Origin of the sequence: Actinomadura sp. 6K520 (assembly GCF_004349245.1) — a bacterium.
In the GTDB taxonomy this organism is placed as follows: domain Bacteria; phylum Actinomycetota; class Actinomycetes; order Streptosporangiales; family Streptosporangiaceae; genus Spirillospora.
In genome coordinates this window covers 1-48,277 of the sequence record NZ_SMLC01000045.1, presented here as the reverse complement: position 1 = coordinate 48,277, position 48,277 = coordinate 1, and the positions used below count along the sequence as shown (strand labels likewise).

At 71.6% G+C, this 48,277-nt stretch carries 45 protein-coding genes and 1 riboswitch; of the genes, 21 read left to right on the top strand and 24 right to left on the bottom strand.

The annotated features are described in order from the left end of the window. Positions 1 to 133 precede the first annotated feature (133 nt). From E1289_RS14885 to E1289_RS14875, 3 genes are all read right to left on the bottom strand, one after another. Positions 134 to 322: a DUF5999 family protein gene (locus E1289_RS14885; RefSeq protein ID WP_131980400.1), complete on the bottom strand. Its 189-nt coding sequence runs from the start codon at positions 320 to 322 to the stop codon at positions 134 to 136. A gap of 159 nt (positions 323 to 481) precedes the next feature. Then, on the bottom strand, positions 482 to 976 hold the full coding sequence (locus E1289_RS14880; RefSeq protein ID WP_243712833.1) for a hypothetical protein: 495 nt from the start codon (positions 974 to 976) through the stop codon (positions 482 to 484). A gap of 263 nt (positions 977 to 1,239) precedes the next feature. Further along, positions 1,240 to 2,052: an SAM-dependent methyltransferase gene (locus E1289_RS14875; protein WP_131980384.1), complete on the bottom strand. Its 813-nt coding sequence runs from the start codon at positions 2,050 to 2,052 to the stop codon at positions 1,240 to 1,242. Between the two features lie 224 nt (positions 2,053 to 2,276). On the opposite strand from E1289_RS14875, the gene E1289_RS14870 reads away from it, so the two are divergent. The 4 genes from E1289_RS14870 (at position 2,277) to fdhA (ending at position 6,262) form a co-directional block, all read left to right on the top strand. Beyond that, on the top strand, positions 2,277 to 3,065 hold the full coding sequence (locus tag E1289_RS14870) for a DedA family protein (protein WP_131980382.1): 789 nt from the start codon (positions 2,277 to 2,279) through the stop codon (positions 3,063 to 3,065). Further along, complete coding sequence (locus E1289_RS14865) at positions 3,049 to 4,257, top strand: histidine kinase (protein ID WP_243712832.1); 1,209 nt, start codon at positions 3,049 to 3,051, stop codon at positions 4,255 to 4,257. The genes E1289_RS14870 and E1289_RS14865 overlap by 17 nt, the downstream gene beginning before the upstream one ends. Beyond that, positions 4,248 to 4,919 carry a response regulator transcription factor gene (locus E1289_RS14860; protein WP_131980380.1) on the top strand — a complete coding sequence of 224 codons (672 nt, stop codon included), beginning with the start codon at positions 4,248 to 4,250 and terminating at the stop codon, positions 4,917 to 4,919. The genes E1289_RS14865 and E1289_RS14860 overlap by 10 nt, the downstream gene beginning before the upstream one ends. 128 nt (positions 4,920 to 5,047) lie before the next feature. After that, entirely contained in the window at positions 5,048 to 6,262 is a 1,215-nt protein-coding gene (gene fdhA / locus E1289_RS14855; RefSeq protein WP_131980378.1) for a formaldehyde dehydrogenase, glutathione-independent, read from the top strand. 13 nt (positions 6,263 to 6,275) lie between these two features. Here the strand turns inward: fdhA and E1289_RS14850 are convergent, their stop codons facing one another. The 3 genes from E1289_RS14850 to E1289_RS14840 are packed head-to-tail and all read right to left on the bottom strand — an operon-like array spanning position 6,276 to position 10,188. Then, positions 6,276 to 8,084 carry a GMC family oxidoreductase gene (locus E1289_RS14850; protein ID WP_207928971.1) on the bottom strand — a complete coding sequence of 603 codons (1,809 nt, stop codon included), beginning with the start codon at positions 8,082 to 8,084 and terminating at the stop codon, positions 6,276 to 6,278. Next, the gene (locus E1289_RS14845) at positions 8,081 to 9,484 is read right to left on the bottom strand and encodes a hypothetical protein (protein ID WP_207928970.1); all 1,404 of its coding nucleotides are present in this window, start codon (positions 9,482 to 9,484) and stop codon (positions 8,081 to 8,083) included. Before E1289_RS14845 ends, E1289_RS14850 begins: the two co-directional genes overlap by 4 nt. Then, on the bottom strand, positions 9,484 to 10,188 hold the full coding sequence (locus E1289_RS14840; RefSeq protein ID WP_131980376.1) for a GntR family transcriptional regulator: 705 nt from the start codon (positions 10,186 to 10,188) through the stop codon (positions 9,484 to 9,486). Before E1289_RS14840 ends, E1289_RS14845 begins: the two co-directional genes overlap by 1 nt. Positions 10,189 to 10,299: 111 nt before the next feature. Between E1289_RS14840 and E1289_RS14835 the strand changes: the two genes are divergently transcribed. After that, on the top strand, positions 10,300 to 10,818 hold the full coding sequence (locus tag E1289_RS14835; RefSeq protein WP_131980374.1) for a YbaK/EbsC family protein: 519 nt from the start codon (positions 10,300 to 10,302) through the stop codon (positions 10,816 to 10,818). Positions 10,819 to 10,851: 33 nt separating this feature from the next. Here E1289_RS14835 and E1289_RS14830 read toward each other — a convergent pair whose 3' ends face one another. Beyond that, complete coding sequence (locus E1289_RS14830; RefSeq protein ID WP_131980372.1) at positions 10,852 to 11,991, bottom strand: FAD-binding protein; 1,140 nt, start codon at positions 11,989 to 11,991, stop codon at positions 10,852 to 10,854. A gap of 25 nt (positions 11,992 to 12,016) precedes the next feature. Next, positions 12,017 to 12,478 (bottom strand): MarR family transcriptional regulator, encoded by a 462-nt coding sequence (locus E1289_RS14825; RefSeq protein ID WP_131980370.1) that lies wholly within the window; start codon positions 12,476 to 12,478, stop codon positions 12,017 to 12,019. Positions 12,479 to 12,613: 135 nt separating this feature from the next. Between E1289_RS14825 and E1289_RS14820 the strand changes: the two genes are divergently transcribed. Both E1289_RS14820 and E1289_RS14815 read left to right on the top strand, forming a co-directional pair. Beyond that, complete coding sequence (locus E1289_RS14820; RefSeq protein WP_131980368.1) at positions 12,614 to 13,069, top strand: DoxX family protein; 456 nt, start codon at positions 12,614 to 12,616, stop codon at positions 13,067 to 13,069. 363 nt (positions 13,070 to 13,432) lie between these two features. Beyond that, complete coding sequence (locus tag E1289_RS14815) at positions 13,433 to 14,866, top strand: trehalose-6-phosphate synthase (RefSeq protein WP_131980366.1); 1,434 nt, start codon at positions 13,433 to 13,435, stop codon at positions 14,864 to 14,866. On the opposite strand, the gene E1289_RS14810 is transcribed toward E1289_RS14815, so the two are convergent. Beyond that, complete coding sequence (locus tag E1289_RS14810) at positions 14,799 to 15,473, bottom strand: ATP-binding protein (protein ID WP_131980364.1); 675 nt, start codon at positions 15,471 to 15,473, stop codon at positions 14,799 to 14,801. The genes E1289_RS14815 and E1289_RS14810 overlap by 68 nt on opposite strands. A gap of 196 nt (positions 15,474 to 15,669) precedes the next feature. Here E1289_RS14810 and E1289_RS14805 point away from each other — a divergent pair, with 196 nt between their 5' ends. Both E1289_RS14805 and E1289_RS14800 read left to right on the top strand, forming a co-directional pair. Next, positions 15,670 to 15,900 carry a DUF397 domain-containing protein gene (locus E1289_RS14805; RefSeq protein WP_132052613.1) on the top strand — a complete coding sequence of 77 codons (231 nt, stop codon included), beginning with the start codon at positions 15,670 to 15,672 and terminating at the stop codon, positions 15,898 to 15,900. 74 nt (positions 15,901 to 15,974) lie between these two features. Next, positions 15,975 to 17,507 carry an acyl-CoA synthetase gene (locus E1289_RS14800; protein WP_131980360.1) on the top strand — a complete coding sequence of 511 codons (1,533 nt, stop codon included), beginning with the start codon at positions 15,975 to 15,977 and terminating at the stop codon, positions 17,505 to 17,507. Positions 17,508 to 17,584: 77 nt separating this feature from the next. On the opposite strand, the gene E1289_RS14795 is transcribed toward E1289_RS14800, so the two are convergent. Then, on the bottom strand, positions 17,585 to 19,120 hold the full coding sequence (locus E1289_RS14795) for a DHA2 family efflux MFS transporter permease subunit (RefSeq protein ID WP_243712831.1): 1,536 nt from the start codon (positions 19,118 to 19,120) through the stop codon (positions 17,585 to 17,587). 347 nt (positions 19,121 to 19,467) lie between these two features. On the opposite strand from E1289_RS14795, the gene E1289_RS14790 reads away from it, so the two are divergent. Then, positions 19,468 to 20,493, top strand: a complete 1,026-nt coding sequence (locus E1289_RS14790) for a methyltransferase (protein ID WP_165970475.1) — start codon at positions 19,468 to 19,470, stop codon at positions 20,491 to 20,493. Here E1289_RS14790 and E1289_RS14785 read toward each other — a convergent pair. After that, the gene (locus tag E1289_RS14785; protein ID WP_207928969.1) at positions 20,490 to 21,128 is read right to left on the bottom strand and encodes a hypothetical protein; all 639 of its coding nucleotides are present in this window, start codon (positions 21,126 to 21,128) and stop codon (positions 20,490 to 20,492) included. The two genes, E1289_RS14790 and E1289_RS14785, sit on opposite strands and share 4 nt — an antisense overlap. 458 nt (positions 21,129 to 21,586) lie before the next feature. On the opposite strand from E1289_RS14785, the gene E1289_RS14780 reads away from it, so the two are divergent. From E1289_RS14780 to E1289_RS14770, 3 genes are all read left to right on the top strand, one after another. After that, the gene (locus tag E1289_RS14780; protein ID WP_243712830.1) at positions 21,587 to 22,501 is read left to right on the top strand and encodes a helix-turn-helix transcriptional regulator; all 915 of its coding nucleotides are present in this window, start codon (positions 21,587 to 21,589) and stop codon (positions 22,499 to 22,501) included. Between the two features lie 173 nt (positions 22,502 to 22,674). After that, on the top strand, positions 22,675 to 23,547 hold the full coding sequence (locus E1289_RS14775; protein ID WP_131980352.1) for a helix-turn-helix transcriptional regulator: 873 nt from the start codon (positions 22,675 to 22,677) through the stop codon (positions 23,545 to 23,547). Positions 23,548 to 23,936: 389 nt separating this feature from the next. Continuing rightward, positions 23,937 to 24,434, top strand: a complete 498-nt coding sequence (locus E1289_RS14770) for a methyltransferase domain-containing protein (RefSeq protein ID WP_165970474.1) — start codon at positions 23,937 to 23,939, stop codon at positions 24,432 to 24,434. On the opposite strand, the gene E1289_RS14765 is transcribed toward E1289_RS14770, so the two are convergent. Continuing rightward, the gene (locus E1289_RS14765; protein WP_131980348.1) at positions 24,429 to 25,190 is read right to left on the bottom strand and encodes an FkbM family methyltransferase; all 762 of its coding nucleotides are present in this window, start codon (positions 25,188 to 25,190) and stop codon (positions 24,429 to 24,431) included. The two genes, E1289_RS14770 and E1289_RS14765, sit on opposite strands and share 6 nt — an antisense overlap. A gap of 89 nt (positions 25,191 to 25,279) precedes the next feature. On the opposite strand from E1289_RS14765, the gene E1289_RS14760 reads away from it, so the two are divergent. Both E1289_RS14760 and E1289_RS14755 read left to right on the top strand, forming a co-directional pair. Then, positions 25,280 to 25,798 (top strand): SigE family RNA polymerase sigma factor, encoded by a 519-nt coding sequence (locus E1289_RS14760; RefSeq protein WP_243712829.1) that lies wholly within the window; start codon positions 25,280 to 25,282, stop codon positions 25,796 to 25,798. Further along, positions 25,788 to 27,023, top strand: coding sequence for a hypothetical protein (locus E1289_RS14755; protein WP_131980344.1), 1,236 nt, complete (start codon positions 25,788 to 25,790; stop codon positions 27,021 to 27,023). Before E1289_RS14760 ends, E1289_RS14755 begins: the two co-directional genes overlap by 11 nt. 19 nt (positions 27,024 to 27,042) lie before the next feature. Here E1289_RS14755 and E1289_RS14750 read toward each other — a convergent pair whose 3' ends face one another. From E1289_RS14750 to E1289_RS14735, 4 genes are read right to left on the bottom strand one after another with little or no spacing between them, the layout of a single operon-like run. Then, positions 27,043 to 28,191, bottom strand: coding sequence for an acyl-CoA dehydrogenase family protein (locus tag E1289_RS14750; RefSeq protein ID WP_131980342.1), 1,149 nt, complete (start codon positions 28,189 to 28,191; stop codon positions 27,043 to 27,045). Positions 28,192 to 28,199: 8 nt separating this feature from the next. Further along, positions 28,200 to 29,123: a hydroxymethylglutaryl-CoA lyase gene (locus E1289_RS14745; RefSeq protein ID WP_207928968.1), complete on the bottom strand. Its 924-nt coding sequence runs from the start codon at positions 29,121 to 29,123 to the stop codon at positions 28,200 to 28,202. A 2-nt stretch (positions 29,124 to 29,125) separates the two neighbouring features. Then, positions 29,126 to 31,063 (bottom strand): biotin carboxylase N-terminal domain-containing protein, encoded by a 1,938-nt coding sequence (locus E1289_RS14740; protein ID WP_131980338.1) that lies wholly within the window; start codon positions 31,061 to 31,063, stop codon positions 29,126 to 29,128. A gap of 7 nt (positions 31,064 to 31,070) precedes the next feature. Beyond that, positions 31,071 to 32,684 (bottom strand): carboxyl transferase domain-containing protein, encoded by a 1,614-nt coding sequence (locus tag E1289_RS14735; protein ID WP_131980336.1) that lies wholly within the window; start codon positions 32,682 to 32,684, stop codon positions 31,071 to 31,073. A 78-nt stretch (positions 32,685 to 32,762) separates the two neighbouring features. Between E1289_RS14735 and E1289_RS14730 the strand changes: the two genes are divergently transcribed. The 3 genes from E1289_RS14730 to E1289_RS14720 all read left to right on the top strand — a co-directional run bounded on the left by E1289_RS14730 (position 32,763) and on the right by E1289_RS14720 (position 36,579). Further along, positions 32,763 to 33,383: a TetR/AcrR family transcriptional regulator gene (locus E1289_RS14730; protein WP_131980334.1), complete on the top strand. Its 621-nt coding sequence runs from the start codon at positions 32,763 to 32,765 to the stop codon at positions 33,381 to 33,383. Positions 33,384 to 33,508: 125 nt separating this feature from the next. Next, complete coding sequence (locus tag E1289_RS14725) at positions 33,509 to 35,056, top strand: AMP-binding protein (RefSeq protein WP_131980332.1); 1,548 nt, start codon at positions 33,509 to 33,511, stop codon at positions 35,054 to 35,056. A gap of 89 nt (positions 35,057 to 35,145) precedes the next feature. After that, on the top strand, positions 35,146 to 36,579 hold the full coding sequence (locus E1289_RS14720) for a chromosome segregation ATPase (protein WP_131980330.1): 1,434 nt from the start codon (positions 35,146 to 35,148) through the stop codon (positions 36,577 to 36,579). A 128-nt stretch (positions 36,580 to 36,707) separates the two neighbouring features. On the opposite strand, the gene E1289_RS14715 is transcribed toward E1289_RS14720, so the two are convergent. The 6 genes from E1289_RS14715 to E1289_RS14690 all read right to left on the bottom strand — a co-directional run bounded on the left by E1289_RS14715 (position 36,708) and on the right by E1289_RS14690 (position 43,594). After that, positions 36,708 to 37,436, bottom strand: a complete 729-nt coding sequence (locus tag E1289_RS14715; protein WP_243712828.1) for an adenosylcobinamide amidohydrolase — start codon at positions 37,434 to 37,436, stop codon at positions 36,708 to 36,710. Further along, the gene (locus tag E1289_RS14710; protein ID WP_131980328.1) at positions 37,433 to 38,203 is read right to left on the bottom strand and encodes an ABC transporter ATP-binding protein; all 771 of its coding nucleotides are present in this window, start codon (positions 38,201 to 38,203) and stop codon (positions 37,433 to 37,435) included. The genes E1289_RS14715 and E1289_RS14710 overlap by 4 nt, the downstream gene beginning before the upstream one ends. Then, a complete protein-coding gene (locus tag E1289_RS14705) occupies positions 38,200 to 39,189 on the bottom strand; it encodes an iron ABC transporter permease (RefSeq protein ID WP_131980386.1) in 990 nt (329 codons plus the stop codon). Before E1289_RS14705 ends, E1289_RS14710 begins: the two co-directional genes overlap by 4 nt. Before the next feature lie 145 nt (positions 39,190 to 39,334). Beyond that, positions 39,335 to 40,252 carry an ABC transporter substrate-binding protein gene (locus E1289_RS14700; RefSeq protein WP_131980326.1) on the bottom strand — a complete coding sequence of 306 codons (918 nt, stop codon included), beginning with the start codon at positions 40,250 to 40,252 and terminating at the stop codon, positions 39,335 to 39,337. A gap of 40 nt (positions 40,253 to 40,292) precedes the next feature. Then, a riboswitch (adenosylcobalamin (AdoCbl) riboswitch) is annotated at positions 40,293 to 40,434 on the bottom strand. 107 nt (positions 40,435 to 40,541) lie between these two features. Continuing rightward, positions 40,542 to 41,453, bottom strand: coding sequence for an LLM class F420-dependent oxidoreductase (locus tag E1289_RS14695; protein ID WP_131980324.1), 912 nt, complete (start codon positions 41,451 to 41,453; stop codon positions 40,542 to 40,544). Positions 41,454 to 42,160: 707 nt separating this feature from the next. Next, on the bottom strand, positions 42,161 to 43,594 hold the full coding sequence (locus E1289_RS14690) for a VOC family protein (protein ID WP_131980322.1): 1,434 nt from the start codon (positions 43,592 to 43,594) through the stop codon (positions 42,161 to 42,163). Positions 43,595 to 43,761: 167 nt separating this feature from the next. On the opposite strand from E1289_RS14690, the gene E1289_RS14685 reads away from it, so the two are divergent. The 3 genes from E1289_RS14685 (at position 43,762) to E1289_RS14675 (ending at position 45,703) form a co-directional block, all read left to right on the top strand. Further along, a complete protein-coding gene (locus E1289_RS14685; protein ID WP_131980320.1) occupies positions 43,762 to 44,517 on the top strand; it encodes an alpha/beta fold hydrolase in 756 nt (251 codons plus the stop codon). A gap of 193 nt (positions 44,518 to 44,710) precedes the next feature. Beyond that, the gene (locus E1289_RS14680; RefSeq protein ID WP_131980318.1) at positions 44,711 to 45,169 is read left to right on the top strand and encodes a hypothetical protein; all 459 of its coding nucleotides are present in this window, start codon (positions 44,711 to 44,713) and stop codon (positions 45,167 to 45,169) included. Between the two features lie 51 nt (positions 45,170 to 45,220). Then, on the top strand, positions 45,221 to 45,703 hold the full coding sequence (locus E1289_RS14675; protein WP_131980316.1) for a hypothetical protein: 483 nt from the start codon (positions 45,221 to 45,223) through the stop codon (positions 45,701 to 45,703). A 6-nt stretch (positions 45,704 to 45,709) separates the two neighbouring features. Here the strand turns inward: E1289_RS14675 and E1289_RS14670 are convergent, their stop codons facing one another. Continuing rightward, a complete protein-coding gene (locus E1289_RS14670) occupies positions 45,710 to 46,066 on the bottom strand; it encodes an MmcQ/YjbR family DNA-binding protein (protein ID WP_131980314.1) in 357 nt (118 codons plus the stop codon). Positions 46,067 to 46,455: 389 nt separating this feature from the next. Then, on the bottom strand, positions 46,456 to 47,922 hold the full coding sequence (locus tag E1289_RS14665) for a carboxylesterase family protein (protein ID WP_131980312.1): 1,467 nt from the start codon (positions 47,920 to 47,922) through the stop codon (positions 46,456 to 46,458). Positions 47,923 to 48,277 lie beyond the last annotated feature (355 nt).

Sequence of the window (48,277 nt, the reverse complement as noted above, 5' to 3'; positions counted from 1 at the left end):
CTTCTCCTGGCCGCGGCGGGCGGAGGAAGGCCCGCCGCGGCCAGGAGAAGGGAGCCACCGCGTCCCGGGTGCGGCAGGGGCGGGAGGCGCCTCGCGGTGGGGCGCGGGCGTGCGGGTGCGGAGGACCCGGTGGCTACGCGGTGGTGATGTGGCGGTGCGGGGCGACGGCCCGGCCGTCGGGCAGCAGCTCCCCGGTGTCGTCGAAGACGACGATGCCGTTGCAGAGCAGGCTCCAGCCCTGCTCCGGGTGGTGCGCGACGGTGCGCGCGGCCTCGCGGTCGAGCGCGTCCGGCTTCGGACAGGCCGGCTCGTGGGTGCAGATCGAGTGGTGCTGAGCGGTCACGGAGTTCCTCCAGGGCGTCCCTGTGATTTAGGGCATAGCTGCAGCCTGCCGCCGCTCGTCCGAAATATGCAAGTCAATGAGAAATTCTTTACCGTTCGGTACGTGTGAAGCCGGACAACACCGGGCAACTCGCCACATTCAGTGCAGGCGTCCGTCCGTTTCGTCACCGTGGTCCACGTCCAGGCCGACCACGGAGGTGCAGCCCGTGCACACCCACTCGCCGGTGACCGCCTCGGAGTCGGCGCCGTGGGTGCGGTACGGCCGGTCGACCCGCCTGCGCCGCATCCCGTGCCCGCAGGACGAGTGCAGGAGCCGCCCGCACGAGGGGCAGGGCCACACGTCCTCCCGGCGCAGGTTGCAGTGGGGGCACAGCGGCGACACGTAGTGCGCGCCCGGATCGGGGAGATCCAGTTCCTCGAGCCACTCGTACTCCAGGTCGAGGTACTCGTCGCCCGGCCAGTGGTGGTCGGCCAGCCAGGCGAGGTACTCCTCGTCCCCCGGCCCCAGGACGGCCGTCAGGGACTCGGGGTGCTCCTTCTCCGGGCGGTGTCGGCGCCTGCCGTGCCGCGCGGTGGCCAGGAGCGTCAGCAGGCCGAGGAGCGCGGCCGCGGCCAGGCCAGTCGCCATGGGCATCGCGGCGTCCTTACATGATCTTGCTGGCGGGAAATCCGATCATGAATGCACTTCACAAAACCCTGCGAACGCTACAAGAAAGGCTGTTAACCGAAAAGTCGCTCTAAAAGATTCTTTACCGGGATGAGGTGCCCCCCGGTGTCCGAAACCGAGGCCCGACAGTGTCCGGAACCGCCCGCCTGCCTGCGGTTCCAGGGTTCCGGGGCTGGTCCGGGTGCCCGGCCGTGCGGGCGCGGGTTTCACTCTCCGCTGAATCGGCGCGGTCAGTCCTTGCGGCCCATGACGGCCACCATCTGGGTGTGGAGGGGGTGCTCGAGCGGCCCCGCCGGTCCGTCCGGCCGCCACTCGGTGACGTGGGCCACGCCCGGTTCGAGGATGGTGAGGCCCGCCATGAACCGCTCGATCTCCGAGGAGTGCCGGAAGTAGGACCCGCCCAGCCCCGCCTGCAGGATGCGTTTGGCCTCCTCGACGCGCGGGTCGTCGCCCGAGTCGTGCAGGTGCGTGAGCATGACGTGGCTGCCTGGCGCCAGGAACGGCAGCAGCCCTTGGACCACCCCTGCAGGGTCCCGGTCGTCCGGGACGTGGTGGATGATCGCCGCCAGGACCACGCCCACGGGGCGCGACAGGTCGAGCAGGCCGGTCAGCGCCGGATCGGTGAAGATCTTCTCCGGCTCGTACAGGTCGCCCTGGATGAACGTCGCGACGCCCGTCTCGGTGAGCAGCGCCCGCCCGTGCGCCAGGACGATCGGGTCGTTGTCGACGTAGACGACCCGCGCCTGCGGGTTCGCGGCACGCGCGAACTGGTGCACGTTGGACGCGGTGGGCAGCCCCGACCCGATGTCGACGAACTGGTCGATGCCGAGTTCCGCGGCCATGTACGTCACCGCGCGCTCGATCGCGACACGGTTGCCCTTGGCCACCACTGGGGCCTCCGGCACGAGCTGCAGGACCATGTCGGCCACCTCGCGGTCGGCGGCGAAGTTGTCCTTGCCGCCGAGGAAGTAGTCGTAGACGCGCGCGAAGGTCGGGGTGGAGGGGTCGATGCCGGGGGGCGCCTTGTCGGGGTCGTCGGCCACGCGGGCGTCTCCTTCCTGGCTCGGGCCCGCGGCGGCACTGCGCACGGGGGGAAGCGGGGACCTCCAAGCGTAGGCCCGTCCGACCTGGCGAGGGAGGATCTTTCCCCATCCCGGCCGCCCCGGGGGGTGCGGTTCTCCACAGGACCGGGGTGTGGAACGCGGCCGCCGGGGTAGACGGTCTTCTCCATGGTGACGAGGACGGGCCGATTCGTAACGTTGCAGACATGATCGAAATGACGCACTCGGCGGCGGCGTCCGCGGGCGGTCCCGATGGGGGCGTCGCGGGCTGGCTCACCGACCTGATGGAGAAGCTCGGCTCGCCCGGCGCGGGACTGGCGGTCGCGCTGGAGAACCTCTTCCCGCCGCTGCCGAGCGAGCTGATCCTCCCGCTGGCCGGGTTCACGGCCGCGCAGGGCGGGATGAGCCTGACCGGCGCCCTGCTGTGGACGACGTTCGGGAGCGCCGCCGGGGCACTGGTCCTCTACTGGATCGGGGCGGTGATCGGGCGGGACCGGGTCCGCCAGCTCGTGGACCGGATGCCGCTGCTCAAGCTCGACGACCTGGACCGGACGGAGGCGTGGTTCGCCCGGCACGGCACCAAGGCGGTGTTCTTCGGCCGGATGATCCCGGTCTTCCGCAGCCTGATCTCCGTCCCGGCCGGGGTGGAGCGCATGCGGATGACGCAGTTCCTGCTCTACACGACGCTCGGCAGCGCCCTGTGGAACACCGCGTTCGTTCTGGCCGGATACCTGGTCGGCGACAACTGGCAGACGGTCGAGACGTACATGGGGATGTACTCCAAGGCCGTGCTCGCGGCGTTCGTCCTGGCCGTGGCGGTGTTCGTCGCCGTGCGCGTCCGCAAGGCGCGGCGCGGCCGGCGGGAGAGCAGGGGCCGGCGGGAGCTCGGCGGCACACCGCCGGCCGACGAGGAGCGCCCGGCGGGCACCAGGGAGATGGCGGGTACCAGGGAAATGGCGGGCACCAGAGAATACGAGCGTGGCCGTTTTTCCTGACGTGCGCGGCCCGCGCGCCGCCGCGCGGGCCCTGGCGGGCCTGGTGCTGGGCGCCCTCACCGCCGGCGCGGAACTGTTCCTGCTGGTCCTGGCGGCGCTCCTGATGGCGTACTCGCTCGCCTTCTCCCGGGGGCAGCGGACGGCCCCGGCGGTCGTCGCGGTCGTCGCGCGGGCCGCGACCGAGCTGGAGCGGTGGCGGATGCGCAGGTACCTGGGCGAGGACAGGGCCGCCGAGTACGGGCCGCTGAAGGCGCTGGCCTACCTCGTCCTCCGCGTGCCGGTCGGCCTCCTCGGCGGGATCATCCTGCTGCTGATCGGCTACGGGGCGGCGGCCGGGGCCAGGCTGGCCGCGGGCTGGTGGATCACGGGCGATTACCTGGACGGCATCGCGCCGAGCTGGTGGATCGTCCTCTACACCGCCGTCGCCGGGCTCGTGCTGCTGTTCCTGGCCGTCCAGGGGCTCGCCGGGGTCGTGGTGCTGGAGAAGGCCGTGGCGAGGCGGACGCTCGGCCCCAGCCCGCTGGAGGAGTACGAGCGCCGCATCGCGCAGCTGTCGGTGACCCGGGCGCAGGTGGTGGACGCGGTGGACGACGAGCGCCGCCGCATCGAGCGGGACCTGCACGACGGGGTCCAGCAGCGGCTGGTGGCGCTCGGCATGCTGATCGGCCGGGCGCGCCGCGCCGGCGACGGCGACCGGGCCGCCGAGCTGCTGAGGCAGGCGCACGAGGAGTCCCGGCGTGCCCTTGACGACCTGCGCGAGGTCGCCTGGCGCGTCTACCCGGCGGCGCTGGACGGCGAGGGGCTGCGGGCGGCGCTGGAGACGGTCGCCGAGCGGTCCCCGCTGCCCGTGACGATCGGCTACGACGTGCGGGACCGGCCGCCGCACGCGGTGGAGACCGCCGCGTACTTCGTCGTCTGCGAGGCCGTCACCAACGCGGCCAAGCACTCCGGCGCCGCCCGGGTGCTGGTGGACGTCGCGGCGCCGCCGCCCGCGCCGGGGACCGGGCCGGGTAGCGGATCGGGGAGAATGATCCGCGTGCGCGTGGAAGACGACGGGACCGGGGGAGCCGACCCGGCCGGCGGCGGGCTGGCCGGGCTGGCCCGCAGGGTGGCGGCGCTGGACGGGACGTTCGCCGTGCGCAGCCCGCGGGGCGGCCCGACCGTGATCAGTGCGGAGCTGCCGTGCGGGTGATGCTGGCCGAGGACTCGACGCTGCTCCGCGAGGGCCTGGTGCGGCTGCTCGCCGAGGAGGGGCACGAGGTGGCCGCGGCGGTCGGCGACGGCGGCGCGCTGCTGGCGGCGGTGGCCGCCGGGCCGCCCGACGTCGTGGTCGTCGACGTCCGGATGCCCCCCACCCATACCGACGAGGGGCTGCGCGCCGCCCTGGAGATCAGGCGGCGCTGGCCGGACGTGGGCGTCCTCGTCCTGTCGCAGTACGTGGAGCGGCGCTACGCGACCGAGCTGATCACCGCGGACACGGCCGGGGTCGGCTACCTGCTGAAGGACCGGGTCGCGCAGGTGGACGAGTTCCTGGACGCCCTCGACCGGGTCGGCGCGGGCGGCGCCGCGTTCGACCCGGAGGTGGTGCGCCGCCTGCTCGCCGCGCACGGGGCGCGGGCCGACCCCCTCGCGCGGCTCACGCCCCGCGAACGGGACGTCCTCGACAACATGGCGCAGGGTCATACCAACGCGTCGATCGGCAAGAACCTGCACATCTCGCAGAGCGCCGTGGAGAAGCACGTCAACGCGATCTTCGACAAGCTCGACCTGTCGCGGACGTCCGGGTACAGCCGCCGCGTCCTCGCCGTCCTGCGCTATCTGGGCTCCCGAACCGGCACGGCGAAAACGGACTAACAGCCACAGACGGGGTATACGTCCGGACGTACGATCGCGGCACCCGTGCCGCCCGGGGGGCGGGGCGATGAACGCGTTTCGTCGTCCGGGGCGCCGGCGAGCCGAACCTCAACGCGGAGGGAGAGGTCGTGGCGGACACCAACCGAGGCGTCGTCTACCAGGGACCCGGCAAGGTCACGGTCGAGGATCTGGACTACCCCGAACTCGTACTGGCCGAGCAGGACGGCCGCAAGCTGGAGCACGGCGCCATCCTGAAGGTCCTGGCCACCAACATCTGCGGCTCCGACCAGCACATGGTGCGCGGCCGGACGACCGCACCCGCCGGGCTCACGCTCGGCCACGAGATCACCGGCGAGGTGGTGGAGCTCGGCAGGGACGTCGAGTTCATCCGGAAGGGCGACCTCGTCAGCGTCCCCTTCAACATCGCGTGCGGGCGCTGCCGCAACTGCAAGGAGCGGCACACCGGCGTGTGCGAGAACGTCAACCGGGACCGTCCCGGCGCCGCGTACGGGTACGTCGACATGGGCGGCTGGCACGGCGGCCAGGCCCGGTACGCGGTCGTCCCGTACGCCGACTTCAACCTGCTCAAGTTCCCCGCCGACCGCGACACGGTGCTGGCGAAGCTGCCCGACCTCGCGATGCTGTCGGACATCCTCCCCACCGGCTACCACGGCGCCTACACCGCGGGCGTCACCACCGGGTCCACCGTGTACGTGGCGGGCGCGGGCCCGGTCGGGCTCGCCTGCGCCACCGCGTGCCTGCTGCTCGGTGCGGCCGTCGTCATCGTCGGCGACATGAACGCGCGCCGGCTGGAGCAGGCCCGCGGCTTCGGCTGCGAGACGATCGACCTGTCCCGGCACGACAGCGTGCCCGAGCAGATCGAGCAGATCCTCGGCGTCCCGGAGGTGGACGCGGCCGTCGACTGCGTCGGGTTCGAGGCGCGCGGCCACGGCCCCGAAGGGTCCGCGGGGGAGCAGCCCGCGACCGTCCTCAACACGCTGATGGACATCACCCGCGCCGCCGGCGGCCTCGGCATCCCCGGTCTCTACGTCACCGGCGACCCGGGTGCGCCGGACGAGAACGCCAAGGTGGGGCAGCTCGGGCTGCGCTTCGGCACCGGCTGGGCCAAGTCGCACTACTTCGTCACCGGCCAGTGCCCGGTGATGAAGTACAACCGGCAGCTGATGATGATGATCCTGAAGGACCGGGTGAGCATCGCCGCCAACGTCAACGCGTCGGTCATCCCGCTCGACGAGGCGCCCGAGGGCTACGCCGAGTTCGACCGCGGCGCGGCGCAGAAGTACATCCTCGACCCGCACGGCCTGGTGGGAGCCGCGGCCTGACCCCGTCCGAGGGCTACTCGATTCCCTCGGCGACGGCCAGGGCCATCGCCATGATGGTCAGCTGCGGGTTCACCCCGGGGCAGCTCGGCAGAACCGAGGCGTCCGCGACGTGGACGCCCCGGACGCCGCGGAGCCGCCCCGCCGGGTCGACCGGCGCCCGGGCGCCGTCCGCGCCGAGCTTCGCGGTCCCGGTGGGGTGGAAGGCGGCCAGGTGCAGGTCCGCCGGCGCGGCCATGGCCACGGCCCGGGTCAGCTCCGCCTCGTCCCGCACGACCGGCTTCCGGGCCAGGCCGGTGAGCACCTCTTCGGCGCCCGCGGCGAACAGCACCCGGCCCATCGCGACGAGGGCGCGGCGCAGCCGGGCGGCGTCCTCCCGGGCCAGGTCGTAGCGGATCAGCGCGCGGTGCCGGGCACCGTGGACGCGGCCCGACGGGGCGTCGGCGATCATCGCGCCGAGCACGGCGAGGCGGTCGGCGCCCGCGAGTTCGCGGCGCAGTTCCCGGCCGAGGCCGGGCAGCGGGAACGAGCTCATGCCGGGAGGGGTCGCCGTCGCCTCGATGAGGATGCCGTCGGCGTGCAGTTCCTCGATGCCGACGCTCTGCATCACGCCCGACCACGACACGACCGGCTCGGCGAAGCGCCCGGCCAGGTTCGTCGCCGGGTGGACGGCCATGCCGCGTCCCAGCCGCGGGTGCCCGCCGAGGCCGGAACGCCGCAGCAGCAGCGGCGTCCGGGTGGTGCCCGCGGCGACGACGATGCGCGGCGCGAGAATCTCGAAGAACGTTCCATCGGGGCGGTGCACCCGCACGCCGGTCGCCGTGCCGCGCTCGACCAGGATCCGCTCGGCCCGCGCCTCGCTGACGATGCGGGCGCCCGCCTCGCACGCCTGCGGCAGCGCGTTCATGTGCACGCCGTACTTGGCGTTGTGCGGGCATCCCACGGCGCATTGCGCGCTGCCCACGCAGCCCGGCGCGTTGCGGCGCAGCGGTGCCGCGCGCCAGCCGAGCCGTTCCGCGCCGGCGAGCGCGATGAGCCCGTTGCGGCCGAGCGGCCCCATCGGCTGCGGCGCGACGCGCAGGATCGCCTCCACCTCGTCCAGGCGGGCGCCGAACCCGTCGACGGGCGCGCCGGCGTCCGCCCACCGCCGCAGGACGTGCTCCGGCGTCCGGTAGCAGGTGCCGCTGTTGACCACGGTGGTGCCGCCGACCGCGCGGCCCTCGGGCAGCAGCACGGGCGGGCGGCCGAGCGCGACGGTCGCCCCGCCGTCCCGGTACAGGTCGAGGAAGCGGTCGAGCGGCGGGCGCTCCCGGAAGTCGCGGGACGTGAACCGCCGCCCCTCCTCCAGGACGACCACCGACATCCCGCGCCGGGCGAGAGCGCGGGCCGCCATCGCCCCGCCCGCCCCCGACCCGATCACGACGGCGTCGGCGGTCGTGCACCCGGGCCACTCCGCGGACGGCGTGCAGTCCAGCTCGGGATCGGGACGGGCCAGGCCGTGCGGGGGCGGCGGCGCGGGCAGCAGCTCCGTGCCGGCCGCCAGCAGCAGCGGGATCTTCATCATCTCGACCATCCGGGCGGTGGCCGGCCGGGCGGTCACCCGGGCGCAGAACGCGTCGCGGCCGGCGGGGTCCAGGCCGTCCAGGGCGTGCCCGGTGGTGAGCCGCGCCAGCACGTCCAGCGTCCCCGCGCCGGTGCGCAGGCCGAGCCGCGCCGGGGCGGGCAGCGAGCCCGCGATGGTCTCGGCGCCGGCGGTGACGCGGGCGAGGTCCGCGGCGTCCTCGATGCCGAGGAGGGTGGCGACCGCCCCGGTCATGGCGCTCATCGCAGCCCGACCTCCGCGTGGCCGGTGCCGTCGAGGCGCCATTCCCGCTCGGTCTCCCAGCCGCGCCCGGCGCGCCGCGCCAGCACCACGCGGACGTCGGCGCGCTCGGAGTTGTGGCAGACGGCCGGGGCCCCGTCCGGGTCGGCGTAGTCCACCGCGACGGTCTCCTCCGGGTGCTGCGTCACCTCCACCAGGACGGCCCGGTCGCCGAGGCGGCCGCGTACCGTCCAGGTCGGCAGCCCGATGTCCGCCCTGAGGCGCCGCGCGGCGAGCAGCGGGTCGCCGGAGGGGAGGTCCGCGCCGTCCACCCGCAGCCGGACGAACGGGAGCGGCGGCAGCCGGTTCAGCCCCGGCCGGGTGGAGACCGCGGCCACGATCTCGCAGACGTCGCCGCCGCCGAGGTCGGCGTGCAGCCAGGCCCAGCGCCGCGCGTTGCCGTGCCCGTAGATGCGGGCCGACGCGCCGGACGCGCCGTCGAGTTCGAGGACGCGGTCACCGAACCGGACCACCCCGTCGTAGGCGGCGGACGGCCGCGGGACGATCTGCGCCGCGGGCAGCAGCTCCGCCTCCCACGCCCAGCGCGGGAAGGTGTAGACCGGCTCTCCGCCGCCGGTCTCGCGCAGCGACCACGCGATCGTCCCGGCGGTGCCGGTGAGCCGGTCGCCGTTGTGCGCGACGGGCCCGGCGGTGAACCCGGCCTCGGGACGGTCCCACCCGTAGGGACCGAACCGGGCGAGGACCGGCCGCTCCCCGGGCGGGAAGACGGCCGCCCAGCCGTGCGCGCGCGCAGCGACCCCGTCCGGGCCCTCCTCCAGGCCCTCGTCCGGCGCGAGCAGCTCGTGGTGGACCCAGAATCCGGTCCCGGTCACCGGGTCGGTCAGCGTCGTGTACCAGACCTCCAGCCGCCCGGCCTGGCCCCGCCAGCGCGACCGCATCGGGTCGGGCCCGGGGAACCGGGCACCGGCGACGAAGCGGACCAGGTCGCGGCGCAGGTCGAAGCGCAGCAGCCCCTCGCCCGCCACGGTCCCGTCCTCGCCGGTCACCGTGACCGGGAGGGTGGTCATCGAGCGGACGGGCCGCCGCGGGTCGATCGACTTCCAGCCGTCCAGGTGCAGGCGCCGCCCGTCGTGGCCGGTGAAGTCCATGGTGTAGCGGATCCGGCGGGCGGTGAGCGGGGCGACCCGGAGCCGGCCCGCCGCCGAGCGGTCGTCGGCCCAGCCCGGCACGCGCACGTGCCCGGTCAGGGCTCCCTCGGTGTCGCGCCACGGCCGCAGCACCCCGGGCAGGTCCACCGACAGATCCAGCCGCATCGGGCGGTCGCGGTCCTCCCCGGCGAGGCGGACGGTGCCCTCCATCACCTCGTCGAACGTCGTACGCCGCACGCTCGCGGACGGGGCCATCAGCAGCTCCTCTCCGGGTCGGTGACCATGATCGCTTCGGTCTCGGCGAAGTACGCCGCCGCCGCCTCGCGGGCCCGTGCGGGGTCCCCGGCGCACAGCGCATCGATCAGCGGCGCGATCCGGGCGGCCGCGGCGGCGGGGTCGGCGAACGCGTGCGTGAACCGTTCCCGGACCTTCAGGTAGGCGTTCAGCAGCGAGTTGACCAGGAAGCCGTACACCCGGTTGCCGGTCGCGCCGGCGATGACGCGGTGGATCTCGCACTCGGTGAGCTGCGCCGCGTCCGCGTCGCCGGCGTCCCGGAGCCGCGCGGCCAGTTCCCGCAGCCGGTCGCGGTGCTCGGGCGTGCCGTTCGCCGCCGCCTTGGCCGCCACCTGGGCGCCCACCTCGCGCCGCACCTCGAAGATCTCCCGCATCCAGGCGGGCCCGGCCGTGGCGACCAGCATCGGCAGCAGCTCGGGCCCGCCGAGCCGCTCGTAGTCGCGGACGCGGGTCCCGACGCCGTGCCGCGTCTCCAGCAGCCCGGCCTGGGCGAGGCGGACGATCGCGTGCTTCAGCGACGTCCGGGTGACCGCGTATCCGGCGGCCAGCTCGCGCTCGGGCGGCAGGTAGGAGCCGGGCGGGTAGCGGCCGCTCAGCACGTCGTCGCGCAGCCGGTCGACGAGGGAGTCCACGACTGTGTCGCGGGGGATCGGCGAGGACGTCATCAACACTCCGGTCTGTGGTCCAGTGGCTCAGCCACTGGACCACGAGCGGCGTTTCCGCGTCAAGACCCGTGGCAGGCTGGAAGCCGGAGAGGACGAAAGGGGAAGCGCGACATGGTGGGCACGCTCGACTGGCGGCCGGCGAACGAGCACCGGGACCTGCTGGCGGAGCCGGTCGCCGCGGTGATCGGCGACCTGCCGCAGGCCGAGGTCGCCGCGATCGACCCGGAACTGGCCGACACGGCGGCGTTCTGCGAGCGGTACGACGTACCGCTGGAGCTCAGCGCCAACTGCGTGGTCGTCGCCGCCAAGCGCGGCGGCCAGGTCGCCTACGCGGCCTGCATGATCCTCGCCAACGGCCGCGCGGACGTGAACGGCGTCGTCCGCAGGCACCTCGGCGCGCGGAAGGTGTCGTTCGCGCCGATGGACGAGGCGACCGCGCTCACGGGCATGGAGTACGGCGGCATCACCCCGGCCGGCCTGCCCGCGGGCTGGCCGGTCCTGGTGGACGAGGCGGCCGCCGCCGCGTCCCGCGTCGTGATCGGCAGCGGCCTGCGCAAGTCCAAGATCCTCCTGCCCGGCAAGGCGCTCGCCGGACTCCCGGGAGCGGAGGTCATCCCCCTCGCCCTGTGACCGGCCGGAGGAGCCGGGCGGGGCCCGCGGGCGTCACCCCGGAACCGAGTCGACCGCGTACCGGGTGCCGCCGGCGGCGCGGGTCAGGTCGAGCAGCGCGCGGTTCGCGGCGAGCATCTCCGGCACGGACGCGCAGCCGGGCGAGGCCGTCCGCAGCACGCCGAACAGGACGGGATCCGCCGGCGCGGCCAGCATCGGCACCCGCCCGACCCGCAGCGCCTTGATCAGGATGACGCCGCTGCGGCCGAGGTCGCCGGCGGTCATGGCCGCGAGCGTCGCCTCGATCACGGCGGCGGCGCGGGGCATGGGCAGGAAGACCATCCCCCAGGGGTGCGGGCGCGCCCACTCGCCGAGCGCGATCAGTTCCTCGACGTCGGGACGCATGCGGTCGCAGAAGGCGGCATAGGGGAGTTCCTCCGTCTCCGACGTGCCGGCAGGGGGCGCGCCGCCGTCCCCGTACAGGACGGCCTTCGCCTCGTACCTCCAGCCGTCCTCCGACGGTTTCGCCTGCGCCGAAATGTATTCGGCGGCCGTCTCGCGCTGAACGCGGAGGACGTCGGCGGCGTCCAGGCACGGGATGGTGCAGCACAGCACCCGCTCCGGTGCGGGGACGAGCCGCAGGGTCGCCGCGGTGATGACGCCGTGCCGGCCGAGCCCGCCGCGGACGGCGTCGAAGAGCGCGGGCCGGACGGCGGGGGAGCAGGTCACGGGCTCGCCGTCCACGACGACGTCCAGCGCGCCGACGTTGTCGGCCTGCGTGCCGTGAAGGTGCGACTCGCCGCCGACACCGCCCGCGGAGATCGTTCCGCCGATCGTCAGGTCGAGGTGGTCGGTCAGGACGGGCGGGGTCAGGCCGAGCGGCAGGGTCGCCGCCAGGACCTCCCGCCACGTGGCGCCCGCCCCGGCCACCGCCTGCCGCTCCCCGACGTCCACGCCGGTGAGGCCGCGCAGGTCCAGCGACACGCCGCGGGTCAGCGACTGGCCGTACGTCGAGTGCCCCAGCCCGCGCGGCACCACCTCGGCGCCCTGCGCGGCGGCCGCGCGGACGGCGTCCGCGACCTCGTCCGCCGAGCCCGGCCGCACCACGCGGACGGGCGGGCACTCCACGATGCCCCCGAAATCGCGCCCCTCCCGGCCGCGCCCACTGGAGTCAGGCCCACTGGAGTGAAGCATGGCCCCAGCATCCCGTACGCGGCGGTCACCGGTCGCGCAGGCGGGCGGCCACGCGGCCGAGCGCGTCGCCGAGCGTGTCGATCTCCTCGGGGGTCAGCACCTCGATCAGGGCCTCGCGGACGACGCGCCGGTGCCCCGGCCTGACCCCGGCGAGCGCGTCGGCGCCCGCGCCGGTCAGCTCCGCCCAGACCGAGCGGCGGTCCGACTCGCAGCCGGTCCGCTTCACGAGCCCGGCCCGCTCCAGCTGGGTGACCTGGTAGGTGAGGCGGCTCTTGGACACCATCACCTCGCGCGCGAGGTCCGACATGCGCATCCGGCCGCCCGCCGCGCCGTGCAGCTTGACGAGCACCTCGAACTCGGGGTGGGAGAGCCCGCCGTCCCGCTTGAGCTGCCGCTCGACCTCCTGATCGACCAGGTGGGCCGCGGCCAGGAAAGCCATCCAGGCGCGCAGTTCCCGCGGTTCCAGGGGCTCGCCCGCATCGCTCATGCGGTGATTCTAGTTGGCGTGAAAGATGGCTTGAATTTTCTAGATGGTCTGAATTTGAATCATTCTGGCTGGCGTTCCGCTAGTCCGGTCCCGTTCTGCTGGTTCCGTCCATCGCCCCACCGGAGGAGACGAGGCATGCTCCCAGCCCGCCGCCACCCCGCCCTGACCGACGCCGGCCTTCTCATCGGCCGGCTCGCCGTCGGCGTGATCTTCATCGCGCACGGCTGGCAGAAGCTCACCGACACCGGGCACGCCGGTGTCGCCGGTTCCTTCGCCGAGATGGGCATCCCGCTGCCGGGCCTGTCCGCCCACTTCGCCACCTGGGTCGAGCTGCTCGGCGGCGCCGCGCTCGTCGCCGGTGTCCTCGTCCCGGTCGCCGGCGTGCTGATCGCCGTGGTCATGGGCGGGGCGTTCTGGTACGCCCACATGGACAACGGGCTCTACTCCCGCGAGGGCGGCTACGAGTACGTCCTCGTCCTCGGCGCGATCGCGCTGCTCTTCGCCCTCGTGGGCGCCGGCCGCTTCTCCCTGGACGCGGTCCTGTGGGGGCGCCGCGAAGAGGCGCCCGAGCGGGAGTCCGCGCCGGTCTGACCCGCCTGCCCGGCCTCGCCCGTGCCCTGTCCGGCCCCGCCTGCGCCCGCGACCTCCGCGGGACGCCTGCGGGGCCGCTCGCCGTCGCTGGTGAACGCTCGTTCACATGCTGGCATTAAATACCACTATGTGATCTAAGTCACAATTCGTCCGGCGGTGTTCGGCGACGTGACCGGCCGGTAAACATCGGTTACCTTGCGGGAAAGCAATATGGCCCGCTCCAATCCCCGCGATGGGCCGCCCGGCCGCCTGACATCTCCCTTTGCGGAGCACCGCGCCTTACCGTCGAAGTGACAAGATGTTCCCGATGACCGTTTTTGGGCATGAGTGATCGCTGAGAGTTCCTTGAGAGGCGGGTCGCAGGTGTCGCGCGGTAGTGAGTTCGTTGTGGTGGCCAACCGGCTTCCGGTCGACCGGAAGGTGGGAGCGGACGGTATCCCGCGCTGGCGGCGCAGCCCCGGCGGGCTGGTCAGCGCCATCGCCCCGGTGATGCGGAACAGGAAGGGCACCTGGATCGGCTGGACGGGTGCGCCGGACGAGGAGATCGAGCCGTTCGAGGAGGACGGCATGTCGCTCCACCCCATCGCGCAGTCCGCGGAGGAGGTCGAGCTCTACTACGAGGGCTTCTCGAACGCCACGCTCTGGCCGCTCTACCACGACGTCGTCGCCACGCCCGTCTACGACCGCGCGATGTGGGACGCCTACGTCCGCGTGAACAGGCGGTTCGCGGAGGCGGCGGCCGAGGTCGCGTCCGACGGGGCGATCGTCTGGGTGCAGGACTACCAGCTCCAGCTCGTCCCGCGGATGCTGCGCGAGCTGCGGCCCGACCTGCGGATCGGGTTCTTCCTGCACATCCCGTTCCCGCCGCTGGAGCTGTTCTGGCAGCTGCCGTGGCGGCGGCAGATCCTGGAGGGCCTGCTCGGCGCCGACCTGGTCGGCTTCCAGCTCCCGGGCGCGGCGGCCAACTTCGTGCGGCTGTGCCGGCGGCTCCTGGAGGCCCGCTACGTCAAGCAGGACGTCTACTGGGACGACCGGCTCGTGCGGGCCCGCGCGTTCCCGATCTCGGTGGACGTGGGCGAGCTCGACGAGCTGGTCGGGAGCCCGGAGGTCCAGGAGCGGGCGCAGGAGATCCGGAACGACCTCGGGGACGCGACCGTCCTGCTCGGCGTCGACCGCCTCGACTACACCAAGGGCATCACGCAGCGGCTGCAGGCGTTCGGCGAGCTGTTCGAGGACGGCCACCTCAAGCCGGGGCAGGCCGTGTTCGTGCAGATCGCCACGCCGAGCCGGGAGCGGGTCGAGCAGTACCAGCTGCTCCGCGAGGAGATCGAGCAGCAGGTCGGGCGAATCAACGGAGAGTATGGCGAGCTGGGCTTTCCGGTCATTCACTATATGCACAGTTCGTACGACCGTCCCGAGCTGACCGCGCTCTACCTGGCGGCGGACGTCATGGTCGTGACCCCGCTCCGGGACGGGATGAACCTGGTCGCCAAGGAGTACGTGGCGTGCCGCAAGGACCTGCGCGGGGCGCTCGTGCTCAGCGAGTTCACCGGCGCCGCAGCCGAACTCAAGCGGGGCGCGTTCCAGGTCAATCCCTACGACATCGACGGCCTGAAGGGGACGCTGCTGTCCGCCCTCGCGGCCGAGCCCGCCGAGCAGGCGCGGCGGATGCGCGTGATGCGCCGCCGCGTCATCGAGAACGACGTGGACCGCTGGGCGCGCACCTTCCTCAGTGAGCTGGAGCGTCCGGAGCGCTCCGTCCAGGCGCGGCCGGCTCCCGTGTCCGCGGAGGGCTGACCGGCAGGTCGAAGGCCGCCCAGACGGCCTTGCCGCCGGTGGCGAGCCGTGCCCAGCCCCACGCGTCGCTGACCGCACCGACGACGAGGAGGCCGCGGCCGCCCTCGACGAACCGGTCCGGGTCGCTCGGGAGCGGCTCGGGGGGGCGCCCGCCCGGGTCGGTCACCGAGACGACGAGGCGCCGCGGGTGCCCGATCAGCACGAGCTGGATGGGGCACAGCGGCAGCGGCTGGGGGAGTCCCTCCATGCCGTGCCGGAGGGCGTTGGTGGCCAGCTCGGACACCGCGACCACGACGTCCTCGACGCCCGTGGCCAGGCCCCATTCGCCCAGCGTGGCCTGGGTGAACTCGCGTGCGGAGCGCGGGGTCGTGATCTCCGCGGGGAACACCCGCCGCGCCATGCGCGGCGTGCCCGTGTGCGGCGTGGGCCACAGCCCGGCGAGGCCGGGCTCCACGACCGGGACGGCCGCGGAACCGTTCGCCGATCCGTGCGGGCCGTGCGGCGCCCTGGGGGCGTCCGGCCAGGGGTGAAGGGCCGCGCCGTGCCGCGGCCGGCCGCCTCCCATGGCGGTGGGAGCTGCGACTTCGTCTGCCTGGTCAACGGTCATGGTCAGAACCTCAGAGGCGTGCGGGGTCGGTCACCGGCGAGCGTTCGCTATCTTGCTCCCCAAGCCGTGCAGATGCAAGACCGTCTGCATGAACGAATGCAAGAACGAATGCACGTGCATCTCGTACCATTTGTGTGGGGTGGGGCGAGATCGCGGCCTTCCTGCGGGAAGGCTGAGACGCCTAGAGGGGGCAACGATGGACGGCCAAGCGATGTCGGACGTCTGGCGCAGCGAGCTCGTCTGGCAGAAGAGCCGGCGCAGTAACCCGTCCGGGAACTGCGTCGAGATGGCCGAACTCCCCAACGGGGAGATCGCCGTGCGCAACTCCCGTGACCCCGAGGGAGCGGTGCTCGTCTACACGCGCGAGGAGGTGGAGGCCTTCGTGGGAGGGGCCAAGGACGGCGATTTCGACCACATGCTGGTCTGACGTGGCGGGATGACCGCTCGCGCCGGAAACCGAACGGGATTCCATTCCGCCGTCCGGCCCGGTAGCGTGCGGCCATGCATCTGGGGCAGATCGCCGCACAGACGCCCGACAAGCCCGCCGTCGTGATGGCGGGCTCCGGGCAGGTCATCACGTTTCGGGAACTCAACGAGGAGTCCAACCGGCTCGCGCAGCTGCTCCACGCGGAGGGGCTGCGCCCGGGGGACCACATCGCCTTCATGCTGGAGAACCATCCGCTGTACCTGGCAATAGCCTGGGCGGCACAGCGGTCCGGGCTCTACTACACCGCCATCAGCACGCGGCTCCAGCAGGAAGAGCTCGCCTACATCGTCGACAACTGCGGGGCCAAGGTCTTCATCGCCACCGCGTCGATGGAGACCGCCGCCAAGGCCCCGCCGGAGGTGCCGCTGCGCCTCATGCTCGACGGCACGGCACCCGGCTACGACTCCTACGAGGAGCGCGTCGCACAGCATCCGCCCACGCCCATCGAGAACGAGTGCGAAGGCGTGGACATGCTCTACTCGTCGGGGACGACCGGCCGCCCCAAGGGCGTGAAGCCGGCTCTGTCCAAGGCGCCCATGGGCGAGCCCGGCCCGCTCTACCAGCTTCTCTCGCTGCTCTTCCAGCCCGACGCCGACTCGGTCTACCTGTCACCGGCGCCGCTCTACCACGCGGCACCGCTGCGCTACTGCATCACCATGCACCGCTTCGGCGCGACGGTCGTGGTGATGGAGAAGTTCGACCCCGAGTCCGCGCTCGCGGCCATCGAGAAGTACGGCGTCACCCACAGCCAGTGGGTGCCGACCATGTTCATCCGGATGCTCAAGCTCCCGGAGGAGACCCGCGCCCGCTACGACGTGTCGAGCCTGCGCGCGGCCGTCCACGCCGCCGCGCCGATCCCCATCCCGATCAAGGAGCGGATGATCGAGTGGTGGGGCCCGATCCTGCACGAGTACTACGCGGGGACCGAGGGCAACTGCTTCGTCTACACGAACTCCGAGGACTGGCTGACCCACAAGGGCACCGTCGGGCGGTGCGTCCTGGGCGAGGTCCACGTCTGCGACGAAGAGGGCAACGAACTGCCGCCCGGTGAGCCCGGGACGCTGTACTTCGGGAACGGCCCCCAGTTCGAGTACCACGACGACGACGCCAAGACGGCGGCGTCCAGGGACCCGAAGGGCCGCGGCTGGAGCACCCTCGGCGACGTCGGGTACGTGGACGAGGACGGCTTCATCTACCTCACCGACCGCCGCGCCTACATGATCATCAGTGGCGGGGTGAACATCTACCCGCAGGAGGCCGAGAACGTCCTCGCCGTGCACCCCAAGGTCGCCGACGTCGCCGTCTTCGGTGTCCCGGACGCCGAGATGGGCGAGGCGGTGCAGGCCGTCGTGCAGCCCCTGTCGATGGACGAGGCCGGTCCCGAGCTGGCGGCCGAGCTCATCGCGTACTGCCGCGACCAGCTCGCCCACTACAAGTGCCCGCGCTCGGTCGACTTCCGCCCGGAGCTTCCGCGGCATCCGACCGGCAAGCTCTACAAGCGGCTGCTGAAGGACGAGTACTGGGCGGACCGTCCGGCGACGGCCTGAGACGGCCCTGAACGGCGAAGGCCCCGGCCGGGTCACTCGGGATCCCGGCCGGGGCCTTCGACGCGGCAGAGGCGCGCTCAGTGCATCGGCATGGGCGCGTCGACGCTCGTCACCTCGGGCTTCTTGCGCGGCAGCAGCAGCGCCGGCAGGAACGCCAGGGCGAGCAGCCCGACCGCATACCAGTAGGTGTGCTGGAACGCGTCCGCCATCGGGCCGACGATCCGCTCCATCACCTCCGGCGGCACCTCCGCGGAACCGCCGATCTCGCCGCCGGCCCCGCCGCCCAGCTTGGCCGTCAGCTGACGGGCCAGCAGCACCGACAGCATCGCGGTACCGATGGACGCCGACACCTGCTGGATGATGTTCAGCATCGTGCTGGCGCGCGGCACCTCGTCGTGGGAGAGGGTCTGGATGGCCGCGGCCATGGTCGGCATCATCGTCATGCCCATGCCGAGACCCATCACGAACAGCACCGAGCCGAGCGCCCAGTAGGACGTGTCCGCGCCGAGGAGCGCCGCGAAGGCCGCCACCGACGCCACCACGACGGTCATGCCGACCAGCACGACCCGCCCGGGCCCGATCCGGTCGGTGAGCCGCCCGCCGATCGGCATCGTGACCATCGCGCCGAGGCCCTGCGGGGCCAGCAGCAGGCCCGCGCTCATCGCGCCCTCGCCGCGCACCGCCTGGTAGTACAGCGGCAGCAGCAGCATCGCGCCCATGAACGCGATCATGAAGAGGACCATCGTGCCCGACGCCGCCGCCACCGACCGGCGCTTCAGCAGCCGCAGGTCGATCAGCGGGTTGCGGGCGTTCAGGGCCCGGAACACGAACCCGACGACCAGCACCGCCCCGACGAGGGTGAATACCAGCGGCTCGGTCAGCAGGAAGTCGCGCTCCTCGGCGCCGCGGGCGACACCGTAGATCAGCGACGCCAGACCCGGCGACAGCAGGAGCAGCCCGATGAAGTCGAGCCGCTCGGCCGGCTGGGGCTCGTCCGGCTTGAGGATCCGGGCGGCCAGCACCAGCGCGACGATGCCGATCGGCAGGTTGATGAAGAAGATCCATCGCCACGACACGTCGTCGACGAGCCAGCCGCCGAGGATCGGCCCCATGATGGGCCCGAGCAGCATCGGGACGCCGATGATGCTCATCACCTGGCCGACCCGCTGCGGCCCCGCCGCCTGCGTCATGATCGTCATGCCCGCCGGCATGATCATGCCGCCGCCCAGGCCCTGCAGGACCCGGAAGAAGATCAGGGACTCGGCCGACCACGCGAACCCCGCGAGCGTCGAGCCGAGCACGAACAGCACCAGCGAGACCATGTACAGCCGCTTGGTGCCGAACCTCGCACAGGCCCACCCGGTGATCGGGATCACCGTGGCCAGCGCGAGGGTGTAACCCGTCGCGACCCACTGGATCGTCGCCAGGGTGGTGTTGAACTCCCTGGCCAGGTCGTTGATGGCGACGTTGACGACGGTCACGTCCAGGATCGACATGATCGCGCCGAGGACGACGACCCCGGCCACCGCCAGCACGCCGCGATCTAGACCTCCGCCTGCGTCGGGCTCCTCCTTGGGGCCTTCCGCCATCTTGGGAGATGCGGGAGCGGTCAACTCACATCCAATCGTCAGGCCCCGCATGCGGGCACGCAGGGACCAGGTGGTCACGTCTCAGGGGGTACTGCCGCAAAATACTGCAGCGACTGACACTTCCGCGAACGATTAACTCCCGCGGCTTCCCGGAGTATTCCGCCCGGCCCCGACAAATTTCCCTGCTCCCCACCCGTCCACGAGCACCCTCGACCACCCGTGAGGTGAACCCGATGTGACGCACCCAACACCGCTCCCTCCGGGGCGCGCCTCCGGCCCCTGCCAACACTGTCGGGTGGGAGCGTCCAACCGTCCTCCGCCACTATTCGTAGTTCGGGTAATACCCTTGGTGGTCGAACATGGGAGGCGTCATGTCAACCGAGGTGCCGGAGAACCCGCTGGCCGTGTCGATGATCGGCCTGCTCACCGGCGGCTGGGTCGCCCAGGCGGTGAGCGTGGCCGCCCGCCTGAAGATCGCCGACCGGCTCGCCCACGGCCCCCGCTCGGCCGCCGACATCGCCGCCGCAGTGAACGCGGACGCACCCACCCTGCACCGCCTGCTCCGTGCCCTCTCCGACGTCGGCATCGTCCAGGAACGCGAGGACGGCCTCTTCAGCGGGACCCCGCTGGGCGACCTCCTGCGCAGCGACGTCCCCTCCCTGCGCGGCTACGCGCTGCTGAGCGGCTCGTCCTTCCACCGGGACGCCTGGAGCGCCCTGGAGCACAGCGTCCGCACCGGCGAACCGGCGTTCACGCACGTCCACGGACAGGAGGTCTTCGACCACCTGCGCGGCAACCCCGCCGACGGCGAGACCCTGAACGCAGCGATGATCGCCCTCTCCGGCGAGTTCATCGCCCCGGTGGTCGCCGCCTGCGACTTCCCTCCCGGCCACGCGATCGTGGACGTGGGCGGCGGCCATGGCGTCGTCCTCGCCGAGGCACTCGCCGCCAACCCCGGCACCGAGGGCATCCTGTACGACCTGCCGGAGGTCGTCGACAACGCCGCCGACGGCCCCCTCCGTGAGGCCCTCGCTGAAGGCCGCTGCCAGGCGATCGGGGGGAGCTTCTTCGATTCCGTGCCGTCCGGCTGCGACAGCTACGTCCTCAGCCACATCGTCCACGACTGGGACGACGACCGGGCCGTCCAGATCCTCACCAACTGCCGCCGGGCCATGAGACCCGACAGCCGCGTCCTCGTCGCCGAAGCCATCCTCCGCGAAGGCCCGGCCGCGTCTCGTATCAAGTGGCTGGACCTGGAAATGCTCGTGATGACCCGCGGGGGCCTGCAACGTACCCAGTCCCAGTACGAGGCCCTCTTCGCCCGCGCCGGCCTCCGCTTCAGCGGCATCCCCGCCCACAGCCCGACCTTCACCGTCCTGGAAGCCCGCCCGGCCTAAGCGACGTGGTCCTGCAGCGCCGCCGTGAGTTGCAGTACGGGCGGCACATGCACATAGCCCTGACGCCGCCGCCCACCGACGGACACCTTCAGGTCCGGGTGGTAGGTGGCAGGGGAAATGCCTTCGTACCCGTGCCTCACGATCCCCCAGTAGATGTCCTCGGACACTACGAGGACCAGGGGGGACGGGGTGTCGCGCAGGCACTGCTTCAGCTTCGGCGCATCGAGCAGTCTGCACGCCAGATCGACCGCCTCCCCGAAACACCCTTTGCCGTCCCGGTGGACCTCTCCCGCGTGCACGGCGGCCCGCAGCCGCAGCCCGAGGCGAGGCAGTTCGGCGACCGGAAGGTCCGCGTTGTACCCGGCGAGCTGCTGCGCGAGCTTCGGGACGAGCCGGGACAACAGCAGCGTCTTAGGTAGTTCGTCCACCGGGTGCAGCAGGACGAGCACGCCGTCGCCCCGATCCTCGAACGGATCGCACCAGCCGCCCTCTATCCCGGTGTAGTCCATGGCCTGGCCGAGCATTTCGTAGACCTGCGACCGCAGTTCCTGCCTGATCGGATTCGTCCGCACGGCCGCCGTCGACCCCTCGATGTCGAGGACCAGGATGCTCCTGTGCACTGGCTGACTGCTCACCGGAACGACCCCCAATCTCGCCTTTCCGCCGGCATGCCCCACCGATGGGCAGGGCCTCGGAGCACGGCCACGAAGGAGTCGTGGCCCTGGAGGTGGCCCGGCGAGCCGCCGTCGCCTCGCGAGCCGTGCTGACGTTCCGGATGCGGGGTCTCCGAACCGCGTCGACTGTGTCGGTGTGATTGACCACTCTTGGAGCGTTATGGCCAGTTTGCGTAGTTAGTGAAGATCTTGCAAGATGCACAGCCAGATGCACACGAAGGGGAATGGCTATGTGGCGGTGAGGCCAGTATGCTGACCGAATAGTCCCACCTAGTTGACTTGTCGGGTTGTACCTGCAGGTGGCGGCCCAGGGCGTTGTCTAGTCTGATGACCGCTGAATGTCGTAGAATGCCCGTGCAACTTGCAAAGTAAGGCGCCTCGAAAGATAGCTCACGGCGGCGACCGGCCTTGGAGGCATCGTGGCGGCAACTCCTACGGCCCGTCAGCGCCGTCTCGGAAAAGAACTTCACAAGCTGAGGGAAGACCTCGACGCCACGGCCGAAGAGATCGCCACCCGCCTAGGCTGGTCCCCGTCCAAACTCAGCCGGATCGAGAACGCCCGGATCGGCGTCCGGGTCTCCGACGTACGCCTGCTGCTGGAGTTGTACCAGGTCGACGAGGGGCGCAAGGGAGAGATCCTCGCCTTGGCCGAGGCCGCGACCCGGCGCGGCTGGTGGCATCGGTACCAGCAGGTACTGCCGGAGCAATTCGCCAAGTTCGTTGCCTTGGAGGCCGAGGCGAGTTCCGCGCTGGCCTATGCGACGTACACCGTGCCTGGCCTTCTCCAGGACGAGGAGTATGCGAGGCGTACGCTGGAAAGCGCCCGGGCCGTCACCGTTGACACGCACCGCGAGATATCGACCCGCGTCGAGGTGCGGATGCGCCGGCAGGACCTACTTCTCCGAAAGGAGAACCCGCTCAAGTTCGACGCCATCATCGACGAATCCGTGCTGCAACGGACGATCGGCGGCCACGACGTCATGCGGCGGCAGATGCTTAAACTGCTTTCGCTCTCCGAACTGCCCGGCATCACGATCAGGGTGCTGCCCCTCGGCGTTCATCGGGAGCCCATCGTGGGCGAAGCGTTCATACTTCTCAAATTTCGTTCCACCGAGGACAAACCAAAACCTCCCGCCGTTAAGGACGAGAAGGATGTCAACCTCTCCGATGTCGTCTACATAGACAATTCATGGATGACGGCGGCTGAATTTCTGGACGAGTCCCTAACGGAAAGATATCAGCGCTCATGGGCTTCAATGAGGGCGGTCTCCCTCTCCGGTAAAGACTCGCTGCGTTGCATATCTCAGTACGCACGCGAAAGGTGGTGCGACTAGGGAATCGACCGTCAATGAAGATCTTTTAACTTCTAGCCAAGTTCCTGGCGATAAGGTCCTGTCGGCTCCGACGGTGGATGGTCCATCCCGCAAAAGGATGGGCTTCCACTGAAATGTGCAAGATTGTTGGCTCTTAGGCCCCCAAAGCGCAGAAGCGATCTGCTGGAGGTAAGGTGGCGGTAGCGCCGACCGTCCGTCGGCGTCGACTCGGGATTGAGCTACGACGCCTGAGGGAGCAACTTGCCCTGACGGTCGAGGAGATTGCGGCGCGATTGGACTGGTCGCCCTCTAAGCTGAGCCGGATCGAAAACGCTCGCATCGGCGCTCGCGTCTCCGACGTACGGCTGCTTCTCGAGCTTTACAGTGTGGACGAGACGCATCTCGGAGAGCTCCTGGCTCTTGCCCAAGCGTCCATACAGGAAGGATGGTGGCGAAGTTATAGCGATGTGCTCTCTGGAAAGTTCGCCGCGTATGTTGCCCTGGAAGACGAGGCGTGCACCGCACTGACCTTCACGACCTATTCCATCCCTGGGCTCCTGCAGAACGAGGAGTACGCACACCATGTGCTGGAGAGCGGCAGGGTGATCGCTGTATCGACTCCGCGCCAAGTTGCGCGTCGGCTAGAATCTCGCATGCGCCGTCAGGAACTGCTGCACCGGAAGAGTCCGCTCCTCTTTTCTGCTGTTATCGACGAATCCGTCCTGCTGAGAGTCGTGGGTGATGGCGGTGTCATGAGAAGGCAGATGTTCAGTCTTCTGGAACTGGCTGTCATGCCGAACGTGCAAATATACATTTTGCCTTTAAATGTGCACAGGGCACCTGTCTTCTCTGATACATTCACACTTCTCGAGTTTGCCTCATCCTACGATGTGATTTTTCCCGACGTCGTTTATATTGACACTCTCTCCACAACGGGAGAGTTGCAGGATGACAGCATTACACACATGTATCGGATGTCCTGGGAAGCGTTGAAGTCGGTCTCGCTCCCGGCGGACGAGTCTATACTCCGCATATCCCGGATGGCTGAGGAGTGGGCGCGCCGATGACGGTTCGGCCACCCACAAGATCGAGACCCTGCTGGTGTCGTAAATCGTTAGTTCGTTGGCGGGCTGTGGTCCTGGTGAGAACTTGACCGGTGGCTGGTATCTGAGACACCCGGTGGGTCCCTGACGTCGGTGCACCAAGATCGGCGACCTCCTCGACATTGTTGCGGACACTCAGGCCGCGCCGGCCCCGGCAAGGCGGTGTCAGGGCTGTCGGGAAGGACGTGGTGGCGCGGCTCGCAGTTCGTGTCACCGGTCGGTTCACAGTGGGATGGGCGGGAATGTCCTGGAACGTGGAGACGACGCCTTGGACTTCGGACGCAGCCACCCGCTCGCCCTTCGCGCTGCCGAGAGGGCGCCTCGGTCGGCTGGCCGGGCGGCTCATGCTGCGGATGAACAGGCAGGACGAGGTGCTGAACCTGCTCGACGTACGGCCGGGGGAGCGGATCCTGGAGGTCGGGTACGGGCCGGGCGGGCTGGTCCGCGGGCTCCTCCGGACTTCCGCGGGACGCGTCTGCGGCGTCGATCCGTCCCCCGAGATGCGCGATATGGCCCGGAAGCACGGGCCCAAGGCGGATCTCCGGGTCGGCACCGCCGAGGACACCGGATTCGGCGACGCCGAGTTCGATTGCGTCGTCTCGGTGAACACCGTCGGCCTCTGGCAGAGCCTGGAGAAGGGGCTGGACGAGTCGCGCCGGGTCACCCGCCAGGGCGGCCGGGTGGTCATCGCCTGGCATGGCGGTCGGCGGCCGTCCAAGATCGCCCGCAGCCTCATGCTGCGTGACGATCAGTTGGCGCGGATCGAGCGCGAGATGCGCGGCCGCTTCTCCGAGGTCACCCGGCGGGAGCTGTCCGAACTCACCGTCTTCATGGGTTACCGCCGGTCATGAGGATCGGTCGCGGAGGCGGGCGTAGATGTCGCCGGAGCGGCCTCGGGGGCGGATTCGGTCTAGCTGGCGCTCCAGGGTGGCCGCGTCGAGCCAGCGGGGGCTGGCGAACTTCATCGTTTCGATGGGGGAGTAGTTGTAGACGTAGCCGCCCGCGTCCGTGCCGAGCCGTTCCACGTGGCGGAGGGCTTCCAGGGTGGCGTCGTGGGCTGAGGGCACGTACTCGAAGGACAGGGCGGGGACGGGGTGGGTCAGGCCCGCTAGGACGTCCGCCTCGAAGCCCTCTACGTCGATCTTGCAGAAGGCAGGTACGCCGTGGGCGGCGATGAGGTCGTCCAGCGTGGTGACCTCGATCTCGACCGTCTTGTCCCAGCGGACGTGGGCGAAGCTGCTGTCGGTCGTCACCGACTTGATCCAGTCGGGGGACATCGAGGAGACCGTGGGCGTCGCCGTCGAGAGTGCCAGTTCCGCGCGGCCCGGCTTTGCCCCGGCGGCTCCTGGGACGATGGTGACGTTCTGGTCGCGGCCGTAGAAGAGGCGTAGGACGCTCAGGCAGTCGGGCTGGGGCTCGACCGCGACCACTCGTGCGCCGAAGTGCCGCCACACGCGTATCCGGCCGCCCACGTGCGCGCCGATGTCGAAGGCGAGGTCGCCGGGGCGCAGGAACTCGCCGTAGAGGCGCGTCGCGCGTCGGTGCTTGCCCGGCACGCCGTAGTACATGACCAGGGAGCGGGCGATGCCGTATGCGCGCTGGAGCATCTGCCGACCCTACCGGTCTCGTCCGGGGCGGGCCGTGCAACAGATCCGGGAAGTCGGGCGTCCTGGGAGCGACGGGAAGGACAGGCCCTTTGAACGACGACGTGACGTATGAGGACTTCGTAACGACTCGTGCGCAGGCTCTGCTCCGCTACGGCTACGTGCTCACCGGCAACGCCGACGACGCGGCGGACCTGGTGCAGGACGGGCTGGTCAGGCTCCGCGGCGCCTGGGACCGGGTCGTCAACAAGAACGATCCCGAGGGGTACGTCCGCACGATCATGGCGCGGCGGCACATCAGCCTGTGGCGGCGGCGAAGACGGGAGCAACTGGTCGGCAGCGTGCCGGAGGAGCGGTACGACGACCGCGGCATCGAGCGGGCCGAGCACGACCCGCGGCTGTGGACGGCCTTGGCGGCGCTTCCGCCGCGACAGCGGGCGGTGCTGGTCCTGCGCTACTACGAGGACCTGGCGGACGAGGACATCGCAAGGGTGCTCGGCATCTCGCGCGGGACGGTCCGCAGCCAGGCCGCCCGCGCACTCGGCAAACTTCGCGCGGACTGGCTACCGGCCGCCGCCCCGGCTACCACGGGAGGACACCATGACCGATGACCTGGATCGTGCTCTGCGCGGCACCCTGACGACCGCGGCGCGGAAGGCGCCCGCGGCCGACCCGGGGCTGCTGGAGCGTGTCGAGGCGGGACACCGGAGAAGGCGGCGCCGCCGGACGTCCGCCGCGGCGCTCGCCATTGCGGTCGTCGTCGGCGGGACGGGCGCGGCCGGCGGGTTGCTGCGGTCCGGTGAGGAGGCGCCTCCCGTCGCCGCGCCCGGCAAGCTCAAGCCGGTGTCGCGCGCGGACCTCGGCGCGCCGGTCAAGCTGCGTGATCGGTGGCCGGACGCGGTCCGGAGCATTCCCGGTGAGCTGCCCAACGGGCGCGCGCTGCACCCGGTCGCGCTCCTGGACGACGGCACACTGGTGGGGGCGACCACGTCGTCCTTCGAGAAGTCGGACAAGCTGTGGTCCTACGACCTCGACGCCCGGAAGGCCACGGTGATCACCGACATCGTGGTCCCACGCGGCTCGAAGATTTACGCGTCCGACTTCACCGTCGGGGGCGGCCAGGTCGTCTGGTGGCTGTCCTACCGGGCGGGGGGACGCGACACGGTGGAGATCTGGGGCGCCCCGCTCGCCGGTGGAACCGCGCGCAAGATCGCGGGGACGCGGGGGGATTCGGTGTCCACGCTGCTCATCGACGGCGACACCGTCGTCTGGGGCATGAAGGACGGCGTGTACCGGGTGCCGCTGGCGGGCGGGACGCCGGAGAAGATCCCCGGCACCGGCGGCTTCGGGATCGTCTCCTGGCCGTGGATCGGCTCGCCCGCGTCCGACGCGAACAAGGCCGGGGACGTCAAGTACAAGTCGCTGCGGAACGTCCGGACGGGGGAGCGCCGAGAGGCCGTTCTCGCGCCGTTCAAGGGAGCGTGGTCATGCGGGGTGATCTGGTGCGTCGGCGGCCCCGCGTCCGGCGTCGCCTATCACGGGGACGCGGTGGCCGCCGTGCAGCGCAGGGACGGGAAGGCCGGCAGGTCGATGCCCGTCGACGCATTCATCGCGCCGCGGGAGGGCGTCATCTACGGACGGTTCCTCCCCTACTTCCCGTCAGGTCACCTGCCGAGGAACCACGTCCTGTACGACTTTGAGACCGGCGCGCTGCTCGACACGGGTGTTCGACGGTTTAACGAGGCGATCGCGCCGAGGCGCGACGACTCTGACCCGCAGCTGTTCATCGAGGGCAAGGGCGGGACGACACTGATCGACTTCTCGAAGATCGGCTGACGGCCGGTGGCGTGCCGCGTCAGGACGCGGGGAGGCCGAGGGCGCGGGCGATCAGCATGCGCTGGACCTCCGAGGTGCCCTCGCCCACTTCGAGGATCTTCGCGTCGCGGTAGAAGCGGCCGACCGCGTACTCGTTCATGAAGCCGTAGCCGCCGAAGATCTGGGTGGCGTCGCGGGCGTTGTCCATGGCGGCGTTGGACGCGACGAGCTTGGCGATCGCCGCCTCCTTCTTGAACGGCTCGCCGGCGAGGAGCTTCGCGGCCGCGGCGTAGTAGGCCAGGCGGGCGGTGTGGGCGCGCGTCTCCATGTCGGCGACCTTGAACTGGATGGCCTGGTAGCGGCCGATCTCCCGGCCGAACGCCTCGCGCTCGCCGACGTAGCGGAGGCACTCGTCCACGCAGCCCTGGGCGAGGCCGACGGAGAGCGCGGCGATCGCGATGCGGCCCTCGTCCAGGATGCGGAGGAACTGGGCGTAGCCGCGGCCGCGCTCGCCGACGAGGTTCTCGGCGGGGACGCGCACGTCGTCGAAGGACAGCTCGCGGGTGTCGGACGCCGACCAGCCGACCTTGGAGTACTTGCGCCCGACGGTGAAGCCCGGGGTCCCGTTGGGGACGATGATCGTGGAGATCTCGCCGTCGCCGGTGAAGGCCGTGACCGTCACGAACGCGGTGATGTCGGTGCCGGAGTTGGTGATGAACGACTTCGAGCCGTTGATCACCCAGGTGTCGCCGTCCAGTCGGGCGGTGGTGCGCATGCCGCCGGGGACGTCGGAGCCGCCACCCGGCTCGGTCAGGCCGAAGCCCGCCAGCTTCTCACCGGACGTGAGCTGCGGCAGCCACCGCTTCTTCTGCTCGGGCGAGCCGAACCGGTAGATCGGCATGGCGCCCAGCGAGACGCCGGCCTCCAGCGTGATCGCCACGGACGAGTCGACGCGGGCGAGTTCCTCCAGGGCCAGGCACAGGGCGAAGTAGTCGCCGCCCATGCCGCCGTGCTCCTCGGGGAACGGCAGCCCGAACAGGCCCATCCGGCCCATCGCGGCGACGATCTCGTACGGGAACTCGCCGCGCTCGTACAGGTCCCCGATGACGGGGGCGACCGTCTCGCGGGCGAACCGCTCGACCGTGCGCCGAAGCTCCTCCTGCTCGTCGCTGAGCGTGAAGTTGATCATAAGGGGGGTCACTCCGATCGGGGGGCGAGGGCCTGGACGACGCGGGACGGGCTGGGGCGGCCGAGGTGGCGGGCCATCCAGTGGCTGGTCTCGACGAGCTTGCCGAGGTCGACGCCGGTGTCGATGCCGAGGCCGTGCAGCATCCAGACGAGGTCCTCGGTGGGCAGGTTGCCGGTGGCGCTCTCGGCGTACGGGCAGCCGCCGAGGCCGCCCGCCGACGAGTCGACGCAGGTGACGCCGGCGCGGAGGGCGGCGAGGGTGTTGGCGAGGGCCTGCCCGTAGGTGTCGTGGAAGTGGACGGCGAGCCGCTCGGTGCCGATGCCCGCGGCGCCGAGCGCCTCGATGAGGGCGGTGACGTGGCCGGGCGTGCCGACGCCGACGGTGTCGCCGAGGCTGAGCTGGGAGCAGCCGAGGTCCATCAGCCGGGACGCGACCGACACGACCTGCTCGATGGGCACGTCGCCCTCCCAGGGGTCGCCGCACACCATCGAGATGTAGGCGCGCACCCAGAGCCCTTCGCCGTGGGCGCGCTCGACGACGGGCGCGAACATGTCGAGCGACTCGTCCACGGTGCGGTTGAGGTTGCGGCGGGCGAACGACTCGGTGGCGCTGCCGAAGATCGCGATCTCGGTGACGCCGTTGCGGAGCGCCCGTTCCAGGCCCCGCTCGTTCGGGACGAGGACGGGGTAGCGCAGGTCGGGGGAGCGGGGCAGCACGTCGAGGAGGTCCTCGGCGTCGGCGAGCTGCGGTACCCACCTGGGGTGGACGAAGCTGGTCGTCTCGATCGTGCGGAGGCCCGCGGCGGCCAGCCGGGTCACGAACTCGGACTTGACGTCCACGGGGACGACCGCCTTCTCGTTCTGCAGCCCGTCCCGCGGCCCGACCTCGTAGATCGAGACGCGCCTCGGAAGGCCGGAGAGAGGTACCCGCATCGTCATTCCTCCTCGATCACGGCCAGCACCGCGTCGAGGGCGACCTGCGCGCCCGCGCGTACCGGCAGCTTCGCCACCACGCCGGACAGCGGCGCGGTGACGGCGTGCTCCATCTTCATCGCCTCGACGACCACGAGCGGCTGCCCCGCCGACACCCGGTCGCCCTCGGCCGCCTTGACGGCCAGGACCGTGCCCGGCATCGGGCTGCGCAACACCCCGTCGCCCGTCCCGGCGGACGCCGCGCCCGCCTCGGCGCGGACGTGCTCGCCGAGCGCCCACGCGTGCCCGTCGCGGCCGAGCCACAGGACGTGCCCGTCGCGGGCGGCCGTGAACGAGGTCGTCCTCCCAGCGTAGGTCAGGGTGAACGGGCCGTTCAGCGCGGCCGGTACCGGGGGGCCGCCGCCGACGGCGACCAGCGCGGCCCCGGCGCGCCCCTGCACGCGGACCTCGACCGGCTCGCCACCGGACGGCGTGATGATCCACGGCGCCCAGGCGTGCGCGCCGGGCCGCCAGCCGTCCGGGATGTCCCAGGGGTCGTCCCCCGTTTCGAGGGCCCGCATCCGTTCCAGCGCGGCGGCGGCCAGCACCTCGGGCGGGACCGCCGCGCCGGACACCAGGTCGTCCACGGCGCGCTCGACCAGGCCGGTGTCGAGGTCGCCCGCCACGACCGGCGGATGCCGCAGCAGCGACCGCAGGAACGCGACGTTCGTCGGGACGCCCAGCAGCGTGTAGGAGGCGAGGGCCCGGTCGAGACGGTGCAGGGCCTCGGCGCGGTCGGCGCCGTGGACGATCACCTTGGCGAGCATCGGGTCGTAGGAGCCGCCGATCTCGGTGCCGACGTCGAGCCCGGAGTCGACGCGGGCGCCGGCCGGTTCGGCCAGAGCGAGGACGCGTCCGCCGGTCGGCAGGAAACCGCGCGCCGGGTCCTCGGCGTAGACGCGGGCCTCGATCGAGTGGCCGGCGAGGCGGACGTCGTCCTGGGTGAGCGGGAGCGGCTCGCCGGCCGCCGCCCGGAGCTGCAGTTCGACCAGGTCGAGGCCGGTCACCAGCTCGGTGACCGGGTGCTCGACCTGGAGCCGGGTGTTCATCTCCATGAAGAAGAACTCGTCCGGGCGGTCGGCGGAGACGATGTACTCGACCGTCCCGGCGCCCGCGTACCCGACGGCGCGGGCCGCGGCGACGGCGGCGGTGCCCATCCGGTCCCGCGCGGCGGCGTCCAGCAGCGGGGACGGCGCCTCCTCGATGATCTTCTGGTGGCGGCGTTGCAGGCTGCACTCGCGTTCGCCCAGGTGGAGCGCGTTGCCGTGGGCGTCCGCGAAGATCTGGATCTCGATGTGCCGGGGGTTCTCGACGAACCGCTCGGCGAGCAGCGTGTCGTCGCCGAACGAGCCGCGGGCCTCGCGGCGGGCGGACGCGATGGCCTCCGGCAGGTCCGCCGCGTCGCGGACGAGCCGCATCCCCTTCCCGCCGCCGCCCGCGGACGGCTTCAGCAGCACCGGCAGCCCGATCTCCAGCGCGGCAGCCTGCAGCTCGGCGTCCGTAAGGCCCGGTTCGTCCCGGCCGGGGACGACGGGGACGCCGGCCGCGGCGACCGTCCGCTTCGCGCGGATCTTGTCGCCCATCGCCTCGATCGCCTCGGCCGGCGGGCCGACGAACACCAGCCCCGCCGCGCCGCACGCCCGCGCGAACTCCGCGTTCTCCGCGAGGAAGCCGTACCCCGGGTGCACGGCCGACGCCCCCGAGTCGCGGGCCGCCGCGAGCACGGCCTCGATGTCCAGGTACGACGGGACGCGCAGGGCCTCGTCCGCCTCCCGGACGTGCCGCGACAGGGCGTCGGCGTCGGTGTGGACGGCCACCGCCCGGACACCGAGCCGCCGCAGCGTGCGGAAGACGCGGACGGCGATCTCCCCGCGGTTGGCGACCAGGACGCTGTCGAACATCACACCCTCACATCCGGAAGACGCCGTAGCCGACCGGCTCCAGCGGCGCGTTGGCGGCGGCCGAGAGCCCGAGCCCCAGCACGCGCCGGGTGTCGAGCGGGTCGATCACCCCGTCGTCCCACAGCCGGGCCGTCGAGTAGTACGGGTTCCCCTGGGCCTCGTACTGCTCGCGGATCGGGGCCTTGAAATCCTCCTCGTCCCGCGCGGGCCACTCCTCGCCGCGCGCCTCCATCTGGTCGCGGCGGACGGTGGCCAGCACGCTCGCCGCCTGCTCCCCGCCCATCACCGAGATCCGGGCGTTCGGCCACATCCACAGGAAGCGGGGCGAATAGGCGCGCCCGCACATGGCGTAGTTCCCGGCGCCGAACGAGCCGCCGATGACGACGGTGAACTTCGGGACCCGGGCGCAGGCGACGGCGGTGACCATCTTGGCGCCGTGCTTGGCGATGCCGCCCGCCTCGTACTCGCGGCCGACCATGAACCCGGTGATGTTCTGCAGGAACACGAGCGGGACGCTGCGCCGGTCGCACAGCTCGATGAAGTGCGCGCCCTTCTGCGCCGACTCGCCGAACAGGATGCCGTTGTTGGCGACGATCCCGACCGGATGCCCGTGGATGCGGGCGAAGCCGGTGACGAGCGTGGGACCGTACTCCTTCTTGAACTCCTGGAAGCGGCTGCCGTCCACGATGCGGGCGATGACCTCGCGCACGTCGTAGGGGGTGCGCGGGTCCGGCGGGACGATTCCGTACAGCTCCGCCGGATCCAGGGCCGGGGCCTCGGACGGCGCGGCGTCCCACGGGCGCGGTTCGCGCGGCCCGAGCGTGCCGACGATGTCGCGGACGATCCGCAGCGCGTGCGCGTCGTCCTCGGCTAGGTGGTCGGTGACGCCCGACGTGCGGGAGTGCAGTTCGCCGCCGCCCAGCTCCTCGGCCGTGACGACCTCGCCGGTGGCCGCCTTCACCAGCGGCGGCCCGCCCAGGAAGATCGTCCCCTGGCCGCGGACGATGACGGCCTCGTCGCTCATCGCCGGGACGTACGCGCCGCCCGCCGTGCACGATCCCAGCACCGCCGCGATCTGCGGGATGCCGCGTCCCGACATCGTGGCCTGGTTGTAGAAGATGCGGCCGAAATGCTCGCGGTCGGGGAACACCTCGTCCTGCCGGGGCAGGAACGCGCCGCCGGAGTCGACCAGGTAGACGCAGGGGAGGCGGTTGTGCAGCGCCACCTCCTGGGCGCGCAGGTGCTTCTTCACCGTGACCGGGTAGTAGGTGCCGCCCTTGACGGTGGCGTCGTTGGCGACGACGACGCATTCGCGCCCGGAGATCCGCCCGACTCCCGTGATGATCCCGGCGCCGGGGGCCTCGTCCCCGTACATTCCGTTCGCGGCCAGCGGCGACAGTTCCAGGAAGGGCGATCCGGGGTCGAGGAGCGTGTCGACCCGGTCGCGGGGGAGCAGCTTGCCGCGTGCGACGTGCCGCTCGCGTGCCCGCTCGGGGCCGCCGCGCCCGGCCCGGTCGAGGTGCTCGCGCAGCTCCGCGGCGAGCGCCTCGTTGTGGGCGGCGCTCGCCTTGAACGCCTCGGCCGCCAGGTCGGCGCGGGAGCCGATCTCGGGTCCGCTCATGACCCCCCTTCCCGGTTAACGACCGTTAACAATGCCGATGTTAATCACCGTTAACAACTCTAGTCTAGACTGGCTCGCATGACGTCCCGCCCCGCCGGGGCGGCCGCCGGGCCCGCCGCCCCGGCAGGCCCGCCCAACCCGCGCCGGGCCGAGATCCTCGGCGCCGCGGCGGAGCTGTTCGCGCGCCGCGGCTTCCACGGGGCGTCCATCGGCGACGTCGGACGGGCCGTCGGCCTCACCGGCCCCGCCCTGTACCGGCACTTCAGCGGCAAGGAGGCCGTCCTCGCCGAGATGCTCCTCGACATCAGCGAGCGGCTGCTCGCCGAGGGCGCCCGCCGCGCCGCCGAGCCCGACCCCGGCCGCGCCCTGGACGCGCTGCTGCGCTGGCACATCGCGTTCGCCCTGGACAACCCCGCGCTGATCACCGTGCACGAGCGGGAGCTGGACAACGTCCCCGAGCCGCAGCGCCACCGGATCCGCCGGCTGCAGCGCGCCTACGTGGAGGAATGGGTCGCCGTCCTGCGCCGCCTGCACCCCGGCCTGCGGGACGGCCGCACCCGCGCGGCCGTCCACGCCTGCTTCGGCCTGCTCAACTCCACCCCGCGCAGCGCCGCCGGGCTCGACCGCGACGCGATGGGCGACCTCCTCCACACCATGGCCCGCGCCGCCTTGGACGGGGCCGGCCGGGAAGCCGTTTGACCTGGTAGGGCCCCGCTGTTCCGGCGCGGAGGAGCGGTCGCATCCTTGACGCGGCCATGCCGTACTGGGTCAGATGTACCGAAGGTCATTTCTTGACCGTCTGACCCCGGACTGAGGAGTGCCGTATGGGCGTCGAGGGTGTCGGCTTCTACGAGATCGCGCAGAATCACCCGGACCGCCCGGCCATCCTGGCCCCCGGGGAACCGATGTCCTACGGCGAGTTGCACGCCGAGGTGAACCGCCTGTCGAACGCGCTGGGCGGGCTCGGGCTGCGTCCCGGTGACTCGCTGGCGACCGTTCTCGGCAACCGGCCCGAGTTCCTCACCGTCCTGCTGGCCGCGTTCCAGAGCGGCCTGTACCTCGTTCCCGTGAGCCGTCACCTGACCGCGCCGGAGATCGGGTACATCCTGGCCGACAGCGGCGCCAAGGCGGTTGTGACCGAGAGCGCGTTCGCCGACGTCGTGACGGGCGCGGCGGACGAGGCGGGCATCCCCGCCGAGGGGCGCGTGAGCGTCGACCCCGCCCAGGGCTACGGCTCCATGGCCGCGCTCTGCGCCACGGGCGGCGCCGAACCGCCCGCCAGGCGGCAGATGGGCTCGATCATGCTCTACACGTCCGGGACGACGGGCCGGCCGAAGGGCGTCCGGCGGCCGCTCCTCGACGTCCCGCCGGAACTGGTGCTCGACCTCATGAGGCAGACGCTGATGCGGCACCTCGGCCTCGAACCGGGCGACGAGGTGCACCTCGCCATCGGCCCGCTCTACCACTCCGCGCCGTGCGTCCACGCGCTGATGTCGCTCAACCTCGGCCACGCCCTCGTGGTCGTCCCGCACTTCCGGCCCGAGCAGACGCTGGAGCTGATCCAGCGGCACGGCGTGACGAACTCGTTCATGGTGCCGACGATGTTCCACCGCATGCTCGCCCTGCCGGACGACGTCCGCGCACGCTACGACCTGTCGTCGCTGCGGCAGGTGTACCACAGCGCCGCGCCCATTCCCGTCGAGACCAAGCAGCGGATGATGGACTGGTGGGGGCCCGTCCTCTACGAGTACTACGGCAGCACCGAGAGCGGCCCGGTCGTCGTCGCCACCCCCGAGCAGTGGCTCGCCCGTCCCGGCACGGTCGGGCGCGCGGTCGACGGCGTGCAGCTCAAGATCCTCGACCCGGAGGGCGCCGAGCTGCCGCCGGGGGAGACCGGCCTGATCTACGCGAGCGGGCAGCCCGGCTTCGAGTACCACGGCGACCCCGGCAAGACCGCCGCCGCCATGCGCGGCGACTTCTACACGCCCGGCGACCTCGGCCACCTCGACGAGGACGGCTGGCTCTTCATGAGCGACCGCCGCACCGACCTCATCATCGCCGGCGGCGTGAACATCTACCCGGCCGAGATCGAGAACGCCCTGCTGCAGCACCCGGCGGTCGGCGACGTCGCCGTCATCGGCGTCCCGGACGACGACTGGGGGCAGATCGTGGTCGCGCTCGTGGAGCCGGCCGAGGGCGCCGTACCCGGCGACGCCCTGGCCGCGGACCTGCTCGCGCACTGCGAGCCGCGGCTGGCGAAACTGAAGCATCCGCGCCGGATCGAGTTCCGCGAGTCGCTGCCGCGCACCCCGTCCGGCAAGCTCAGCCGGCGCCGCGTAAGGGAGGGCTACCTGGGGGAACACGCGGGCTGAACGTGCCCGCGGGCCACCGGGGAGGGACGGGGCCGAAGTCGTTGCCGGGAACGTCGAACGCCTCCGGGGGTTCCTGCGTACAACGGCACATGAAGGACCAGAAGGTCGCCCCGTTCGACGACGTGGCCCCGCCCCCTTCCCCGACGAAGACCGACCTTCCCGTCATCCCCGACTCCGCTCTCCAGCCCGACCCGGCCTCCTCCTTCACGGGGTCGGCGTCCGCGTCCCGCGGCGACTTCGGCGCGGACCCGGCGCCCGGCGGCGAACCGGGCGGCGAGCCCGCCGCGGAAACCGACCCGGCGCAGCCGCCGGCGGAGGCCGCCCGGACGTACGGCGACGTCGCGCGGCAGCCCGCGCCGGGCGACGACGACCGCGCCGGGATCGCGCGCCTCGGCGACCCGGTCGCGGTCTGGCCGTGCGCCGGCTGCGGACGCCCCGTGCCGCAGCCGGTGCGCGGCGCCCGCACCGTCCGCTACTGCCAGGACAACGACGGGGGATGCGAGCGCTCCGCCCGGGAGAGCCGCGACCGCGGCCGGCAGGCCCCCGGCCTCACCGGCCAGGTCGCCTGGGCCTGGGAGATGGTCGAGCGGCTGGAGGGCGCCGCGGACCGGCTCGCCGGCTCCCTCATGTCCGAGTTGAGCGTCGCCGGCGTCGAACGGCGCATCGCCGACGCCCAGGCCGACGCCGCCGGGCACATCGCGATCGCGCAGCGGGAACGGGACGCGTCGCAGCGGCAGGCCGAGGTCGCCTGGCGGGAGACCGCGACCGCCCGCGCCCGCGCGGACGCCGCCGAGCAGGAGGCCGCGGCGGCCCGCGCCGAGGCCGAGCGCCTGACCGCCGAACGCGACGCCGCCGGGCGCGAACGGCAGGAGGCCAGGGAGGAGGCCGACACCGCCGGCGCCGCCCGGCTCGCCGCGGAACGCGAACGCGACCGCTTCGCCTCCCGCGAAGGCGAACTGCTCGCCTCCCTGGAGAACGCCCGCGCGGAACTGGTGTCCCTGCACGGGCGGCTGTCGGAGGCCGAGACCCTGGTGGAGGGGCAGCGCGTCGAGGCGGAGGCGGCGAAGCGCGCCACCGACGACCTGCGCTCCGCCGTCCGCGACGCCGAGGCCAAACGCGGCCAGGCCGTCGCCGACCTCGACCAGTTCCAGGCGCGGGCACGTGAGCTGGAGCAGCACAACTGGCAGCTGACCCGCACCGCCGAGGAACTCCGGGCGGCGGTGAAGGCGCTGACCGCCGAACGCGACGCCGCACGCGCCGAGGCCGACCGGGCCCGCCGCCGGGTCGACGCGCTCACCGCCCTCGCGGGCGGGCCCCGCGACGGCGGCCCCCGCCCGGTGGTCGACCGGGAACCGCCGACGGGGCTGCATCCGATGCCGCCGGGCGGCTCGTCCCTGGACTTCGGCGACCCGCTCGCCACCGACCCCGGGAGACACGGCTCGCAGTACAACGGCACCCAGCACAACGGCTCGCAGCGCAACGGCTCGCAGCGCAACGGACGCCACCTGCCCTACGCCGGCTGACGGTCATGCCGGCCGACCGACGTACCGCGAGGAGGTGAGGCCCTTCCCCACACTGCACTGGCCCTGAGCCGGCCGCCGTATCGCACCGGGGTGGTACGGCGGCCGGCGCCTGCCGGGGACGGGCGCGATCAGCCCGGCCGGTGCCGGTTCCGGGTGCTCAGGTAGGCGGTGTAGTCGAGGGCGCCCGCATGGACGGCCGCGTGCACGGCCCGGGCGATCCTGGCCCCCCACGTGGAACGGGGGCCCGCGAACGGCTCCGCAGGCCCGGTCGCCGCCGCCCCCGCGCCGCCCGTGGCCGCCGCGACGCAGACGGCGTCGGAAGCGGTGCCCGTGCACGAGTATCCGGCCTCCAGAAGCGCCTGGGTCTTGGCCTCGGTGACGGTCATCACCGCGTTCACCAGTGCCGCGTCGCTCAGCGGCACGGGCACGGCGACGACGATGTTGACGGTCCCGGGGGACCACGCCGGGGGCGGCGCCCCGTCCAGGTGCATCGGGGCCAGCTCCGGGTCCGGTCGGCCGGCGGGGGACGCGGCCCAGGTCGGGACCCGGAGCCCCACCGTCGCCGAGACGCGCACGCCCCCGTCGTCCCGGCGCATGGTCCGGGACACCGAGGCCGCGGTGAGCATCCCGACGCCCGGCCCGTCCAGGCCGTACGACGCCGCGAGTTCCGTCAGGTGCACGACCGGATCCATCCGCGAGTAGCCTCCCGCGACCTGCGCGTTCAGCACCCACCGGGCGGGGCCGACCCCGCCGCCCAGCATCGCCGACGAGATCATCCGGTACCCGTCTCCCGCCCGCCACACCGTCGCGGCGAGGCGCGCCCCGTCCTCCGCACGCCACACCGTCTCGAGGTTCACGGGCGCTCCAGCGACAGGACCGGCCGGCCGCCGGCACCGGGGGTGACCCGTACCCGGGCGTCGAAGTGCTCCTCGACGGCGGCGCGGGTGAGGACCTGCGCGGGTTCGCCCGCCACGGCCACCCGCCCGGCCGAGATGAGGACCAGCCGGTCGGCGTACTGCCCCGCCAGCGTCAGATCATGGATGGTCGTCACCACCGTCAGCTCGTCGGACAGCCGCAGCCGGTCGATCAGCTCCATCACCTGCTGCTGGTGGCCGATGTCGAGGGCGGCGGTCGGCTCGTCCAGCAGCAGCACCGACGTCTGCTGGGCCAGCGCCCGCGCCAGCACCACCCGCTGCCGCTCACCGCCCGAAAGGTGCCCCAGGGGACGGGCCGCGAAGGCGGTGAGGTCGAGGCGGTCGAGGACCTCCGCGGTGATGACCCGGTCCCGCGCGCCCTCCCGGCCCAGGTGCGGGATGTAGGGGGACCGGCCGAGCAGCGTGTAGTCGAACGCCGTCATCCCCACCGGAAGGTTCGGGTTCTGCGGCGTGTAGGCGATCAGGCGGGCCCGCTGCCGCGGCTTCAGCGTCCCGAGGTCCACACCCGCCACGGTCACCTCGCCATGGGACGGGACCAGGCCGAGGACGGCGCGCAGCAGCGTCGACTTGCCCGCGCCGTTCGGGCCGATGATCGCCGTCCACGACCCGGCGGGGGCGTCCAGCGACACACCGTTCAGGACCGGCCGCCCGCCCAGGGCCACGTCCAGGTCCCGCACCAGCACCGTCACATCTCCACCTCCCTGCGGCTCGCGCGCAGCACCGCGACGAAGAACGGCCCGCCGACGAACGCGGTGACCACACCGAGCGGAAGCTCCGCGGGCTCGATCACCGTGCGCGCCACGAGGTCCGCCATACCGAGGAAAGCGGCACCGCCCAGCAGCGACAAGGGCAGCACGATCCGGTACGAACTGCCCGCCAGGCGGCGCACCACGTGCGGGACCACGATCCCTACGAACCCGATCAGCCCGCTGACCGCGACCGCGCACGCCGTCGCCAGCGACGCCGCGACCAGCACCGTCAGCCGCACCCGCGACGCCGCCAGGCCCAGCGACGCCGCCTCCTCGTCGCCGACGCTCAGCACGTCCAGCAGCCGACCGTGCGCGAGCAGCACCACCGTCGACGCCAGCGAGTACGGGGCGATCAGCGCGAGCTGCCGCCAGTCGGCCGACCCGACGCCGCCGAGCAGCCACGAGAAGATCCGTTGCAGTTCCTCCGCCTTGACCTGCTGCAGGAACGTCTGCACCGAGGCCAGGAAGGACGACACCGCGACCCCGGCCAGCACCAGCGTCGCCGCCCCGCTCGCGCGTCCCGCCGTGTTGCCCAGCACGTACGCCAGGAACACGCCGGAGATGGCGCCCACGAACGCGGCGAGCGGCACGGCGTACCCGGGGTCGCCCGGCATCAGCACGATCACCATCGTCGCGCCGACACCGGCGCCCGCCGCCGCGCCCAGCAGGTACGGGTCGGCGAGCGGATTGCGGAACACGCCCTGGTACCCGGCGCCCGCCATCGCGAGCATCCCGCCGACCAGCGCCGCCAAAAGCGCCCTCGGCACGCGCAACTGGAACAGGATGTTCTCGTCGATGACGCTGAGCCCGCTGTCCACCTGCACGAACGGGAGCCTGTCGGCCAGCGCCTTCAGCACTCCGCCGACCGGCAGGCCGGCCGCCCCTACCAGCAGCCCCGCCAGCAGCGTCGCCGCCAGCAGCACCATCGCGACCAGGAGCGAAACCGGCCGCAGCCTGGCCTGCCCGGCCGGCAGGACGGGACGAGCCGCGACGTCCGCGGGGACGTCCGGAGACGTCCCCGCGGACGCGCGGCGAAGCCGCGGACTCACGGCCGGCCGTCCAGTGCGTCGATCACTGGACCTTCTGCACCGCGGCGCCGATCGCCTTGACGAACTCGGGCAGGCGGGGACCCCAGCGGGAGGCGATGGCGTCGTCGAGCTCGATCACGCCGCCGTTCTCGACCGCGCCCAGGTCCGACCAGCCGGGGCGCTTGGCGACGGTCCCGGCGTTCTGGCCGCAGCACTTGGTGTCGGCGAGGAAGATCAGGTCGGGGTCCTGCTTGAGGAGGAACTCGCGCGACAGCTGCGGGTACCCGCTGTTCGCGCCGTCCGCCTCGTCGGCGATGTTGCGGAGGCCGAACAGCCCGTAGACCTGGCCGACGAACGTCTTGGACGTCACCGAGTGCAGCTGGTTGTCGAGCTCGTGGTAGTACGTGAGGCCCTTGGCCTTCGACGAGGCGTCGACGGTCTCCTTGATGCTCGCCTGCATGTCCGTGACGAGCTTGTCCGCCTCGTCGGAGTGCCCGGTGGCCAGCCCGAGGTCGCGGATCTCGTCGTAGGCCTCGTCCAGGTTGCCGGCCGCCGGCTCCAGCAGGACGGGGATCCGCACCTTCTCCAGTGCCTTGACGATGCCGTTCAGGTCGTCGGACACGACGACGAGGTCCGGCTTGTACTCGATGACCGCCTCGGCGTTCGGCTTGAAGCCCGACAGCTTCGTCTTGGGCGCGTTGGGCGGGTGGTCGGAGTAGTCGTCCACCGCCACCACCTGCGGCCCGGCGCCGATGGCGAACAGCGTCTCGGTATGGGCGGGGGACAGCGACACGATGCGCTCGGGCTTGGCCGGGACGGTCACCGCCCCGTTGGCGGCCTGGACCGTGACGGTCCTGGCGCTGGACGTCGCGTCACCGGACGAATCGGTGCCGCCACCGCATCCGGTGGCGAGCGCGGCGACGAGCACCATCACCGCGCCGAGGGAACGGACGGGTCTCACAGGAGCCTCCTGGCAACAGGGAAGCCGCGGCCCGCACATGACGGATCGCCCTTCCACGAGGTCGACAATCGTCGGCGCGCTAGGAGGCGACCTGGCTCGGCCCACTCAGAGCGGGCTCCACAGTTGCGGGACAGCGCCGGATTCACACCGGACTTCGCTCCTGGCGCGCAGCATCGCAACGCTATCAGGCAGCAAATCCCCTTGAACTCCGACATCACCCCCACCCAAGCCCCAGCGACCCCGCGGCGCTGGACGGCGAGGGGCTGCGGTCGGCGGATGGCCTATGAGGTCAGCCGGCCAGGTAGGACTTGAGGAACTCTCTGGTCCGGCCGCGGCTCTCGCCGGGGATGTATTCGGCCGCGACGAAATCGGTGACGCCCGCTTTCGCCAGTTCGTCCAGCTTGGCCGCGACCTTGTCCTCGTCGCCGACGATGGCGAGGTCGGCGGGCCCGTCCACGCCTTCGCGGTCCATCATCGCTCGGTAGGACGGCAGCATCCCGTACACCTCGAAGGTCTGGCCCGCCTGCTCCCGCGCGTGCTCGGTCTCGTCCGTGACGCACACCGGCAGCACGCACACCACCCGTGGGTCCGGTCGTCCCGCCGCCTTGGCCGCCGCGGTGATGGTCGGCGCGATGTGCTCGCGGACGGTGACGGGGCCGGTCATCCACAGCACGGTGCCGTCCGTCCTTTCCGCCGCCAGCTTGAGCATCTTGGGACCGAGCGCCGCGAGAAGCACCGGCACCCGTCCTTCGTTCGGAACGGAAAGGCCGATGTTGCCCTGAAGGGTCTCGCCCTTGAACGACGCGCTTTCGCCCGCCAGCAGCGGCAACAGGACCGACAGGTACTCGTCCATGTGACGCAGCGGCCGGTCGAAGTCGTACCCGTACATGTCCTCGATGACGATCTTGTGCGACAGCCCGATGCCGAGGGTGAATCGCCCCTGCAGCGCGAGCGCCGTCGTTCTCGCCTGCTGCGCCATCACCGCCGGGTGCCGCGGGTACGTCGGCACCACCGCGGTGCCGAGTTCGATGTCCGGCACGCCGCTTCCCGCGACGGCCAGCGCCAGCTGCGCGTCCAGCCCGAAGATCTGCGAGATCCACGCCGAGGTGAACCCGTCGTCGGCGGCGCGCCGCACATCATCCGCCAGCTTGCCGAGCGCATCGGCCTCGCCGCGTTCGACCAACAGAGCACCAATTCGCACAGCGACCTCCTCGGGATACCTGATCTTTACACACTGCCCGCTCCCACCACAGCTCGCCTGATCGATTGAGCTGCGGGGTCCTCGGTGGTAAGGAGCCTTACAAGACTCCCCGGGGCGGTGAGCGATGTCCTGCACGGCATCGAACACGACATGGCGGACGGCCGTCACGAGGGCATCGGCTATCTGAAGCCTCTCCTGTCACCCGCCGCTCCTGAACCACCCGGCGGTGAGCGCCGTCGGCGGTCATCTTTCATTCCCCGCTAGAGCCCCGTCACCGACTGTCGGGGTCGCCGCCTCGGGCGCATACTCCTCCGCGAGTTTCCGGTCATTCTCGGCCCATCTGAGATGGCGCTTCGCCGACTGCCGATGCGACTCGGCCTCCTCCGGGTGCGCGTCGGCCATCCGCTCCAGCAGGTGCGCGGCCCGTTCATGCGCCTGCGCCGAGGACACCATCGTCTGACGTGCGTAGTCACCGGCGTCACGCTCGGCGGGAACCGCAGAGCCGCCGGCTCCCTCTGCGCCGTCCCGCCGGGTCTCGCGCGCCTTCACGGAATCCGCACGATCGCCGCCGCCCATACCGACCGGGCCCGAGCCCGTCGGTCACCCAGCCCTCCAGACACATCCGACTACGTACCCCGCGCACTCACCGTTCAGCCTCACACCGGCCGGATGTTCCACTTACTCCCCGGAGGGCCGCAAGGTGACGATCAGCGTTGGGCGAGGTAGAAGTGGGTGCCTTGGTCGTCGCTGCATTGCGCGGTGGTGCCGTAGGACTGCCGGGCGGGCTCCGTCGCGGTGCCGCCGGCCTCGCGGACACGGGAGACGGCGGACTGGATGTCGTCGACCGCGTACACCGGGACCACGACGGGATGTTCGGTGCCGCCGTGCATGCCGGTCATCGGCTGTATCTCCGTGCCGCCGAGTTGGACGCTCCAGCCGCCGGGGGTGTGACCCGGGGTGAACTCCCAGCCCAGGACGGTGCTGTAGAAGGAATGCGCGCGGGCGATGTCGGGGACGCCGATCGTGAGGTAGGAGATCTCGCCGTGCTGCGGAGTGAACCCGGCCCTTTCCGCGAGCCTGCGCTCGACGGGGCTGGGCGGTTGGTAGATCGAGAACTCCATGCCCTGGTCGTCCGTGCACATGGCGGACAGGCCGTAGGGCTCTTCGGTCGGTTCTTCGGCCCGGCCGCCCGCGTCGCGGATCCGTCGGATCGTCTGGTGGATGTCCTCGACGGCGAAGGCCAGGTAGGCGGTGCGGTGCTGCTGACCGCCGAACATACCGATGTGCTGCTCGGGCAGTCCCTCGACCTGACGGGCGGACGGGTCGCTCCCAGGTACCGCGTGCCATCCCAGGACGGCGCCGTAGAACGCGGCGGCACGTTCGACGTCGGGGACCCGGATCGAGGTGTATCCGACGTCGCCGTGGCGCAGGCGGGACGGGGCGGGCGCGGGCGGGGTCGTGATCATCCAGCGGTGTCCGAACGGGTCCGTGACCACACCGTTGCGGCCGTACGGGTGGTCCGCCACGGGCCGGTCGGGGGTGGCGCCGAGTTCTACTGCGCGGGAGAAGACCACGTCGACGTCGGGGACCTGCAGGTAGAGCGACTGGCTCGGGCCGCCGCGCGCCTTGGGGCCGAGCAGCCCGAGTTCGGGCCACTCGTCGGCGAGCATCATGATGGAGTCGCCGAGTGCCAGCTCCGCGTGACCGACGCGGCCGTCCTCCATCACGATGGGCTCGCCGCGGACCTCGGCGCCGAAGGCGTCCGCGTACCAGCGCAGGGCGTGCTCTCCGTCGTCGACGCAGAGGTACGGCGTGAGCGTACGCACCTGCGCGGGTGTCTCCTGGGTGGTGGTCATGGTGTCTCCCGTGGGTTGCAGCAGCGCGCGCCGCAGGCGTTCCCGCAGCCGCGCCGCGAAGATGGGACGGGCCACCCCGATGAGCCAGGCGACCGACAGCTTCGGGGGCGGCTGCTTGCGCACCGCCTTCACGGCGGCCAGGAAGGTCTCGGCCGTGAGGTCCTCGGCCAGGCCGCGCCGGCCGCACCGGGACAGCGGGTAGCCGTAGACCTCCGGGAGCGCCGCGTCATAGAGATCGAGCAGCGTCGCCCCGGGGTCTGGCTGGCGTCGTCCCGGGTGGTTCATACCCCTCCATCGTTCGGCGGGCCGCTTCTCCGACGGGTGGGCACCGGAAAAATCCGAGAAGTTGCCGATGATCTCCCGATGAAATATGTTCCCGCTGGTCAGGACGCAGGCCGGCTGCTGGACGAGGCAACGGGGGAAAGCTCATGATCGCAGGCTGATGCCCGATCATGGAGATCGTGGTGATGCCCGAATCTCTCACGCTGTACACCGCCGATGGCGTACGGATCGACGCAGGTCATCTGAGGGGCGGCGGCGATCTGTGCTTCGTCCTGGCGCACGGTTTCACGTGCTCCTGGCGGCAGCCCGCACTCCGCCGGATCGCCGGTGTCCTCAACCGGCGAGGCGGGGTCATCGGGCTGGACTTCCGTGGACACGGCAGGTCCGGCGGCCACTCCACCGTGGGCGACCGCGAGGTGCTCGACATCGATGCGGTGGTCGCCGCGGCGCGCCGTAGAGGATACGAGCGGATCGTCGTCACGGGGTTCTCCATGGGCGGAGCCATCGGTATCAGGCACGCGGCCTTGCACGGCGGGATCGATGCAGTGGTGTCGGTGAGCGCGCCTGCTCGCTGGTACTACCGCGACACTGTGCCGATGCGGCGCGTGCACTGGGCGATCGAACGACGCGCCGGCCGACTGGCGGTCAGGTTGGCCCGCGGGACCCGGATCGCCCGTAACGGGTGGGACCCCGTGCCGGAAGCTCCCCGCGAGGTCGTCGGACGGATCGCTCCGGTGCCGCTCCTCATCGTCCATGGGGACGCGGATGCGTTCTTCCCCCTCGAACACGGTCGGCAGTTGTACGACGCCGCGCACGACCCGCGCGAACTATGGATCGAACCGGCGTTCGGCCATGCGGAAGTGGCCGCCACACCCCACCTGATCAAGCGCATCGGCGACTGGGCGGCTGTCGCCGCCGGCAGGTAAGGGGGCGGTCACGCGTCCGGCCTGGCCGGATCAGTGAAGTCGACTTGCATGGCAAGCGGCCGCCGGGATCGCGCTTTCGCGGCCGCCTGCGGCTCCTTCGCCGTCTCGGTCTCTGACCTGCGGCTATCCAGACTTATCCACATTGTCGAGACCGCCTTACCGGCCGCTGCCCGCCCGGCCATCATCGGTGCCCATGGACGGATTCAGCATTTCCTGGAGACGCACGGCCGCCGGTTCGATCGTCCCCGTCGGGACCGGTGTGGACCGCATCCCCTTGATAGGAGCCTCGCTCGTCGCACGAGCCGCCGCGCTCAGCAGCCTCTTGCCGGAGGACGTCGTCATGGTCCGCCGGACCGCGGCATGGATCTGGGGACTCGATGTCTTACCGCCGGGAGTGGACGAGGCCGACTGGGACATCGAGTGGGCCGTGCTGGCCGGAACCGGATACCCGTCCGCCGTGCCGACGTCGTCACCTCTCGCTTCGTCTCCCTCACCGGCCCCTTCCACCGACTCGGGGGGCTCGTTGCTGGGCTCGAACGGGGCGTCCCTGGTCGGTGCCCGCAGCGTGATGGTTCCGGCCGACCATGTGGTGGAAGAGGCCGGTGTCCGCATCACGTCGCTCACCCGGACGGCTTTGGACTGCGCCCGCTGATTGCCTCGCTACGAAGCGGTCGCGGCACTGGACCAGTTCCTCGGACGGGGGGTGGCCTCTGAGGAGCTCACCAAGATGGCTCGTGCTCTCCCGGGCTATCGCGGAAACAAGCGCCTGCGAGAGGTCATCCACCTCAGCGATCGCGGCGCGGCCTCTCCCGGTGAGAGCTGGACCCGGGTCGCCGTCGTGAAGTCCGGGTTTCCGCGCCCTGAAGCCCAGGTTCCGGTCATGGGGCCGCATCGAAAATGGCTATACGTCGACCTCGGATATCCAGAATTCCGGGTCGGTGTCGAGTACGACGGCGAGCGATATCACAGCGGTCGGACGGCCCGCGCGCACGACGAGCGTCGGCGAGCATGGCTGGCCCGGGAGATGGGGTGGGAAATCATTCCCTTTACCAAGCACTTCTTACGCCGTCCGGCGCCCTATCTGGAGGCTCTGCTCACCGCAATGCTCCACCGAGGCTGGACGCCCGACGACGCGACCATGGAGCGCCTGGCCCTCCGCCTGGCCCGACTCGCCCGTCAACACTGACGGCGCCTACCGGTCCTCAAGCAGCTTCACCAGGCGTTTCGGTGCGATGAGGCGATAGCTGTCCTGGACGAGTTCGGCCATCTCGTCCCAGTCATGGTCGACGTCGAGGCGAGCACCCACCCATCCCTTGCTTCCCACGTACTTCGGGACGAAAAAACGCTCGGGGGCCTCCGCCACCAGAGCCTCCTGTACTCCTGGGCCGGCCTTGAAAGTCATCGAGAGTCCGTCCTCACTGGTCATTACGAACAGCTTGTCGCGAACCCTGAAGGAGGGTGCCGTGTGCCCGCCGAATGGCTTCTCCGTCGTCTCCGGAAGTGAGAGGCAGATTTCCCGTATCCGAGCCTGCGCGTCCCTGTCGCTCATACCGTGCCTTCCCCGTGATCGTGATCGCCGCCCTCCAGGTGGGCCACGTCGCACCCCTGCGGTGGCCGGCCGGCGGGTGCTGATCAATCGTAGGCGCGAAGCTGGGCCGAGGACGCCGAGTTCCGTGCCCGTGCCTTCAGCGCCACACGGGTTCCGCCGACCGGTGACTGCGGGCGGCGATGGAGGTACCGCACCGCCGCGCCGGGAACCGTGCGGACTCGCCCGCCCGTTGGCTGGCCGCGCCGCACCTACGGCCCGGCATCACGCCGACGGCCCCCGGCCTCACGCCCACGGCGCACGGCGGGCACCCGCCCGCCTCGGGCCGGGCCGGTCCGGGGGATGGGCGCGGCCCTGGGAAGCTTGGGCCGCCTCCATCCCCCGGGGGCCGGTCAGCGGGTGAGCGAAAGGGCGGTGAAGGTGTGGTCCGCCCACAGCCTGCGTGACGCCTCCTCCGGATAAGGGGCGATCGTGGGCGATGTGTCGAAAATGTGAGTGAGTCGCTGCGACGGTTCGTAGGCGGGCCAGCCCGGGTCGTCGGATGTCGCAAAACCCGTCCAGGCGGGACGGATCCTCGCCGACAGCTGCTCGGCGGCGGTTCGGTCGCTGATGAGGAGGTCGGCCAGGCCGCCTGCGAGATTGCCCCAAACCAGGGGGATGTCCAAGGCGTGACAAGCGCCGAGACCGTTCGCGGACCAGGCCAGCTCGTACAGATGCACGCGGCCCCCCGCGCCGGCCTGCGCCTCCGCGAGGTGCAGTGTCGGCATCCGGAAGAGCCAGTCGGAGTGGACGAGCTCGTACAAGGTCTCCGCGCGGGCATCGGGGTAGGCGTCGCGGTAGGCCGTCGGGTCGGGAGCGAAGGTGCACAAGGCGGTCGTGGCCTGCTCATCCGTGATCTTGCCGAGGAGCCCGCCCATCGCGATGAAGAGGCGGTACTCGTCACGGTTGTGCCCGGTGATCAGCGGGATGTCGCGGGCGGACCCTGCGGCCAGCGCCGCCCAGGGGGTTCGCGGCAGCACATCGCCGTCCACGACCGGGGAGAACGGGGTCGGGGTCATCGCCACCGGTCCCCATTGCGGATACCGCGCCATGGTGGCGGCGACGGCGTCCACGGACTCCATCAAGCGGGCGGGAGGAATCTCAGCGAGAGCCTGACGAACCGGACGGACACCGGCCTTGGCGGCGATCACGGCGCTGACGTCGTCCGCCAGAGCGGGGGAGAAGAACGTGCCCGGAACGCTTTGCGCGATCGCACGGTGGAACAGACCGGAGGCACGCGGCATGGCGAGCAGAGCCGCGATGGAGCCCGCGCCGGCGGACTCGCCGAAGACCGTGACGTTGTCCGGGTCACCGCCGAAGGCCGCGATGTTGTCGTGGACCCAGGTGAGCGCGGCGACCTGATCCAGGAGGCCGCGGTTGGCGGGCGCGCCCTCGATCTGCCCGAACCCCTCCATGGCCACGCGGTAGTTGAACGTCACCACGACGACGCCGCCCCCGCGCGACAGCACCGCGCCGTCGTAGCCAGGGTCGGAGGAGTGCCCGATGATGTAGGCGCCGCCGTAGATCCACACCATCACCGGGAGGCCCCCGGCGCCCGGGTCGGGCGTCCAGACGTTGCAGGTCAGCCAGTCGTCACCGGTCGTCTGCGGCATACCGGGCGCGAGTGCGGACGACTGCGGCGGCGCGGGGCCGAACGCGGCGGCGGGACGTGATCCTTCCCATCGTTCGGGAGGTTCGGGCGCGGCGAAGCGCAGCGAGCCCACGGGTGGACGGGCGAAAGGGATACCGCGGAAGACGGCGAGGCCGTCCTCGCGCGCTCCGCGCACGGCACCGTACGCGGTGAACACCTCGACGGTCATGGGCCACCCATCCCTGGACGACAACACATGCTCGAGATCCTTCCGGGTGGACAAGGCCGCGGACACAGGTTCTTCCGCTCGGCGGAAGCGGTGCTGACGGGCCTCCGGACAACCGGCGAGGGTCGAGACAACGCAGCAGCGAACCAAAGCCATCCTCCACATACCGAAGGACCACGTCATCCAGCCGAGGGCCACCATCGCCGGGAAGGAAACCGTCACAGCCCGGGAGGTCGCCCGAGCGGGTGGGCCGTCCGCATGGCAGGTCCGTCCGCTCGGGTGGGCTGTTCGCTCGGGAGGACCTTCCGGATGTGGAGGCCCGATACGGGGGGGCTGACTGGATGGGAGGGGCGTGCGG

Coding starts and splice junctions, on each gene's coding strand:
- E1289_RS14880 (WP_243712833.1), bottom strand. CDS start 976: ATGCCCATGGCGACTGGCCTGGCCGCGGCCGCGCTCCTCGGCCTGCTG.
- E1289_RS14870 (WP_131980382.1), top strand. CDS start 2,277: ATGATCGAAATGACGCACTCGGCGGCGGCGTCCGCGGGCGGTCCCGAT.
- E1289_RS14850 (WP_207928971.1), bottom strand. CDS start 8,084: ATGAGCGCCATGACCGGGGCGGTCGCCACCCTCCTCGGCATCGAGGAC.
- E1289_RS14845 (WP_207928970.1), bottom strand. CDS start 9,484: ATGGCCCCGTCCGCGAGCGTGCGGCGTACGACGTTCGACGAGGTGATG.
- E1289_RS14840 (WP_131980376.1), bottom strand. CDS start 10,188: ATGACGTCCTCGCCGATCCCCCGCGACACAGTCGTGGACTCCCTCGTC.
- E1289_RS14835 (WP_131980374.1), top strand. CDS start 10,300: ATGGTGGGCACGCTCGACTGGCGGCCGGCGAACGAGCACCGGGACCTG.
- E1289_RS14830 (WP_131980372.1), bottom strand. CDS start 11,991: ATGCTTCACTCCAGTGGGCCTGACTCCAGTGGGCGCGGCCGGGAGGGG.
- E1289_RS14825 (WP_131980370.1), bottom strand. CDS start 12,478: ATGAGCGATGCGGGCGAGCCCCTGGAACCGCGGGAACTGCGCGCCTGG.
- E1289_RS14820 (WP_131980368.1), top strand. CDS start 12,614: ATGCTCCCAGCCCGCCGCCACCCCGCCCTGACCGACGCCGGCCTTCTC.
- E1289_RS14810 (WP_131980364.1), bottom strand. CDS start 15,473: ATGACCGTTGACCAGGCAGACGAAGTCGCAGCTCCCACCGCCATGGGA.
- E1289_RS14805 (WP_132052613.1), top strand. CDS start 15,670: ATGGACGGCCAAGCGATGTCGGACGTCTGGCGCAGCGAGCTCGTCTGG.
- E1289_RS14800 (WP_131980360.1), top strand. CDS start 15,975: ATGCATCTGGGGCAGATCGCCGCACAGACGCCCGACAAGCCCGCCGTC.
- E1289_RS14790 (WP_165970475.1), top strand. CDS start 19,468: ATGTCAACCGAGGTGCCGGAGAACCCGCTGGCCGTGTCGATGATCGGC.
- E1289_RS14770 (WP_165970474.1), top strand. CDS start 23,937: ATGAACAGGCAGGACGAGGTGCTGAACCTGCTCGACGTACGGCCGGGG.
- E1289_RS14765 (WP_131980348.1), bottom strand. CDS start 25,190: ATGCTCCAGCGCGCATACGGCATCGCCCGCTCCCTGGTCATGTACTAC.
- E1289_RS14755 (WP_131980344.1), top strand. CDS start 25,788: ATGACCGATGACCTGGATCGTGCTCTGCGCGGCACCCTGACGACCGCG.
- E1289_RS14750 (WP_131980342.1), bottom strand. CDS start 28,191: ATGATCAACTTCACGCTCAGCGACGAGCAGGAGGAGCTTCGGCGCACG.
- E1289_RS14745 (WP_207928968.1), bottom strand. CDS start 29,123: ATGCGGGTACCTCTCTCCGGCCTTCCGAGGCGCGTCTCGATCTACGAG.
- E1289_RS14740 (WP_131980338.1), bottom strand. CDS start 31,063: ATGTTCGACAGCGTCCTGGTCGCCAACCGCGGGGAGATCGCCGTCCGC.
- E1289_RS14735 (WP_131980336.1), bottom strand. CDS start 32,684: ATGAGCGGACCCGAGATCGGCTCCCGCGCCGACCTGGCGGCCGAGGCG.
- E1289_RS14730 (WP_131980334.1), top strand. CDS start 32,763: ATGACGTCCCGCCCCGCCGGGGCGGCCGCCGGGCCCGCCGCCCCGGCA.
- E1289_RS14725 (WP_131980332.1), top strand. CDS start 33,509: ATGGGCGTCGAGGGTGTCGGCTTCTACGAGATCGCGCAGAATCACCCG.
- E1289_RS14720 (WP_131980330.1), top strand. CDS start 35,146: ATGAAGGACCAGAAGGTCGCCCCGTTCGACGACGTGGCCCCGCCCCCT.
- E1289_RS14705 (WP_131980386.1), bottom strand. CDS start 39,189: ATGGTGCTGCTGGCGGCGACGCTGCTGGCGGGGCTGCTGGTAGGGGCG.
- E1289_RS14690 (WP_131980322.1), bottom strand. CDS start 43,594: ATGAACCACCCGGGACGACGCCAGCCAGACCCCGGGGCGACGCTGCTC.
- E1289_RS14685 (WP_131980320.1), top strand. CDS start 43,762: ATGGAGATCGTGGTGATGCCCGAATCTCTCACGCTGTACACCGCCGAT.
- E1289_RS14680 (WP_131980318.1), top strand. CDS start 44,711: ATGGACGGATTCAGCATTTCCTGGAGACGCACGGCCGCCGGTTCGATC.
- E1289_RS14670 (WP_131980314.1), bottom strand. CDS start 46,066: ATGAGCGACAGGGACGCGCAGGCTCGGATACGGGAAATCTGCCTCTCA.
- E1289_RS14665 (WP_131980312.1), bottom strand. CDS start 47,922: ATGACCGTCGAGGTGTTCACCGCGTACGGTGCCGTGCGCGGAGCGCGC.